The sequence below is a fragment of the Aeromonas sp. s7(2024) genome (assembly GCF_040907825.1).
GTDB classification, from domain to species: domain Bacteria; phylum Pseudomonadota; class Gammaproteobacteria; order Enterobacterales; family Aeromonadaceae; genus Aeromonas; species Aeromonas veronii.
Window position 1 is genome coordinate 1 of sequence record NZ_JBFOCM010000038.1, and the last position, 55,341, is coordinate 55,341.

Sequence of the window (55,341 nt, forward strand, 5' to 3'; positions counted from 1 at the left end):
GCTACAACACCGGCACCTACGGTACGGCCACCTTCACGGATAGCGAAACGCAGGCCGTCGTCCATCGCGATCGGAGCAATCAGGGTAACAACCATTTTGATGTTGTCGCCCGGCATTACCATCTCTACGCCTTCCGGCAGTTCGATGGTACCGGTCACGTCGGTAGTACGGAAGTAGAACTGCGGACGGTAGCCTTTGAAGAACGGGGTATGACGACCACCTTCTTCTTTGGACAGTACGTACACTTCAGATTCGAACTTGGTGTGCGGCTTGATAGAACCCGGCTTGGCCAGTACCTGACCACGCTCTACGTCTTCACGCTTAACACCACGCAGCAGCGCGCCGATGTTCTCGCCTGCACGACCTTCGTCCAGCAGCTTGCGGAACATTTCAACACCGGTACAGGTGGTAGAAACGGTATCTTTGATACCAACGATTTCTACAGTCTCACCTACTTTAACGATACCGCGCTCTACACGACCGGTAACTACAGTACCACGGCCAGCGATAGAGAATACGTCTTCGATAGGCATCAGGAACGGCTGGTCAATCGCGCGCTCCGGCTCCGGGATGTAGGTATCCAGGTGGCCAGCCAGCTCGATGATCTTCTCTTCCCACTGAGCGTCGCCTTCCAGCGCTTTCAGCGCGGAACCACGAACTACCGGCAGGTCATCACCCGGGAAGTCGTACTCGGTCAGCAGTTCACGAACTTCCATCTCAACCAGTTCGAGCAGCTCTTCGTCATCAACCATGTCACACTTGTTCATGAACACGATCATGTACGGGATACCAACCTGACGACCCAGCAGGATGTGCTCACGAGTCTGCGGCATCGGGCCGTCAGTCGCTGCTACTACCAGGATCGCGCCGTCCATCTGGGCAGCACCGGTGATCATGTTTTTAACGTAGTCGGCGTGACCCGGGCAATCTACGTGGGCGTAGTGACGGGTAGCGGTGTCGTATTCTACGTGGGAGGTGTTGATGGTGATACCACGCTCACGCTCTTCCGGTGCCTTGTCGATCTGGTCGAAGGCGAAAGCTTTACCACCGAAGTGCTTGGCCAGCACGTTGGTGATAGCTGCAGTCAGGGTGGTTTTACCGTGGTCAACGTGGCCGATGGTACCCACGTTAACGTGCGGTTTATTACGCTCAAATTTTTCTTTAGACATGATCGTCCCTCTAAACTAACGCTGAGTACGCGGTGGCAAGCTAACCACAGAACAGTTTATATGATGGATTTGAATCTGGTGGGAAAGAGAGAGGTACTGATGGCTGGTTCGCTTGCCGAACTCACCCTAGGGTGCGGCTCTGCTAACGCCTGAGCCATATCAGCATCTTGGAGCGGGCAGCGGGAATCGAACCCGCATCATCAGCTTGGAAGGCTGAGGTAATAGCCATTATACGATGCCCGCATTTCTCTAACCCAAAGAACTCAAACCGCAGAGAAATATGGTGGAGGGAGAAGGATTCGAACCTTCGAAGGCAGAGCCGTCAGATTTACAGTCTGATCCCTTTGGCCGCTCGGGAACCCCTCCAGACGCCAGATTGTCACAACGGTAATTCTGCTTGCACCCGTTGTGTTTATCGCTTTTGCACGGCAAATAGACGACAGACAGTCAAGCGTCGCGCATTTTATTGTAAGGTTTTGGGGGATGCAACCATTGAACCCGGCAAAATATGCTTTATTGCTGGGAAGTTTGCAAAAAAGCGGGGGCAAACAAGCCAATCCTGCTGCGTCCCTTGTCGCTCCCCCACCCTTGGTGTATGGTCGCCGTGCCCAAGAAACAGTGATGACACCATGACGACAGAGCATAACCCCTATCTGCAATTCACCCGCGAACAATGGGCGTTATTGCGCGATTCGGTCCCCCTGACCCTGACCGAACACGATCTGCAGACCCTGCGCGGGATCAACGAGAAGGTGTCATTGCGGGAAGTGGAAGAGATCTATCTGCCTCTCTCCCGCCTGCTCAATCTCTATGTCAAAGCCAAACAGCGTCGCAGCCGGGTGCTGGAGCAGTTCCTCGGCCAGTCCCGCGGCAAGGGCACCTATATCATCAGCATTGCCGGCAGCGTGGCGGGGGGCAAAAGTACCACGGCCCGTATTCTGCAGGCCCTGCTGGAGCGCTGGCCGGAACATCCGCGGGTGGAGCTGGTCACCACCGACGGCTTCCTCTATCCCAACAAGGTACTGGAAGAGCGCGGCCTGATGCGTCGCAAGGGGTTCCCGGAATCCTACGATATCCGCCATCTGGTGGAATTTGTCGCCAATATCCGCGCCGGTCACGAGAAGGTCGAAGCGCCGGTTTACTCCCACCTTATCTACGACATCATTCCCGATGAGAAGAAGGTGGTGGAGCAGCCGGACATCCTGATCCTGGAAGGGCTCAATGTGCTGCAAAGCGGCATGGATTACCCTCAGGAGCCCCATCGGGTCTTCGTGTCGGACTTCGTCGACTTCTCCATCTATGTGGATGCCGATGCCGAATTGCTGCGTACCTGGTATATCGAACGCTTCCTGAAATTCCGCAGCGGCGCCTTCTCGGATCCCGACTCCTACTTCCATAACTACGCCAAGCTGGCGGAGAGTGAGGCGACCCAGATCGCCAGCAACATCTGGCAAGACATCAACTATCTGAATTTGCAAGAAAATATCCTGCCAACGCGTGAGCGAGCCAACCTGATCATGACCAAGGGCCATGAGCACGCCATCGAGCAGATCAAACTGCGCAAATGATGACTGCAGTTGCCGGATAACGAAGAGGGGGCCCGCAGGCCCCCTCTTCTATTTGGTATCATGAGCGGCCTTGCTGAACCTCAGTCGCCCCGGCGCAGGGAGAGTTCGCCCCCCAGATAGAACTTGGTGCCCTCCTCCGTCTCCAGCCGCAGGGCGCCGCGATCGTCGATGCCACGGGCGATGCCGCGGATCTCCTGATCACCCATCAGCAGGCGCACCGGGCGACCGGCAAAGTGATCGAGCCGATTCCACTCATCGACAAAGCTTGCCAACCCCTGCTGCTCAAAGGTGTGCAGCGCCCGCTGCAGATGGACGATCATCCGGGCCGCCAACTGATTGCGATCGACCAGCTCGGGATTGATGTGGCGCAGCTCGGCCCAGGCCTGATCAATCTTCTCACCTTCGCGGGCAGGCATCGCCAGATTGAGACCGATGCCGATCACCAGATGACAACTGGCCCCGGCGCTACCGCTCATCTCTACCAGAATGCCCGCTAGCTTGCGGCCCTGATAGTAGAGGTCGTTCGGCCACTTGAGCTCGACGCCTTGATAGCCAAGGGACTCCAGCGCTTCAACCACTGCCACGCCGACCGCCAGACTGAGCCCCATGGCCGCCGCCATGCCTTGTTCGAGTCGCCAGTACATGCTGAGGATCAGCTGGCAACCAAACGGCGAAATCCAGGGTTTGCCACGACGACCGCGCCCGGCTGTCTGGCACTCGGCCAGACAGCTCTCGCCAGAGCGCAGCTCATTGACCCGATCCAGCAGGTGTTGGTTGGTCGAGCTAATGACCGGAAAACAGTGCACCGGCGCCATCGGGGCCAGTGCCTGCAAGGTGGCCTGATCATAGAGCGCCATCGGCACCGCCAGCCGGTAGCCCTTGCCGGTCAGGCTAAAGAGATCCAGCCCCAGCTCCTTGAGCGCCGCCATGTGTTTGCTCACCGCAGCCCGGCTGATGCCGAGCTGCTCGCCCAACTGTTCGCCGGAGTGAAACTGGCCGTCGCTAAGCAGGGTGATCAGGGTCTGTCTGATGGGAGTCAACGTCATGAGAGCACCTCGTCGAGCCAGGTTTCACCGTGCGCGCCCATAAAGCGCACCTCGTGCTCCAGCACCACGCCAAACGTCTGCTCCACGCAGTCGCGGACATGGGCCGCCAGCGCGATCAGCTCCATGGCACTGGCGCCCCCCAGATTGACCAGCACCAGCGCCTGCTCCTGATGAACAGCGGCACGGCCAATGGCGAAACCTTTCAAACCGCACTGATCGATGAGCCAGCCCGCCGCCAGCTTGGCCTGCCCTTCTCCAGCCGGATAGCAGGGCATCTGCGGATAGCGTGCCTTGAGATTCTCCGCCAGCGCGGCAGGCACCACCGGATTCTTGAAGAAGCTGCCCGCATTGCCGAGCACCGCAGGATCCGGCAGTTTGGCCATGCGGGTGGCACAGACGGTATCGAAGATGGCCTGCGCCGAAGGCGCGTCACCGAGCGCCGCCAGTGGGCCATAGCCCTGCACCGGTTGCCACGCCTTGGGCAGTTTGAGCCCGACGGCGGTGATCAGGTGGGAATCCTGATACTCGTGTTTGAAGATGCTGTCGCGATAACCGAAGCGGCACTCTGCCGCCGCGATCCGTTCAATCTCGCCACTCTGCCAGTTGAACGCCTCGACATAGGCGCAGAAGTCGGCCAGCTCAACGCCATAGGCACCGATGTTCTGCACCGGCGCGGCACCGACCGTACCGGGAATGAGCGCCAGATTCTCCAGCCCGAACCAGCCCTGTTGCAAGGTATGGCGCACCAGCTGATGCCAATCTTCACCGGCCGCCACATGGAGCAACCAGTGATCGCCACCATCTTCAGCGGTAATCCCCTTGAGCCGGTTGAGCACCACCAGACCGAGAAAATCGGTGGTGAAGAGCATATTGCTGCCGCCGCCCAGATTGAGGCGAGGCAACTGGTTGAGTTGTGGATCAGCACGCAGGGTCGCCAGATCGGCAACCTGCTCCACCTCGGCCAGCCAGAGGCAATACGCATCGAGGGCAAGGGTGTTGAGCTTCAACAAGGAGGCGTTGGCATTCAGTTTCATCGGTCTATCCCGGCTTGGTGCAAGGGCGCAGTCTACCTCAAGTTGCCCCATGACGAAAAACCCGAGCCCTTTTCGGGGGAATAGCAGTGGTTTAGAGTAGGCGACTTCAACTGCTGAGGAACAACTCATGAACAACCAGTTTGCCGTCATCGGCCTGGGCCTGTTTGGCAGCGCGCTGTGCGAAGAGCTGCAACGGCAAGATGCCGAAGTACTGGCCATCGATATCGACGAGAGCAAGACCCGGCAAATCGCCGCCCTCTGCAATCACGTTATCGTGGCGGATGCTACCGACGAGGCCACCGTGGCCGAGCTGGGACTGGCCAATTTCGATATCGTCTTCGTTGCCATCGGTGACAACCTGGAGACCAGCATCCTCACCACCCTCGTCTTGAAAGAGGCGGGCGTGAAGAAGGTGTGGGTCAAGGCGCGCGACAAGTTCCACGCCAAGATCCTGCAGAAAGTGGGCGCCGACAAGGTGATCAACCCGGAGTGGGACATGGGCCGCCGGGTCGCCCAGAGCATGCTGGACAACCGGCTGTTCGACTATCTGGAGCTGGGCCACGACATGGTGCTGACCGAGTTCGTGATCGGCCTGCAGCAGAACGGCCGGGAACTGGGCGACTTCCACCTGCTGCAACAGAGCGATTTCCAGCTGCTCGCCATCAAGCGTGGTGACGTGCTGCACAACGTGCTGACCGGCAAGATGGAGCTGCAACTCGGCGACATCCTGATCCTGGCGGGCAACAAGCACGCCATCGACCACTGGCTCGAAACCCTATGATCAACTGGCGCAGCAGCTACGCCTTCGCCCTCCATCGGGAGCAGGACTCTCGCTGGAGCGAAGCCCGGCTGATCCTCGGCAGCTTTCTGATCATTCTGCTGATTGGCACCATCTTTCTGGTGCAACCCTCCAGCCACAATGGCGAGGTTACCTTCGTCAACGCCCTGTTTACCGCCACCTCGGCCATCAGCGTGACAGGTCTTGGCGTGGTGGATACCGGCACCGCCTTCACCCTGCAGGGGCAGATTTTCCTGTTGATGCTGATGGAGATCGGCGGTCTGGGCCAGATGACCATGACCCTGCTGCTGATCGCCATCTTCAGCAAGCGGGTCGGTCTGCGCCAACAGGTGCTGGCCAAGGAGGCGCTGGGACAGGAGGGCTCGGTCAACATCATCCAGCTGGTCAAACGGATCGTGCTGTTCGCCTTTATTGCCCAGCTGATCGGCACCGGCATCATGGCGATCCGCTGGGTGCCCGAGATGGGGTGGGTGCACGGCCTCTATGTCAGCTTCTTCCACGCAGTATCGGCCTTCAACAACGCCGGGTTTTCGCTGTTTGCCAACAACCTGATGGACTATAGGGACGACCCCATCATCAGCCTGACCATCGCCGGTCTGCTGATCCTGGGGGGGATCGGCTTTACCGTCATCGTCGATCTGGTGCGCAACCGCCGCTGGCGCAAGCTGAAGCTGCACAGCAAGCTGATGCTGCTGATGACCCCGGCGCTGCTGCTGGCCGGTACCCTGATGTTCTGGCTGCTGGAACACAACAACCCCGGCACCCTCGGCAAGGCCGGTGTCGGTGGCCAGCTGCTGGCTGCCTTCTTCCAGTCTGCCAGCGCCCGTACCGCCGGTTTCAATACCATAGATATCGGGCTGATGACCCCGGCGGCGCTGCTGTTCCTGATGATGCTGATGTTTATCGGTGCCGGTGCCACCTCGACCGGTGGCGGTATCAAGGTGACCACCTTCGCGGTCGTGCTGCTGGCGACCAAGGCGTTTCTGACCAAACGGCCCCATGTCACCGCTTTTGGCCGCACTCTGTCGCCCCAGATCGTGACCCGCTCGCTGGCTATCATCATCGTCAGCACCATGGTGCTGATGCTGGCGATGTTCTTGCTGATGGTGACCGAGGATCTGCCGTTCGACAAAATCATGTTCGAGACCATCTCGGCATTTGCCACCGTCGGCCTCTCCACCGGCATCACTGCCTCCCTGAGCGAGCCGGGCAAGCTGATCCTGGTACTGGTGATGATCTGCGGCCGTCTCGGCCCTCTGACCCTGGCCTTTATGCTGGCCCGCCCGGTCGAGACCCGCATCCGTTATCCGGAAGAGAACGTCTATACCGGCTAAGCGGAGCTAGGCCATTACAGCGATAAAAAAGAGAGAGGAGCACATGACTCCTTTTTCTTTTTCAGCTGACCGCTTTTGTGTATCAGCCTATCCGCCCCCTCATGCGGTCAGGCCACCTTGCTTCTGGCTGTGCGCTTGCCCGTACTCTTGCGAGGCGCTGCACCGCTGGCCGCCGGACTCTTGCGCTTGGTAAAACGCCGCTTGCCGGCACTTGGTGCCTCCTTGGGCAGGGCGCTGAAGCTGGCGCCGGAGTCCTGCCGCGCCCCCTCGATCAGGCCGTTGAGCTGCTCGGTGAGCGGCCCCATAAACTGCTGGTAGCTGCCGTGACGCTCGGCGATCTGGCCGAGGCTCTGCTCCCACAGCGCCGTCATATCCGGCGTGGTAGCTGTCGCGGGCAACGCCTGAACCAGCGCCCGTCCGGTCGGGGTCGCCTTGATGCTCTTGCCCTGACGCACCAGAAAGCGACGCTTGAACAGCAGCTCGATGATACCGGCCCGGGTCGCTTCTGTGCCGAGGCCATCGGTGTCGCGCAGGGTCTTGCGGATCTCGGGATCTTGCACATAGCGGGCGATGCCGGTCATGGCCGCCAGCAGGGTGGCATCGGTGAACGACTTGGGTGGCTGGGTCAGCTTGTCCAGCAGTTCGCCCCGCTCGCACAGCAGTTGCTCTCCCTCTTTCAGGGCAGGCAGCGTGCCCGCCTTCTCTTCGTCGTCATCCTCCTCCACCCCGAGCAGCGCCTTCCAGCCCGCTTTTAGAATGCGCCGTGCCTTGGCCTGAAACAGACCACCGGCGATGCGCAGCAGCACCTTGCTGTCGTTGTATTCGAATGGGGGATAGAACTGCAGCAGATACTGGCGGGCAATCAGGCCATAGAGCTTCGCCTCGTCGGCCCCCAGCGTGGCGGGGTTGCCCTGCTTCTCGGTGGGGATAATGGCGTGGTGGGCATCCACCTTGCTGTCGTTCCACGCCTTGCTGCGGATCTTGCCGTCCGCCTCGGCAACCGCCTTGGCCAGCGCAGGAGCAGTGGCAGCGATGGCACCGCGCACCTGCTCGGCCCGCTTGAAGTGGTCGGTCGGCAGATAGCGGCTGTCGGAGCGCGGATAGGTGATGAGCTTGTGACGCTCGTAGAGGCTCTGGCAGATGTCGAGCACCCGCTTGGCATCCATGCCGAAGCGCTTGGCGGCATCGATCTGCAGACTGGAGAGGTTATAGGGCAGCGGCGCCGCCTGCTTGCGGGCCTGCTCCTCCACCGACTCGACCTGTGCGGGCTGGCCGTTAATCCGACTCACCACCTTGTCGGCCAGCGCCCGGTTGAGCACCCGCCCCTCTTCATCCTGCCACGGCAGGCAGGCTTCAGACGGCAGCCACTTGGCGGTGAAACGCTCGTTGCTATCGGTCAGCAGATGGGCCAGCACCTCGTAGAAAGGTTTGGGCACGAAGGCGTCGATCTCGAGATCCCGCCGCACCACCAGCCCCAGCAGCGGGGTCTGCACCCGACCGACCGAGAGCAGCTCGCTGCAACCCGCCTTGCGCCCGAGCAGGGTATAGGCGCGGGTCATGTTGATACCGTAGAGCCAGTCGGCCCGACTGCGGGCCAGCGCGGAGACCGCCAGCGGCACGAACTCCTTGTTGTCCCTCAGCTTCTCGAGGGCGCGGCGCACTGCGGGCGGGTTGAGATCGCTGATGAGGCAGCGCTGCACCGGCTTGGTTTTCGGGTAGCCGAGAAAGTCGATCACCTCATCCACCAGCAACTGCCCTTCCCGATCCGGGTCACCGGCGTTGACCACGCAGTCCGCCTGCTTGATCAGCCGCTTGATGACGGTGAGCTGGGTTTTGGTCTTGGGCTTGGCCACCAGCTGCCACTGGGCAGGGATGATGGGGAGATGCTCCATCCGCCACTGCTTGAAGGCGGCGTCATAGGCATCGGGCTCGGCCTGCTCCAGCAGATGGCCGATGCACCAGGTGACCACATCCCCCTGGGCTGTTTCGATAAAACCGTCGCCCTTCTTGTGGGGCTTGGGCAGGGCATCGGCAATGGCGCGGCCCAGCGTGGGCTTCTCGGCGATAAAGAGTCGCATCGGTGGCTACCTGCAATACTGTATATGCAGACAGTATACAACTGCCACCGCGAAAGCCCAACTGCCCCTACTCGTCGAACGGGTGATCGTGGATGGCGGCAAACAGCCGCGCCTGATTGAGCAGTGGCGCATAGTGGAAGGCATTTTCGCCATCTTCCGCCAGCAGGTAGTCGGTCAGCTGTTCGCGCACCGCCTCTTGCAGGGTCTCCAGCTTCCACGGCTTGGCGAGGTAGTAGTGCAACCCGCCACGATTGACCGCCTCGACGGTGGCCTCCAGCCCCGCTTGTCCGGTCAGCAGCAATTTGCGGCTGGCACGGGTGGAGGTTCGCCGGTTCAGCTCCACCAGAAAATCGACACCCAGGGTTCCCGGCATGATGTGGTCACAGAGGATCAGCGCCAGCTTGTTGCCGTCGCGCTCCCACTCCTCCACCACCGCACGCGCCTCATCGACGCTCTCGGCGGCTTCCAATTCGAAGTGGGAACGGAACGGGGCGAGATCGTGGATCACCGCATCCAGCACCTCACGCTCATCGTCCACACACAGGATCAGATAGTGTTTGTTCATTGCTCCTCCTTGGCGACATGGTTTGGCACGCCGCGCTATTGATGCTGGCGACGGCTCAGGCCGCATGCTCCTTGTTGTGATGAGGTTCGCCCCCGTAACCGGCCTGCCCCATGCCGTCCAGCGGCAGACAGACCCGCATCCGGGTGTAACGGCCCGGTTCGGAGGCCACCTCGATCCGGCCGTGGTGCTGTTGCACTATCTGCAGCGAAACGCTCAGACCAATCCCGAGGCCGAAATGTCCCTCCCGCTTGGTGGTGAAGTTGAGATCGAAGATCCGCTGCCACAGCTCGGGCTCGATGCCGCAACCGCTATCCTCGATCTCCACCATGACCCACTCGGGATCCAGCAGCCCGGTGCGGATGGTGAGTCGCCCCGAGCCGCTCATGGCATCCAGACTGTTGGCGATCAGGTTAGTCCACACCTGTTGCAGGGCGATGGGGTGACAGCGCACCAGCGGCAACGGCTGGTACTCCTTGCAGAGCTCATGATGCTTGAGGCGGTTTTCGAAAATCATCAAGGTATCTTCCAGCCCCTCGTGCAGGTCCACCAGCGAGGGCTCGGCCCGATCCTGCCGGGCATACTGCTTGAGGCTCTTGACCAGATCGCCGATGCGACGGGCACACACCTCGATATTGCGCAGGAAGCTGCCGGTCTGCTGGAACAGCTCCAGCCGGGAGAGCAGCGCCTCCCGCTCGTCGGCAGTGCGGCTGGCAAACCAGCGTTGCCAGTTCAGCTCGTCATCCAGATTCATCTGCACCGCCAGCCGCGCCTGCTGACGATCGCCAAAGCGCCCCTCCGCCTGCCGGGTCTTGTCACGGATCTCGCTGGTCGAGACCGGCTGGGAGGAGAGCGCCTGACATAGGATCTGGTTGCCGAGACCCTTGATGGGGGCGGGCAGTTCGAGATTGACCAGATCGGGGATGGCGGCCCGCAGGGTCTCGCTGCCACGGATAATGGCCGCCACCGGGTTGTTCAGCTCGTGGGCGACACCGGCAACCAGCTGACCCAGCATCGCCATTTTTTCGCTCTCCACCAGCTGGGCGTGAGCGGCATCGAGGGAGTTGAGGGTCTGTTGCAGCCGCATCTCGGTGCGGATGCTGTTTTGCAGACGGCGGTTGAAGTGGCGCAGCAGCAGGTTGGTAAAGGAGGGGAGCAGTTCGCTACGCGCCTGCATCACCCGGGAGAATTGCAGCTTGTCGAGCTTTATCACCTCGGCACCGGTCAGAGTCACCCCGGTGGTGAAGGCGGGTTCGCCGGTCACGAAGGACATTCCCCCCACCAGCGAGCCGGTACGGTAGTGCACCACCTCCTGATCGACCCCCTGCTCGTCCCGCTTGCGCAGCACCACCTCCCCCTTGGCGATAAACCAGAGGAAGCTGTTGGGCTCCCCCTCGCGGGTCAGCACATGGCCCGGACTGTAGTGGCGGCAGACCCGCTCCTCGTCATTGCCCTCGAAAAACTGATAGAGGCCGTCGATCACCACCCGGGAGAGTTCTTCATCGCTGCAGTGGGTGTAATCCATAAAGCCCTGCCGATAGGCAGCCAACTGGCGATCGACGTGGGCTCGCAGCAGCTTCTGGTTGTCGAGCACGGCGGCATAGCTCAGCAGATCCGCATCGGGACGTTGCAATACAAAGTGGCTCGCCTGCTCGATCACCGCCCGGCGCAGGCTGCCATCGCGCCAGGGGCGTTGCAGGTAGTAGTCGAGACGACCGAGGTTGACCGCCTCGATGATCGATTTCATCTCCGGCTGGCTGCCCAGCAGGATCTTGCGGCACGCCTCGTGACGGCTGCCGAGGCGGATCAGAAAATCGGCCCCTCGCCCATCCCCCAGATCGCTGTCACACACCACCACGGCGGGTGGCTGCCCCTTGCGATCCAGCTCGTCCAAGGCCAGCTCCGCCGACCCCTGACCGACCACCACCACCAGCGCGAAATGGCCGAGCAGCGGAGCCAACTCCTGTTCGAATTCGGCCAACAGTTGCACGTTGGCGGCGACACACAGCAGTGAGAAAGGGCTCATCAGCGACACTCCGTTGAGGCTCACTGCTCACTATATCAGCGAATCTTGTGGGGTTTTGCGAGGGGGCTAACAGCTGTCGCGGAAAGTGCACAAATAGATAAAATAGAAAACAACTGAATTTAATTCGATAATTAAATCAATAACAAAACAAAAGACAAAATGTGACAACAATCAAAAATATAAACCATGATGGAGGTCAACGCCTTATCCCTATCATTACTACTACTATTGGACTAGTACTATGTAGGTAATTATTGACCGTAGGAAAACGCCGCCATGATTGGAAAACTGATAAGAAAAACCTGGTTCTGGCTCCTGCTGCTCGGGGCCCTGCTGGGTGTCGCGGCACTGGGTGTCACCGTGACCGTACTGCACAAGACCAGCTCCACCGAATTCTGCGTCTCCTGCCACTCCATGCAGACTCCGCTCGCCGAGTATCAGGGCAGTGTCCACTTCCAGAACACCAAGGGGATCCGCGCCGAGTGCGCCGACTGCCACATCCCGGGCGATCCCACCTCCTACCTGTGGACCAAGATCCGCGCCGTGAAGGATATCTATCACGAGGCGATCGGCACGCTGGATACCCCGGAAAAGTATGAAGCCCACAAGCTGCGGATGGCCCAGTCCGTCTGGGACGAACTGAAAGCCAACGACTCCGCTACCTGCCGCAGTTGCCACAGCTACGAGGCGATGGACATTCTGGCCCAGCGCCCCAATGCCCGTGCCGAGCACCCGGTCGCCATCAAGGAGGGCCAGACCTGTATCGACTGCCACCGTGGTGTCGCCCACATCATGCCTGACATGAGCGGCCTGGCTGCCGCCGGTGCCAGCGAGCTGGCGCAGGCTGCGGCCCAGACTCCGGCCAATGTCACAACCCGTTACGCCATCGCCACCACCCCGCTGTTCCTCGATGCCGCCGCCAAGACCGACGAAGGCACCCTGATGCCCTCCACTAGGGTGGAAGTGCTGGCCAACGAAAACGGCCGCGCCAAGGTGCAGATCGAAGGCTGGCAACAGGATGGTGTGAGCGAAGTGTTCTACGCCGCACCGGGCAAACGGATCCTCAGCGTACTGGTCGGCGATGCCGCCAAGAAAGCGCTGGTCACCGGCCAGAGCGAAACCGACAGCGCCACCAACCTCACCTGGCATCAGGTCAAGCTGACCGCCTGGGTCGACCAGAGCCAGCTCATCGGCGATCAGGGCAAGCTGTGGCAATACGCCTCCACCCTGATGTCCAACAACTGTACCGGCTGCCACGGCCTCACCGCGCTGGATCACTTCAATGCCAACCAGTGGATCGGCGTCATCAAGGGGATGGAATCTCGTACCTCCCTGACCCCGGAACAGGCTCGCATGTTGACCCAGTATGTCCAGAAACACGCCAGTGACATGAGCGCGGCCCACTAAGGCTGGTACAGAGGAAAACCGTTATGACTTTTTTCAATGACAACAAGACCAATCTGTCCCGCCGCAACCTGCTCAAGGGGCTCGGCGCCTGCGCAGTCCTGCCCCTGCTCGGCGGTATCTTTCCCAAGAGTGCGCTGGCACAAGCCATCAGCACCGCATTGAGTCAGTTCCCGACCCTGGTGCCCGCCCAGAAGGGCATTCTGACCGGCGCCCACTGGGGTGCTTTCGAGGCGATCGTCGAAGATGGCCGCATGGTGCGCGTCCAGCCGGTGGCCGATGATCCGGCGCCGAACGATCTCATCGATATGGCGCCGTTCCAGGTGCACGCCAAGAACCGCGTCAAATACCCCATGGTACGCAAGAGCTGGCTGGAGCACGGCCCGGGTGCCAAGCCGGAGCTGCGCGGTGCCGACCAGTGGGTGCGAGTGAGCTGGGACAAGGCGATCGAACTGGTGGCCGGTGAGATCCTGCGCGTCCAGTCTGACTTCGGCCCGCAGGCGATCCACGCCGGTTCCTACGGCTGGAAGAGTGTCGGTATGTTCCACAACAGCCGCACCCTGCTGCACCGCCTGATGAACCTCTCCGGCGGCTTCACCGGTTATGCCGGTGACTACTCCACCGGTGCGGCTCAGGTGATCATGTCCCACGTGATGGGCTCTATCGAGGTGTACGAGCAACAGACCGCCTGGCCCAACGTGGTGGAGAACGCCGAACTGGTGGTGCTGTGGGGGGTCAATGCTCAGGTCACCCTGAAGAACAGCTGGAACATGCCGGATCACGAAGGTCAGGCTGGCTTCAAGGCGCTGAAAGAGAAAGGCACCCGCGTCATCAGCATCGATCCGGTCTACAACGAGACTGCCAAGCTGGTCGGCGCCGAGTGGATTGCCCCGAACGCCTACACCGACGTGGCCATGATGCTGGGGGTGGCCCACACCCTCTACAGCGAGAAGAAGCACGATCAGGCCTTCCTCGATCGCTACACCGTCGGCTTCGACAAGTTCCTGAACTACCTGCTCGGCAAGGATGACGGTCAGCCGAAGAGCGCCGAGTGGGCGAGCACTGTCTGCGGCGTCGATGCCAAGGTGATCCGCCAGCTGGCCCTCGACATGGCCGCCAAGCGCACCATGATCATGGCCGGTTGGGGTATGCAGCGTCAGCAGCATGGCGAACAGCCCAACTGGATGCTGGTCACTCTGGCCTCCATGCTGGGCCAGATCGGCCTGCCGGGCGGCGGCTACGGCTTCAGCTACCACTACTCCTCCGGTGGCAGCCCCACCGCCAAGGGCGGCATTCTGGCGGGCATCTCCGCCGGCAACGCACCGAAGAACAGCCCGGCCCCGATCCCGGTGGCGCGCATCGCCGACTGTCTCGCCAACCCGGGCAAGACCATCGACTTCAACGGCCGCAAGGTGACCTATCCGGACATCAAGCTGGTCTACGTGGCGGGCGGCAACCCCTTCCACCACCATCAGGACACCAACAACCTGCTGCAGGCGTGGCGCAAGCCGCAGACCGTGATCGTCCACGAGCCCTACTGGACGGCGACTGCCAAGCACGCCGATATCGTGCTGCCGGTCACCACCAGCTACGAGCGCAACGATCTGGAGATGGGCGGCGACTACTCCCAGCGCTATGTGTTCCCGATGCACCAGTGCGTGCCGCCCCAGTTTGAAGCCCGCAACGACTTCGACATCTTCAGCGCCATCGCCGCCAAGCTGGGCGTGCAGGAGCAGTACACCGAAGGGAAGGACGAGATGCTGTGGCTCAAGCAGATGTACGACGGCATGGCGGCACAGGCCCGCGGCGCCCGCGTGGCGCTGCCGCCGTTCAATATGTTCTGGGAGTCCAACAACTACATCCGCTTCCCGATCCCCGAGGCCAACCGCCAGTGGATCCGTCACGCCGATTTTCGCGAGAACCCGCTGCTCAACCCGCTCGGTACCCCGTCCGGCAAGATCGAGATCTTCTCCAACACGGTAGCCGGGATGGGTTACGCCGACTGCGCCGGCCATCCCAAGTGGTATGAACCCAAGGAGTGGGTGAAGAGCGAGGTGGCGGCGCGCTATCCGCTGTCGCTCAACACCTCCCACCCGACCCAGCGGCTGCACTCCCAGCTCGACAACACCCCGCTGCGGGACAAGTTCGCCATCGCCGACCGCGAGGCGATCATGATCCATCCGCTGGATGCCAAGGCTCGTGGCATCGCCCAGGGGGATCTGGTGCGCGCCTTCAACGAACGCGGCCAGATTTTGGTGGGCGCCCTGCTCTCCGAGGATGTGCGCCAAGGGGTGGTGCGGATCTGCGAAGGGGCCTGGTATGACCCGGCCAAACCGGGCGAAGCGGGCAGCATCTGCAAGAACGGCAACGTCAACTGCCTCACCTTCGACGAAGGCTCGTCCAGCCTGGCGCAGGGCAACTGCGGCCACATGGCCCAGCTGCAGATTGAGAAGTACACAGGCCCAGTGCTGGCCAACACCGCCCACGCGGTACCGGCCAACGGCTAAGGCGGTTGCTACCGGACAAAACGGCGCCATCATGGCGCCGTTTTTTTATCCCGGTTGTGGCGGGGAGATCCCTTGTCGGGATAAGCGCCAGCGCCAATAGCGAAGATCGGCAGCTCCCCTTGCGGGGCGCTGGCGGCGCTCGCAGGCACCGTGAGGGGGCCTGATTATCCTGTATAAATTTAATTTATGACTTTTCCGGTAATGACCCGATTTTTACTTATACCAATGACCAAGCGCCCCATGGTGGCCCTGCCCGGCTCTTCTACTGCCCCACAGGGCAGCGCCCGATCACCATAAGGACGCGCCAATAGAAACGGCGCCCGAAGGCGCCGATTCTTTATCGCTGCGATGACAGGAGAGAGGGAAATCAGAACTCGCCCTCTTCCATATACTCCTGCGCGCACTCCACCAGTTGCGGCCAGAGCTCTTCCGGCACCCAGGCGTCCGGGTCATCTTCGTCCCCGTCGTACTGGCTCCAGAAATAGCGGCGCAGGCCGGAGGCAAACTCGTCGCTGATCTCGGCCAGCTCCGAGAGCGGCCCCAACCAGGCGATGCGACGCAGGCCGGAGGCGAGATCGTTGATGGCATCCATCAGGGTGCGATCGTCAAAGCTCTGCTCCACCAGCAGGGTGAAGCGCTCGCGCGCCTGCTCGGTCTGCTCCTCGTCCAGCTCGCCCACATCGGCCAGCAGGTCGACAAAATCTTCCAGAAGGAACGCGATCAGGCCATCCCTGTCTTCAAACCACTGGATCTGGGCGCCCTTGACCCCCAGCACAGAGGCATCAAACGAATCATCAAGGTGACACAGTGCCCACGGATCGTCGGTCATGCTTCTCTTCCTCAGGCTAAAACAAATGCCATATGTTATGCCTAGCTCTCGACTCTTGCCACCTTGGGCAACGAGAGGGAGGCGGCCAGACCGCCCAGTTCGGCACGGCCCATGATGAAACTGCCCCGATAGGCTTCCGCCAGATCGGAGACGATATTGAGGCCCAGGCCCGAGCCCGGCACCTTCTCGTCGAGCCGCACCCCGCGCAGCACCGCCTTGGCGATCTGATCTTCGCTCATGCCGGGGCCGTCATCCTCGATACGCAAGGTGATCCAGCCACCCAGCTCGGCGCTGGAGATGCGCAGCTCGCTGGCAGACCACTTGAAGGCGTTCTCCAGCAAATTGCCCACCATCTCGTCGAAATCCTGCTCCTCCACCCCGACCGCCAGATTGGCGGGCACTTGCAGATCCACCGTCTTGCCCGGATAGAGGCGGGAGAAGGCGCGGCAGATATACTCCACCCGCGCCCGCACCGGGGTCGAGACCCCGAGGATCTTGGCAGCACCGGTCACCCGCGCCTTGCCGAGGTGGTAGTCGATATGGCGCTGGATCTGGTCGAGCTGCTCGCCGATGGCGGCCTGATCCTCCGGTGGCAACTGGGCCACCTGATTGCGCATGATGCTGAGCGGCGTCTTGAGGGCGTGGGCCAGATTGCCGGTGTGGGATCGCGCCCGCTGAAGCAGCTCGCCGTAGTGGTGCAGCAGCCGGTTGATATCCTCCACCAGCGGCTGGATCTCCAGCGGATAGCGCAGCCGGAACCCCTCCTGATGACCCTCGTGAACCCGCCCCAATTCGCGGCGCAGCAGGTGCAGCGGCCGCAAGCCGTAGACGATCTGGAACATGAAGCCGAGCACCAGACCGGCGGCAGCAAAGCCGAGACCGAGGAACAGGCTGATGCGGGTCTTGTTGAGGGTCTGGGTCAGGGCGCTACTGTCCTTGGCCATCACCAGAGTGAAGACCCGATCCGAACCGGGCAGCAGCACGGTGCGGGTCATGATCAGCAGGGGCTCCTTGTTGGGCCCCTTGCCGACGAAGAGGTCGGGATCGCCAAAGGCGGACTTGAGGCCATCGCTCTTCAGGTTGGTATCCCACAGGGAACGGGAGCGCCCCACCACATCGCGGCCCAACTCCAGCTGCCAGTAGTAGCCGGAGTAGGGTTGATTGAAGCGGGGATCGGAGAGGGAGCCGGTGACCACCGGCAGGCCGGTTTTGGCCACTTCCAGCCGGGAGAGCAGATCATAAAGCTGCAGGCGCAGGCCGTCGGCCTCCGCCTCCTGCCAGTAGTTGCGCATCATGGTCTGCAGGCTGAAACCGGTGGCGAACAGAAACAGCCCGCACCAGACCAGCGCGATGGCGACCAGTCGCCCCCGCAGGGTTCTGACCAGCCTCATTCGTTGATCCGGTACCCGAGGCCGCGCACTGTCTCAATCAGATCGGGGTTGGTTTTCTTGCGGATCCGGCCGATGAACACCTCCACGGTGTTGGAGTCGCGGTCGAAATCCTGAGCGTAGATGTGGTCGATCAGCTCGCTGCGCGACACCACCTTGCCCCGGTGCTGCATCAGGTAACCCAGCACCCGGAACTCGTGGGCAGTCAGCTTGATGGGGGTCCCTTCGTACCACACCTGCGATGCCGCCATGTCGAGCCGCACTCCGCCAATCTCCAGAATGGAGCTGGCGTTGCCCGCCGCCCGGCGCACCAGCGCATGGACCCGCGCGACCAGCTCGGCCACCTGGAACGGCTTGGTGAGGTAATCATCGGCACCGGCGTTGAGCCCTTCGATCTTCTCGTGCAGCTGGCCACGGGCGGTCAGCACCAGCACAGGGGTATCGATCCCCTTGCTGCGCCACTCTTTCAGCACGCTCAGGCCATCGCGCCCCGGCAGGCCGAGGTCGAGAATGATGGCGTCGTAGGGTTCGGTCTCGCCGAGGAAACCGGCCTCGTTGCCGTCGTGGCAGAGGTCGGTGACAAAGCCGGAGAGGCGCAGCTGTTCGGCCAGCTGACCAGCCAGAATTTTTTCGTCTTCAACAATCAGAATTCGCATGAACAGGCTTCCACACAGGGGTTATTCATCATCCTCGACCGGGGGCTTTGGCGGTTCGAACAACCGCTCCAGATGGTGGCCCTTGGCCCACACCAGCTCAAGGTTGTCGGCCCGATAGGCTACCTTGATCACGCTGTTTTCCCGATCGATGACTCGCAGTTCATAGAGCCAGATACCATCCTCTTCCCCCAGATCCACCCGCAACACCCGCACCGGTAATCTGGCCGCCACCTCCATCATTTCATGGAAGGGCCGAACCCGTCCCTCATGGACAGCTTGCTGCAGCTGGGCTTCATCAGGCGTGACCGCCTGTGCCAGCAACGGCAGCAATAACCCAAGCAGAGGGAGCGCTCTATTCATGGATGATTCATCTCCAAAAACCTAACATAATGGCGTTTATAGTCTGCCAGCCATGAATCCGGAATGAATATGATCCCGCGCAGTTTCCTGCTGATCCTTTGCCTGTTGAGTGCCACAAGCTGGGCGGCCCAGAGCCGTCTCGACATGGCCGGGCTGGTCAAACTCCTGCTGGCGCAAGGGTATCACGACATTCGGGAAGTGGAGCTGGAAAGGGACAAATTCGAGGTCAAAACCCTCAATCGCCAGGATCAGAAGGTGCATCTCATCGTCGATGCCTACACCGGCGAGATCAAACAACGAGAGGCCGATTAGGCCTCTTTTGCATTCCAGCGTCCCCGCCAGGGGCGCAGCAGTTTCTCCCGCCTCGGCCAGAGCAGGGCGCAGGCCAGCAGCAGGTAGATGAGGGGCTCCCCCCAACCGCTCTTGAGCGACCACCAGTAGTGCACCGGCACCAGCAGGGCGATGGCATAGACCCAGTTGTGCAGCTTCTGCCATGCGGCGCCCATGCGGCGCTGCAATGCGGGCAGCGAGGTGATGCTGAGGGCGGCCAGCAGCAACAGGGCCACCATCCCCACCACGATATAACTGCGCTTGACCAGCTCGCCGCCAATCAGACCCCAGTCAAACTGCAGATCCAGCCCCAGCCACGCCACGAAGTGGAGCAGCGCCCAGGCAAAACACCAGAGCCCGAGGGGGCGGCGCAGCTTGATGAGTTGCCCCTGCCGCCAGCGCTTGGCCAGCGGCGACACCAGCAGGGTGAGCAGCAGCAGGTGGAGCGCTCCCTTGCCGAGGTAGTGAATAAGCTCGGGCACCGGATCGCCCCCCAGCAGGCCTGCCGGAATGGCAAACCCTAGCCAGAGCAGGAAACCCAAGGAGCCCAGATGCACCAGCACTCGCAAGCCGCTGATATGGACCGGTTTCAATCTCAATACCATTGGCGCAGATCCATCCCCTGATAGAGCGAGGCAACTTCGTCACCATAGCCGTTGAACATCAGGGTCGGCTGACGCTTGGCGCCAAACACTCCGCCCTCGCCGATGAAACGCTCGCTGGCCTGACTCCAGCGCGGGTGATCCACCTGCGGATTGACGTTGGCGTAGAAGCCATATTCGTTGGGAGCCAGCAGGTTCCAGGTGGTCGGCGGCATCTCCTCCACCAGCCGGATCGAGACGATGCTCTTGATGCTCTTGAAGCCGTACTTCCACGGCACCACCAAGCGGATCGGCGCGCCATTCTGGGCGGGCAGCGTCTTGCCATAGAGCCCCATCGCAAGGAAAGAAAGAGGATGCATCGCCTCGTCGATACGCAGCCCCTCCACATAGGGATACTCGATGCCGCCCCCCAGACTGGAGGCCTGCCCCGGCAGCTGTTTCGGATCAAACAGGGTCTCGAAGGCAACAAACTTGGCGCGACTGGTGGGCTCGGCACGGCGGATAATCTCCGCCAGCGAGATCCCGTTCCAGGGCAGTACCATGGACCAGGCTTCGACGCAGCGCAGCCGGTAGATCCGCTCCTCCAGCTCGCTCTTGTTGATGAGATCCCACACATCGAGTGTAAAAGGCTTGGCCACCTCCCCCTCCACCTTGAGGGTCCAGGGTTCGGGCTTGAGGTAATGACCGTTGCGAGCCGGGTCGGACTTGTCGGTGCCCAGCTCATAGAAGTTGTTGTAACTGGTGGCCTTCTCTTCCGGTGTCAGCACCAGATTGGTCGGGCGCTCGGCAGGCTTGCTGTTGAGCGGTTTGGTGGCTAACTGGGGAGCATCCTCTTTGCCGCGCAGCAGGTCGAGCACTCCGGCCTGAGTGGGAAATGCCAGGGTGGCGGCGCCCAGACCCAGCCCTTTGAGAATAAGGCGGCGGTCCTGATAGACGGCTTCCGGGGTGACATCCTGTTCGGTGAGGGGGTGGGCGGTACGACGCTTGATCAACATGAAAAACTCCCGGGGCTGAGTGAGGCAGTATGGATAAGACCCGCCCCGGCAGATTTTTATTTCACACAAATTTACATCATGTGGTGCAGGGGCAGTGCCTTGGCCATGGTGCCGACCAGAAACAGGACTACGAACACCAGCAGGGGAACGATCACATTTGGCGCCATCAGACTCACTCCATGAGCAGGACAGGGCCTCTAACTATGGCCGACTGTCAGGCCGGTCACCAATGAATTTTTTTCGCGAGCGCAAGCGTATTCCTGAGTTGAAAAGGGTGATGAGGATCACACACAATTCGGCCCCCGCTTGCCGCCCCGATTACCGGGGGTAGGCTGCCCATTTTGCGAAGCCAACTGAAGAGTCGCCCCATGAGCCCACTGATCGCCATCGCCATCACCACTGGAATTCTATCCGCCGTCTGGGGCTGGATTGCCGTCGCGTTCGGCCTTATCTCCTGGGTCGGCTTTCTCGGCTGCACCAGCTATTTCGCGTCAAGCGGCGGCTACAAGGCGCTGCTGCAGACCATCTTCTGCAACACCAGCGGCATGCTGTGGGCACTGCTGCTGATCCATGGCGACAGTCTGTGGGGAGCGGGTGTGGCGGGTTATGTGATGACGGGGGTGGTCGCCACCCTGATGTGCGTGCAGGCCAAACAGCAGTGGCTCGGCTACATTCCCGGCACCTTTGCCGGTTGCTGTGCCACCTTCGGGGCGGCTGGCGAGTGGCGGCTGATCCTGCCCTCCCTCATCATTGGCGCCTTGTTCGGTTACCTGATGAAGGCGAGCGGCCTCTGGCTCTCCCATAAAACCCAGAAAGCTGACGCCGCTCCGGCGGTGGTTGATCCCGCCTGATTTATCCCTTCGATTTGAAGTTTGCAGCTTCGATACCGTGCCGATTCAATAACTTGTAAAAATCGGTACGGTTTCTGCCCGCCATGTTGGCCGCCAGGGTCACGTTGCCCTCGGTGGTGCGCAGCAAACGGATCAGATACTCCTTCTCGAATTCGGCCCGCGCCTCGTTGAACGAGGGGATGCCGCCGCCGCCACCGCTCAGGGCTGACTCCACCATGGAGACCCCGATCACTGGACTGCAACAGAGGCTGGCGAGCTGCTCCACCACGTTGCAGAGCTGGCGCACGTTGCCGGGCCAGGCAGCGGCCGCCAGCATCGCCAGCGACTCGGGCGAAAAACCCATGGCGGCGCAGTCGCTGTGGCGGCTACGGTAATCGTCGAGCGCCTGACGGGCCAGCAAGGGGATATCCTCGCTGCGGGCACTGAGAGACGGCAAGGTGATATTGGCAACGTTGAGACGGTAGAAGAGATCTTCCCGAAAGCGCCCCTCCTCCATCGCCTTGACCAGATCCTGATGGCTGGAGCTGAGCACCCGCACCTCCGGCGTACCCTGACCATACTCCTCCATCACCTGCAGCAGCTTGGCCTGCAGGGATTCGGAGAGGCTGCCAATCTCGTCGAGAAACAGGGTCGCCCCCTTGGCCTGCTCGAACAGACCGGACTGGCCATCTTCACCAAACAGCTGCAAGTCGAGTGACGCCCACGGAATGGCGGCGCAGTTGATGGTATGAAGCGGCTTGTCGCGCCGCTGGCTGGCCTGATGCAGCGCCTGCGCCATCGCCCCCTTGCCGGAGCCTGACGGCCCCATGATCAGCACCGGCACCTCCATGGTCGCAATGCTATGGGCCTGGATCAGCAGCTGTTCCAGCTGGGGATTACGGGTCAGGATCAGCGACTGCCACTCCTGCTGCTGTTTCGGCCGCGTCAGACTCAGCGCATGTTCGATGGTGGCGAACAGCTCATCCTTGTTGATGGGTTTGGTCAGAAAGCTGAAGACCCCGGAGCGGGTCGCCTGAATGGCGTCCGGGATGGTGCCGTGGGCGGTCATGATGATCACCGGCAAACCCAGCCACTGGGCCTGGATCCGCTCGAACAGCGCCAGACCGTCCATGCCGGCCATCCGCAGATCGCTCAGCACCAGATCGGCCCGTTGCTGACGCAACCGGTCGAGAGCCCCTTCCGCACTGTCGGCGGTATCCACTTCATAACCCTGACTGCGCAGCCGCATGCTCATCAATTTGAGCAGGCTGACGTCGTCATCCACCAACAGGATCCGGCTCATGGTATTACCTCACGATTCTCGTTCAGCTTGCGCTGGTTGAGCTGGTCGTCGATGGCGGTCAGCTGCTCGATCTGGCGGCGCAGCCGCTGGATCTCCTGACTCTGGTCATCGCGACGGCTGTCACGAGCTAGCAGCTGTTCGCCGAGGGCGATCCAGCTACGTAAAAAGGCCTGCGCATCGAGACCCAGTTCGGGCAGCATCTGCTTCAGGCGCGCCAGACCGACGGTGCGATTGGCCACAGATTCGGCGGGGTGGGAGTCCACCATGGCCAGACTGACCCGGCTCTCCAGATCGTCGGCCCCTTTCAGACGCTGACGCTCCTGCACCCGTTGCTGGGGGTGACTGGCCAGCAGCCAGTCGGAGTATTGCAGACGCACCTGCATCTCCTTGTTGGCAAACTCCATCCGCTTGGCAAAAGCGATATCGGAGGACTCCCGCTCTGCCTGTTGCGGCAGCAAGGAGCAACCCGCGAGCAGCCCTGCCATCAGAGCTGGAAATACGCGTTGTATCTTCATAGTCCTCATTTCAACGTCAACCTGAAACAGACATCCGCCTGTTCATCCTCTACCAGAACCAGTTCTCCCCCCAGGCTGTTGGCAGACTCGCGGGCGATGGAGAGGCCCATGCCCGAGCCTTTCAGGAGGCCTTGCCGCACTGTGCTGCCTTGCTCGAAGGGTTCAAAAATGCGTTGCTGATCGGCCACGGGGATCTTGGGCCCCTCGTTGGCCACTTCCAGCCAGCTTATCTGTTCATCCTGCCCTGCCCTGATCCAGATATTGCCTCCGCTGGCGCCGTAACTGACGGCGTTGGAGAAGAGGTTATCGAGGATCAGTCGTAGCCGGTAGGGCTCCGCCCACAGGGTAACCGGCACGGTCGGCAAGTGTACACGGATCTGCTTGGACTCCAATGCCAGCCGGTACTCTGCAGAAAGTTCCGACAACATCGGCAGCAGGGGGACGGGCTCCAGTTCGAAGGCCTCCTGCTGACTGAGCCGGTTGAAGTCGAGCAGCCGCTCGATCAGGGTCTGCAAACGCCGACTGTTCTCGTCGAGCATCTGGCAGATCTCCAGCTGATCCGGCGTCAAAGGCCCGACCAGCTGCTCGCAGAGCAGATCCGTCCCTTCCCGCAGCACCGCCAGCGGGGTCTTGAGCTCGTGGGATACATGGCGCAGGAACTGGTATTTCTGCAGCTCCAGCTCCTTGAGTTTGTCGTGCAGCCAGACGATCCGCTCCCCCAGCAATACCAGCTCGGCAGGGCCGTCAACCGGCTTGGGATCGGGTTCGACCCCGGCCCCCAGACTCAAGATGCGCGACTCAATCTGTCGTACCGGGTGGATGATAAGGTAGGTGAAGATAAAGACCATCAGCAGGCTGAGCGCCGCCACCGCTCCACTCACCCACCAGAGCTCGCTGGTCAGTCCGGCGATGGTGAGCTGCACCCGATCCATGTGTTCGTCAACCCGGCTGCGGGTGACTATTTCGAGCTGCTTGTTGGCATCGTTGAACTGCTCGAGCTTGTCTCCCGCTACCGCCGCCCGGGCCAACGCGGCATCCTGCAGGCTGTCGAGCCAGGCCAGCCCCTGATCGAGCCCGCTGTAGAGCTGGCCGTCGGTGATGGAGTTGCGATGTTCCGCCAGCAACACCCGATACCCGTCGAGTTGCTGCTGGTAGCTGGTGAGACTGCGGCGATCCCCCAACACCGCGAAGCGGCGCAAGGTGCGTTCGATATCGATGGCTTGCGCCGTCAGCAGGGTGGCGCGGCGGGTATCTTTGACCGCCCGCTCCATCTCGTCGCTGGTGAGCTGACTGAGGTGGGCAAGGGAGGTGCTGTTGTGCCAGATCATGCCGCCCAGCGGCATCAATACCAGCACAAATCCCATCAATACCACCTGCAGCAGGGAGCGTGGGCGAACCTTGGTCATCATCTCTTCTCTTGCATTCTCACCGGTGCGCCAGCATAGCCGCACCGCCCCAAAAAACAAAACCGGCCAACAGGCCGGTTTGTATTATCTGGATTGTGGTGATTCACGCCAACGCGACAGAGGCCAGACAGATAATCATGATCATCGCCAGCGCGCCCGAGGCGGTCAACAGCGCCCATTTCAGCTCCACACTCATGCAAACCTCCTTTCTGCCAATCAGTGCCGGATCACAATAGATAAGACAATGTTAAGCCATAGTTAATCCGATAACCGTGAGCTGCGTATACATTTCAGATGAGCCCAACCCCGGGAAGGTGAGCATGTTCTATCTGTGTAGCATTGGTTCCAATCTTGACCCGCATATCCATGTCAGCCGGGTGCTGGCCGAGCTGCTTGCGAACGTCGGCCCCCTGCGGCTGAGTTCGGTGATCCGCACCAAGCCGGTGGGAATGCACTCCAGCCACGACTTTCTCAACTGCCTGCTGGTGGTGGAGAGCCCGCTCGATGCCGCCCGCCTCAAGCAGTACTTTGTCGCCCTCGAAGTGGCTCACGGCCGGGATCGCAGCGATCCGCTCTGCAAGGTGCACGACCGGCCGCTCGACATCGATATTCTGGCCAGCAACAGGAGCGGTGACTTTGCCTCGACAGAGGTCGATTCCTATCTTGCGGAGCTGCTGGCCGAGCTCTATGGCCATGGCGAGGTGCATGACCCCAAGGTGGCGCTGCAAGTGACGCTCCCCGCCCCGTCGGGCAAGCTCAAACCCGGCAAAGGCTTGCTGACACGGCAGGTCGGGCTGGAGCCGTTGGTGCTTGGCAAATCTTCAGAGAGTGGCCAGCGCGCGTCCGCCATCTACCTTGATGCTGGCCCCCGTCATATAACTGTTCCCCATCAGTAACTGCACCGCCTGCCAGATGGGCTCCAGTCCCCCCTCCCGCGCCAGCGGTGTTTTCGCCAACACCTGCTGGCGCCATGCCTCGTCATGCTCGTCGAGAAACAGGATCGGCCCCGGCTCTATGGTGTTGACCCGAACCGCAGGCGCCAGCTCGCGGGCAAAGCTCATGGCCAGCGAATGGGCCCCTGCCTTGGTCGCCACATAGCTGGCAAAACGGGGGGCCGGGGCATGGATATAGATATCGGTGATGTGAATTATGCTGGCGTTGGGATTGCTGGCCAGCCGGGGGGCCAGCGCCCGGTTTAGCTGGAAGGGAGCCGCCATATGTACCCGGTAGAACTGCTCGAACTGGGCCAGTTGCGCCGCCGGATCAGTTGCCTGCGGCTCGAAGGCCGAGGCGTTGTGGATCACCAGCGTCAGATCCTGATGGGTCGCCAGCACATCGATCAGCTTGCCAACGTCCTCTTCCCGACCAAAATCCGCCTGCACGAGCTCGACCCCCAGTGCCGCCAGCGTGGCCAGCTCCGGCCGCTCGCTGCGATAACTGCCCGTTACCTGCCAGCCCGCTGCCACCAGCTGTTCACAGAGATAAAATCCGAGTCGACGGCCGCAGCCCGTAACCAATGCACGCATACGATCTCCTTTCCCTTTCATGGTCTTGCATGAACGAAGCCCGCCTGCCAGCGGATCACCGCCGATGGCTTGTGCCTATCAATCCCTGCGGCACAAGCCATTGGTCGCGGGCCACCCACCCGCGTCATAGTGGCGGCATCCCCCTCTTGCGGAGTCACCACCATGCTGAAAGTACACCACCACATGGGTCGCCTGACCCACTCCCTCACTGCCGGACTCGGCCTGGCCGAGGCGCTGGATCGCCTGCATCAATCGGGTCTTGGCGGCCTGCCGGTGCTGGATGAGCAGAAACGGCTTATCGGCTTTCTTTCCGAACAAGATTGCATCCCCAGCCTGCTCACCGGCAGCTACCACTGCGATACCCGCACCCGGGTGGAGGATCTGATGAACCGCTCGCCCCTCTCGGTCGGGCCGGATGAGAGCATTCTGGATCTGGCTCGCCAGATGGCCGATGCCAAGCCCAAGATCTACCCGGTGCTGCAACAGGGCAAGGTGATCGGCATCATCAGCCGCCGTCAGGTGATGCAGGCCCTCAACCAGCAGATGAAGGTGTGCCAGCAGACCTAGATCTGGTAACGCCCCTTGTCACCGATATCGAAGTGCAGGGGCATCCGCCACTTGGCCAGCGCCAGCAAGGTCAACAGGGCCCCGCAGACCAGCGCCACCAGTGCGGCGGCCCACTCCACCCGCAACCACTCCAGCAGCCATAACGCCGGCAGCAATACGGGCACCAGCTTGATGCCGGGAATGGCGAAACAAAACTGCTCCTTGAACGCCAGCCCGGAGAGGGTCGCCAACGCCGCCCCCAGCACTAGCGCATCCGGTGCCCCCACCGCTGCCAGGGCCAGTGCGCCCCACCCAAATCCCTGCAGAATCAGGCGAATCCGCTTGTCGTAGATATGCAGCGAGAAGCCGCAGATTGCGCTTGCCACTGCCAGCGACATCAACCATTGTGCCGACGGGAGCAGTGCCATCCCGCTCAGCAGCGCCGCACCGCGGCAAAGCAGCAACAGGGCTGCCGCACTCAAGCCAAGGCGGTAGAGCGAGACGGTCAACTTGTCGATCCCGTCCAACGGGCTCTCGATTTCAGGATTTGCCATAAACAGTCGCTTCTAACGGATCAGGTGCCATCCAATATACTGGAATCAGGTCTTGGAATATGTTCAAACGGGCTCAGGAGACGTAGTTTGCGTGTGATCCCCCTGTTTTGGTTGCTGTTTCCACTCGGATTGCCGGCCAAGGAGCTGGTGATCTGCGGCACCATTGAGCCCCCGCTCAAGTATCTCGATGCCGATCAGAAACCCCGCGGACTCGATATCGACATCGTCACCGCCATCTTCGACAAGCTGGAGACGCCCTTTCGGATCGAGCTGGCCGACTCCGGCGCCCGCCTCACCCGCAACGCCGAAACCGGCGCCTGCGACCTGGTGATGACCCACTCCTACAAGGCAGAGCGGGAGAGTTATCTCATCTATCCCCAGCAGGCCCATCTTCGCCACAGCTGGCACTTCTTCGTGCGCAAGACCGACCTGCTGAAGATCCGCTACGAAACGCTGGCCGATCTCAAACCCTGGCGCATCGGCGTGACCAAGGATTTCTCCTACACCCCTGAACTGGCAGCGGCCATGACTGACCCGGCCTATCAGTTTCAGGAGATCACCATGAACCAGCTGCAACTGCGCAAACTGCTGGCCGGACGGATCGATACCGTGCCCATGCCGCTGGTCACCGCCTTCACCCAAATCAAGGAGGAGGGGCTGACAGGAAAGATCGATTACCTGCCCAAACCGCTCAAGAGCAGCCCCTACTTCAACACCTGGGCCCGCGCACGAGCGGATGCACAGACCCCCGCCCTGATGGCGGCCTACGATGCCGAACTGCTGCGCATGAAGCGAAACGGCAGCCTCAAGGCCCTCTACGACAAGTACGCCATCCCCTATATCGAACCCTGATCAAGGGGTCAGGGTTTCACATCCCGCAGGATCGGGTTTTGCAGCGAGATCAGGGTTTCAGTGGACTGGATCTCGTCGATGGTCTGGATCTTGTTGATCAGCACTATCTGCAGCTCGTCGATGGAGCGGGTCATCACCTTCATGAAGATGCTGTAGTGGCCCGTGGTGTAGTAGGCCTCCACCACTTCGTCCAGCGCCTGCAGCTTGGCCAGTGCCGAGGGGTAATCCTTGGCACTCTTCAGATTGATCCCGATAAAGCAGCAGACGTCGTAACCCAGCTTCTTGGGGTTAACCTGCACCCGTGTCCCCTCGATGATCCCCGCCTGTTTCATCTTCTCCACCCGTACATGGATGGTGCCCGGGCTGACCGCCAGTTGTTTCGCAAGTTCGGCGTAAGGGATTCGCGCATTTTCCATCAGAGCGGTGAGGATGGCCTGATCGAGATTATCGATCCGGTAATTTTCCGGCATTTTTTTGCACTCCCGTTGACGATACCTCATTAAATAACGGCTTATTTTGAAGAAAAAAATACATAAAGCCTATTTCTATTATCGAATATTGAATTTAGTTGGCATTCCGTTGAAGAATCACCACATCCAACGGGGTTTGAAACAGGAATTCAGCATGAAACAGCACTACATTCGCAGCCAACAGCAGATCAGCTTCGTCAAAGAGATGTTCTCCCGGCAACTCGCCCAGCAACTGGGTCTGATGGAGGTGCAAGCCCCCATTCTGAGCCGGGTCGGTGATGGTACTCAGGACAACCTCTCTGGCCATGAGAATGCAGTGCAGGTCAAAGTGAAAACCCTGCCGGAGCACAGCTACGAAGTGGTCCATTCACTCGCCAAGTGGAAGCGCCAGACCCTGGGTCGCTTCGGGTTCGGCCCTGGCGAAGGGATCTACACCCACATGAAGGCACTGCGTCCGGATGAAGACAAGCTCACCCCCATCCACTCCGTCTACGTGGATCAGTGGGACTGGGAGAAGGTGATGCCGAGCGAGCGCCGCGATCTCGCCTATCTGCAGGAAACCGTGCGCGGTATCTGGGCCGCCATCAAGGCCACCGAGCGCGCGGTCTGTGCCGAGCATGAGCTGACCCCCTTCCTGCCGGCGGAGATCCAGTTCCTGCACAGCGAAGAGCTGCTGGCCCGCTACCCGGATCTCGATGCCAAGGGGCGCGAGCGCGCCATCGCCAAAGAGCTGGGTGCAGTGTTCCTGATCGGCATCGGCGGTGCCCTCTCCCACGGCGAGCGCCACGATGTCCGCGCCCCGGATTACGACGACTGGAGCAGCCACAGCGAGCTGGGTCTGGCCGGTCTGAACGGTGACATTCTGGTGTGGAACCCGGTACTGCAGGACAGCTTCGAGATCTCCTCCATGGGGATCCGGGTCGATGCCGAGGCGCTGCGCCGCCAGCTCGCCATCACAGGTGACGAGGAGCGCCTGCAGTACGACTGGCATCAGGAGCTGCTGGCCGCACGGATGCCGCAGACCATCGGCGGCGGCATCGGCCAATCCCGTCTGGCCATGCTGCTGCTGCAAAAAGAGCACATCGGTCAGGTGCAGGTCGGTGTCTGGCCGGCCGAGATGAAAGCTGCCGTGCAAGGCATGCTGTAACTAATGAAGGCCATGCCGGCGCCATCGCAGCCGGCATGGCAACAAGCAGGTGGCCATCGGGGTTGAGCGAGCGCATCCCCGGCAGGCTGTAAGACGCAAGGCCGTTAGCGGTTTTGTTTCGCAATCGGGGGCTTGCCCCTGCGACCCGCTCAACCCACGTCAGGTCGCTTCACTACATTCCTCCCGGCAATCTTCGGATTGCCGTTTTTTTTACGCCGAAAACCGGAACTCGAACCCGGCTCCGATCTGGTGCTGCCGCGGTAACTCCGCCTTTCTGCTGCCGGTACAGTGACAGGCAAACAACTGATCCACCGCCTCTTCCTGCAGATAAGCACCGAGTGCTACCGCCCGCTCTGGGCCGGAAAACTTCAGGTGCAGGCCGCCGATGACGGCGTGAATCCGTTCGTCACCACACACCTCCTTGGCCCGCTCGATGATGTTTTCGACCCCGGCGTGACCGCAGCCGATAAAGACGATAAGCCCCTGCTCACTCTTGTAGGCCAGCGCCGAGTCGTCGCTGATCAGATCTTTCTCTACCCGTCCGCCCCGCACTATGTAACCGAGCAGAGAAGGCACAGCCCAGTCACGCCGCATGATGCTACCGAGAAACACCAGACGATCCGAGAGCCACACCGGCTCGGCCGAGCAATGGGGGAGCAAACCTCTGGCCGGCAGCGACTCCCGAGCCAGCTCCCCCGACAGGCGATAGAGGTTACGCCGCCAGAAAGGAAGCGACAGGAAATAGCCCCGCTCGCAGAACACGTCCGGACAGGCGATGAGCGGGATGGGTCTTGGGTAGACGGGCAGCGAGCCGACCCCACCAACATGGTCATAATGACCGTGGGAAAGCACCACATGGGTGAGCGAGGCGAGATCGATCCCCATCACGGCGGCGTTGTGGCGCAGCGCCCGGCCACGGCCGCTGTCGAACAGCACCCTGAGGCCGTCACACTCCAGCAGCAGCGCCAACCCTCGCTCGGGCAGACACTCCGGCAGATGAACGTCGTCATCCACCAAGACGGAAAACTTCAGCATTTCAGTCCCTTAGAAAACAAAACGCAGGCTTCAAGCCTGCGTTTTTTATCGACGATCCCGTTACTGGGTCATGGTGAGGCCGTTGCTGTCGGCTCCCAGCAGCAGTTTCTTGCCGGGGACGATGCGGCCGGAGAGCAGGGCCTGCGCCAGCGGGTTCTCCACCTTCTGCTGGATCGCCCGTTTGAGGGGCCGCGCCCCGTAGACGGGGTCGAACCCGGCATGCACCAGCTTCTCGAGCAGCGCTTCGCTCACCTCCACCTCGTAACCCTGAGCCTCGAGACGGCCCATCAGGCTCTTGAGCTGGATCCGGGCGATGGACTTGATGTGTTCCTCGCCAAGCGGATGGAACACCACCGTCTCGTCGATCCGGTTGATAAACTCCGGCCGGAAACTGCGGGTCAGCACATCCATCAGCATAGCCTTCATCTCGTCGTAATCCTTCTCGGAGTGGTGCTCCTGAATCAGATCCGACCCGAGGTTGGAGGTCATGATCACCACCGAGTTGCGGAAATCGACGGTCCGACCCTGACCATCGGTCAGGCGGCCATCATCAAGCACCTGCAACAGGATGTTGAACACATCCGGATGCGCCTTCTCCACCTCGTCCAGCAGGATCACCGAGTAGGGACGACGGCGCACAGCCTCGGTCAGATAACCACCCTCTTCATAACCCACGTATCCGGGAGGCGCCCCCACCAGACGGGCCACGCTGTGTTTCTCCATGAACTCGGACATATCGATCCGCACCATGGCATCCTGGGTATCGAACAGGAACTCCGCCAGCGCCTTGCACAGCTCGGTCTTGCCCACCCCGGTGGGCCCCAGGAACAGGAAGGAGCCGATGGGGCGATTCGGGTCGGAGAGACCGGCACGGGAGCGACGAATGGCGTTGGAGACCGCATCGACCGCCTCCTCCTGACCAATCACCCGGCTGTGCAGCTGATCTTCCATCCGCAGCAGCTTGTCGCGCTCCCCTTCCAGCATGCGGGCGACCGGAATACCGGTCCAGCGGGCCAGGACGTCTGCAATCTCCACGTCGGTGACCCGGTTGCGCAGCAGACTGGTCTCCTGCATCTCGGCCTGAGTGGCGAGATCCAGCTGTTTCTCCAGCTCCGGAATGCGGCCGTACTGCAGCTCGGACATCCGGCCCAGGTCGCCTGCGCGGCGCGCCACATCGAGATCCTGACGGGCCTGCTCCAGCGCCGCCTTGATATGCTGGGTGCCGGCAAGGGCGGCTTTCTCGGCCTTCCACACTTCGTCCAGCTCGTTGTATTCCCGATCTTTTTCGCCAATCTCCTGATTGATCAGCTCCAGACGCTTGCGGCTGGCGTCGTCGTCCTCTTTCATCAACGCCTGCTGCTCCAGCTTGAGCTGGATGATGCGCCGCTCGAGGCGATCGAGCGCCTCCGGCTTGGAATCGATCTGCAGCCGGATGCTGGCCGCCGCCTCGTCGATAAGGTCGATGGCCTTGTCCGGCAGCTGGCGATCCGCAATATAGCGATGGGACAACTGGGCCGCCGCCACGATGGCAGGATCGGTGATCTGCACATGGTGGTGCAGCTCGTAACGCTCTTTCAAGCCACGCAGGATGGCGATGGTGTCCTCCACGCTCGGCTCTTCCACCAGCACCTTCTGGAAGCGACGCTCCAGCGCGGCATCCTTCTCGATGTACTGACGGTACTCATCCAGGGTGGTGGCGCCGACGCAGTGCAGGTCGCCACGGGCCAGCGCAGGTTTCAGCATGTTGCCCGCGTCCATGGCCCCTTCGCCCTTGCCGGCGCCGACCATGGTATGCAGCTCGTCGATAAAGAGGATGACGTTGCCCTCCTCCTTGGCGAGATCGGTCAGTACAGCCTTGAGCCGCTCTTCAAACTCGCCGCGATACTTGGCACCGGCCACCAGCGCCCCCATGTCCAGCGACAGCACCCGCTTGTTCTTGAGCCCTTCCGGCACTTCGCCGTTGATGATGCGCTGGGCCAACCCCTCGACGATGGCGGTTTTACCGACACCGGGAGCACCGATCAGCACAGGGTTGTTCTTGGTGCGGCGTTGCAGCACCTGAATGGTACGGCGGATCTCGTCATCACGGCCGATCACCGGGTCGAGCTTGCCGATCTCGGCCCGCTCGGTCAGATCGATGGTGTACTTCTCCAGCGCCTGACGGTTCTCCTCGGCGTTGGCATCTTCCACCTTCTTGCCGCCCCGCACCTTGTCGATGGCCGCTTCGAGTTTTTCCTTGGTCAGCCCCTGGGCGCGCAGCAGCTCACCCAGCGTTCCCTTGTCATCGAGGGCAGCCAGCACGAACAGTTCGGAGGAGATGAACTGATCCTTGCGCTGCTGGGCCAGTTTGTCGCAGACGTTGAGCAGGCGGCCGAGGCCGTTGGAGAGCTGCACGTCCCCTTCCACACCGCTGACGCGCGGCAGGCGATCCAGCTCCTCACCGAGACGGGAGCGCAGGGCGTTGATATCCATCCCGGTCAGGGTGAGCAACGGACGGATAGAGCCGCCATCCTGATTGACCAGTGCGGTCATCAGGTGAACGGGTTCGATGAATTGGTGGTCACGACCCAGCGCAAGAGACTGGGCATCGGAAATAGCAATCTGGAATTTGCTGGTCAGGCGATCGAGGCGCATTGCACTCCCCCTTCAAACAGGCAGACGCCGCTTGCGCGGCAAACAACATAACTTTCTGAGATGAAAGATGAGGCCCGTACGGGCTATTTCAAGGGCATAGGCTGGTTATTTTTTCTGCAAAGCGGGGAGAGGGCAGGATCACCGCCTCTCTCATACGGATCTGTTCTTGAGAGAGACGGGGTATTAGTTGGCGGGTGATTGCTTAGCGGGCCAACCAGATGAGGGAGGCCATCCGGCCGGTCTGGCCGTCGCGACGATAAGAGTAGAACTGCTCGCTATCGCTGAAGGTGCAGTATTCACCACCATAGACGGCGGTAACGCCAGCGCGGGCAAGGCGCAACCGGGCCAGCTGGTAGATATCCGCCAACCATTTGCCGTCGTTGGACGAAGGGACGAACGCCGCTCCAGCTTCAGCCTGCTCAGCCATAAAGGCCTCGCGCACCTCTCCCCCCACTTCAAATGCAGTGGGGCCAATGGCCGGGCCCATCCAGACCAGGACCTCGCCCGGCTCGCAGCCCATGGCGGCGATGCTCGCCTCCAGCACGCCCTCTTTCAGTCCACGCCAGCCTGCGTGGGCCGCTGCGACCACGGTACCAGCCCGATCGCAAAACAACACCGGCAGACAGTCGGCGGTCATCACGATGCAGGCCAGCTCCGCCTCATGGGCGCAGGCGGCATCGGCATCCGGCGCCTGCTCATAATGGCTGCTGACTGGATGAACCACGGTGCCGTGCACCTGATTGAGCCAGTTAAGGGGCCCCGGGATGGCGGCCGCCTGCTGCAGCCGGGCCCGATTGGCCTCGACTCGCACCGGTTCATCCCCCACATGGGCGCCCAGATTGAGACCGGCAAAGACCCCTTCGCTAACACCACCATCCCGGGTGGTCGACAACGCCCTGACACACGCCGGGGCTGGCCAGTCGGGTTCGATCCATTTCATCTGTGACTCCTTCAATTCACCGATATAAAAACGGGGCTCCTGCAAGGGAACCCCGTTTGGCATCTGTTCGGGCCGGATGACGCCAGAAACCGACGCAGCAGGCCCTATCACATCAGTTCCAGACCAGATCATCCGGATTGGCGAGCGTATCCGCGCGCAGCACTTCCATCAGCTCCACCATGTCTTGCGGTGTAGCTGAGTGCCACTGCATCACTTCCCCCGTGATGGGGTGAGCCAGTTGCAGCATAGTGGCATGCAGCGCCTGACGGTTGAAGTTGCGCAGTGCCTGAGTCAGCTCGGGGGTCGCGTTGCGCAGCGGGCGCAGACGGCCACCGTAAGCGGGATCACCCACCAGCGGGTGTTTGATGTGCGCCATGTGGACACGGATCTGGTGGGTACGGCCGGTCTCCAGACGCAGACGCAGACGGGTGTGGCCACGGAACTTCTCGTGAACCCGGTAGTGAGTCACGGAAGGACGACCATTGGGCACCACGGCCATATGGGTACGCTGGGTCGGGTGACGGCCTATGGGCGCATCAACCGTACCACCTGCGGTCATGTGACCGATGGCGATCGCTTCGTACTCACGGGTGATCTGGCGCGCCTGCAACGCTTCCACCAGATGGGTCTGGGCGGGTACGGTTTTGGCAACCACCATCAAACCTGTGGTGTCTTTATCCAGACGGTGCACGATACCGGCGCGAGGTACCTCGGCAATGCCGGGGTAGCGGTGCAGCAGGGCGTTGAGGATGGTGCCATCCGGCGTACCTGCGCCCGGGTGAACCACCAGACCGGCCGGTTTGTCGATCACCAGAATGTGTTCATCTTCATAAACGATGTTGAGCTCGATATCCTGGGCATCCCAGCGAGTATCATCTTCCAGCTCGACATTCACATGCACCTGCTGCCCGGCCAGAATCTTCTCGCGCGGGGTGTTGGCAACCTGACCGTCCAGGGTCACTCTGTCCTGTAAAATCCACTCCTTGATGCGGGTGCGGGAGTAGTCTGGAAACAATTCGGCCAGGGCCTGGTCGAGTCGCTGCCCGAATTGGTGATCCTGGAATTCGCCTGTCAGTTCAATATGCTGGCTCATGTATGGTCTCTTGAGCGGGGGGTATCAATTCGAAATAATCCGGGTATTCTAGCTTTTCTTTTAGCCAAGCATAACGGATACTTTGCCAATTTCGTGGAAATGGACCGGATGTTGTTGATGGGAAAGAAGTCTCACCTGCTGATGTCGCTCGCCTTGGTCGCTACCTTGATCACAGGCTGTTCCAGCACCAAACCCAAGGTACCCGACGAACCGCCGGAGACCCTGTACCAGAAAGCACGCCTCAAACTGGACGTTGGTAATTACGTGCAAGCCACTGAATTGCTTGAGGCTTTGGACTCTCGCTATCCGTTCGGAGCCTACTCCAATCAGGTGCAGCTTGACCTCATCTATGCCTACTACAAGCAGGATGATACCGCTCAGGCGATCGCCAATATCGACCGTTTTATCCGCCTCAATCCGGCGCATAAAAATATCGATTACGTCTTCTATATGCGCGGCCTGACCAACATGGCGGCGGATTACAACTTCTTCCAGAGCCTGTTCGGTATCGGTCGTGACGACAAAGACCCGGCTTATGCCCGTCAAGCATTCCAGGACTTCAAGACCCTGCTGCAGAACTACCCCAACAGCGTCTATGCCGCCGATGCCCGTGCGCGCATGATTGGCCTGAAGAATCGTCTGGCCCGATATGACCTGAGCGTGGCCGAGTATTACGTGAAGCGTGATGCACTGGTCGCGGCCGCCAACCGGGCCAAGCTGATTGTCGAAACCTACCCAGACACAGCCGAAACCGAGAAGGCGCTGGAGATCATGGTCGAGTCTTACGACTCCCTGAAGATGCCGCAGCTGGCCAAGCATGCCCGCGAAGTGCTGGCCAAGAACTACCCGGAGAACCGCCTCGGCCGTGGCTGAGTGATACGGATAAACCGGTAACAAAAAACCGATGCCTTGGCATCGGTTTTTTTATTGCTGCAATTTAGCCACTGAAATTACCCGCAGGGGCTCTGCAGAGCTAGGGCAACGTAACGGCGCCTTCCCAACGCCGTCCGTCATCGCAACGCTTACTTCGCGACATTACCCGCCACGTTCAGGGCATCCCAGGTGCGGGAGAAGGGCGGCGCATAGGCAAAGTCCAGCATGCCGAGCTGCTCGGTGGTCACTCCCATGGTGATGGCCACCGCCAGCGCGTCGATGCGGTGTACCGCCCCCTTGCGACCGAGGATCTGGCCACCCAGCAGCCGCTTGCTGCCCGCCTCATAGACCAGCTTGACGTGAATGTCGGACTGGCCCGGGCAGTAGTTGGTATGGCACTTGTCCTTGATCACCACGGTGCGATAGTCGATGCCCATCGCCTTGGCTTCCTGCTCGGAGAGGCCGGTACGGCCCGCCTCCAGCCCCAGCACCTTGAGCGCGGCAGAGCCGAGGGTGCCCGGGAACTCCTGCTCGGCCCCCGCCAGGTTCTCACCCACCATGCGCCCCAGCTTGTTGGCGATGGTGGCGAGCGGCACATAGACCTGCTGCTGCTTCACGCTGTGCCAAACGCTGGCACAGTCACCGGCTGACCAGACGTTGGCGAGCGAGCTGCGCCCCTGACGGTCCACCTTGATGGCGCCGTTACCGAGCCGCTCGATGCCGGTATCGGCCAGAAACTCGGTGTTGGGCTTGACCCCGGTGCAGACCACCACAATATCGGCCTCGTACTCGCCCTGACTGGTGCGCACGCCGGTCACCCGGCCATCCCCCAGCAGCGCTTCAACTCGCTCACCCAGATGGAGAGAGGCCCCCTGCTCGCGCAGTTCGGTTTCGATATGCTGGGTGATCTCGCCATCAAACGCATCGGGGATGACCCGATCCGCCAACTCGATGAGACGCACCTCTTTGCCCTGATGGACCAGCGCCTCGACCACCTCCAGCCCGATAAAGCCGGAGCCAATCACCACGGCGCGGCGATTATTCTTGTCTTGCACCGCAGCTTTGAGCGCCAGCCCGTCGGCCATCCGGCGCAGACCGAATACCCCTTGCTGCTGCAGACCGGGGATGGGGGGCATCACTTCGCGGGCACCGGTGGCAATCATCAGGCGATCGTAGCGATCGGTGAAGGTGTCGCCGTTGTGCTCCACCACCAAGGTCTGGGCAGTTGCGTCAACGCTCAATACCCGATGGCCAATCTTGACCTCGATCCCCTTGGCAGCGAACTGCTCGGGGGTGAACTCGGCCATGTAGCCGGGCTCCTGAAACTCGTCACCGACGAAGTAAGGCAGGCCGCAAGCACCGAAAGAGATCACTTCGGAGGCCTCATACACCACGATCTCGGCATCTTTGGCCAGACGGCGCGCCTTGGCGGCCGCACTCATACCGGCGGCTTCGCCACCGATGATCAGAATTCTCATTGTTTTTCCTCTCAATGGCGCAGGGAGGGCATGCCCTCCCTGCGGTCTATGACGGGAAAGAGTCACCCCTTTCCACGGGCAGATCAACCGACAGCAAATCAGACGGTAGACTCTTCGCCGTCCAGACTCACTTCGTGATCGCTGTTGAACACATGCATGTCGGTTTCGCCCATCAGGCGGCTGGTGACCGTCCCTGCGGTGATGGAGCCGGAGACGTTAAGCGCGGTACGGCCCATATCGATCAGCGGCTCGATGGAGATGAGCAGACCGGCCAGCGCCACCGGGAAGTCCAGTGCGGAGAGCACGATCAGCGCGGCAAAGGTGGCGCCGCCGCCAATCCCGGCCACCCCGAAGGAGCTGACGGTGATGATGGCGATCAGGGTCATGATAAAGCCGGGATCCATCGGGTTGACCCCGACGGTCGGGGCAATCATCACGGCCAGCATGGCAGGATAGATACCGGCACAGCCGTTCTGGCCGATGGTGGAACCGAAGGAGGCAGCGAAGTTGGCGATCCCCTCAGGAATACCCAGCGACTTGGTCTGGGTCTGCACGTTCATCGGAATGGAGCCCGCACTGGTACGGGAGGTGAAGGCAAACGCCAGCACCGGCGTGATCTTCTTGAGGAAGCGCAGCGGGTTGATGCCGACCATGCTCACCAGCAGCAGGTGCACGACAAACATGATGGCGATGGCGCCGTAAGAGGCCATCACAAAGCTGAGCAGGTTGAGAATATCCGCGTAGTTGGAACCGGAGACCACCTTGGTCATCAGCGCCAGCACGCCGAACGGGGTCAGGCGCAGCACCAGAGTCACCATCCGCATCACGATGGCATGCGCCACGGCCACGAAGTGGCTGAAACTGGCGAAGATCTCCGGCTTCTTGCGGGCGATGCCGGTAGCGGAGAGGCCGATGAAGATGGAGAAGATCACCACGGCGATGGTGGAGGTCTTGCGCGCCCCGGTCATGTCGAGGAAGGGGTTGGCAGGAATGAACTCCAGCATCATCTTGGCGAACGACATGCTCTCGACGCTGCCGAGGGTGGTCTGCAGCGCGGCGCCACGAGCGCTCTCGGCGGCACCGGAGGTGAGCCCTTCAGCAGTCAGGCCAAACAAGTTGGACATCAGGATGCCCGCCCCGGCGGCGATGGCGGTGGTGAAGATCAGCACGCCTATGGTCATGGCGCTGATCTTGCCCAGCGCAGTGCCGCCATTGAGCTTGAGAATGGCGCTGATGATGGAGACCATGATCAGCGGGATGATGATCATCTGCAGCAGCTTCACATAGCCGCTACCCACAATATCCAGATAGTCGATGGTCTGAACAATGACGGACGAACCAGCACCGTAAAGCAGTTGCAACGCGGCGCCGAACAGAATACCGAGCCCCAGACCGGCAAATACCCGGCGGGTGAAGCTCACATGTTTTTCCTGTAACCGGTAGAGAAAGAACAGCAAGATGGCGGCGATGGCCAGATTGCCGATAACGCTAAATGTCATGGTATGACTCCCCAAAAAGCGGGCTTGGGCCCGAGAAACAAGAGCAAGCGCCATGCTTGCCCTGGCAACCGTGTCAGACGGTCTGCGCCGTCGTGACAAGAACAAGGGGGTCTATCGCCCCCTTGTCACAGATTCACTGCTTCTGCTGTTTCGCTCGCATGATATTGATGATTTCGATGTCGGTATCCAGCATCCCCTCTTTGGAGAGTCGTCCCAGATTGGCGATGGTCTGGTCCACATCGTCGGAGACGATCCCCTCGCTCTGGGGGACATGCAGGTTGTTGATAGCCATCAGCGAAGACTTAACCGCCGCCGAGGTGGAGGTGGAGACCTTCATGGAGCAGGCGCTGCCCGCGCCGTCGCAGATGATGCCGGAGACATCGCCAATCATGTTGTTGATGCAGTGGCTGATCTGCTGATACTGGCCGCCCAGCAGCCAGGTGATGGCGGCACCGGCCCCCATGGCGGCGGTACTGGCGGCGCAGAGGGCCGACAGCTTGTTCTGGTAAGTCTTGATGTAGATGGCCACCAGATGGCTCATCACCAGCGCCCGAGTCAGCTGCTCGTCGCTCGCCTTGAGGAAGCGGGCCGCCGCGACCACAGGCATGGTGGCGGCAATGCCCTGATTGCCGGAGCCGGAGTTGGACATGGCGGGCAGCATGGCGCCATCCATCCGTGCATCGGAGGCAGCGGAGGAGAGGCGCATCGCCAGAGTCATCAGGTCATCGGAGAGCAGCTTGCGCTCCACCTGCTCGGTGAGGATCTTGCCGATCTTCAGGCCGTAACCCTGCAACCCTTCGTCCGCCAGCGCCTGATTCATGGTGGCGGCCTCGCGGATAAAGTCGATCTCCGCCAGCGGCACTTCCAATGCAAAATCGACGATCTCCCGCAGGGTCATGGCCGGTTTGGCGGATTTGGCTGGCTGGATCTGTACGCCGGGGGCACTGGCCTGCTCCATCAGCACCTCGCCATCCTTCTCCATCAGGATGATGCGGGTGTGGTCGGTGCAGATCACCACCCGGGCGCTATGGCCCTCCACTTCGGCCAGCACCTCGGCGTAGAGCACGTCAGGCACATCCTTCACATCCACCTTGATCACCGGCAGCAACGCCTTGGCCGCTTCCACCTGTTCTGGTGTGAGGGTCTTGAGCACCTCCAGCCCGGCATCGGGATTGCCCCCTGTGATGCCGACCGCAGCGGCCACCGGCAGACCGATCATGCCGGTACCCGGCACCCCGACCCCCATGCCGTTCTTGAACAGATTGCCACTGACCCAGACGCTGATGCGGGTCGGGGTCTCCCCCAGCAGCTTGCGGCAGTTGGCCGCCGCCAGCGCCACCGACATCGGCTCGGTACAGCCCAGGGCCGGCACCACTTCACGCTTGAGCAGGGTAATAAAGTCGGTCCATTGTGCTTTCATCGCAGTGTTTCTCATGTACAGGGTGCCCGCAGGCAATTATTGCTTGTTCAGATCCGCCTTGTGGTTGCGGATATGCAGATAAACAGTATGACGGGAGATGCCGAGCATCCGGGCAACCAGCTGGGCCGCCTCCTTGATCTCGAAGATCCCCATGTCGAAGAGCCGGGTCACTATCTCCTTGTTGCGCACCGTGCAGGAGAGCGAATCGTCCCGATCCACCTTCTCAATCACCTGGGTCACCAGATCATCCACCGAGCTGGCAAAGGTCTCGTTGTTGAGCGGCGCCGGTGCCGCTGGCAGCGCAAAGGTATCGAGCAGGCTGCCAAGGGAGGTATCCAGACTGAAGTTCACGCAGAGCATGCCGATGGGCTTGCCCTGCCGGTTGCTGATGGTGATGGAGGAGGACTTCATCAGCGTCCCGTCGCGGGTACGGCTGAAGTAGCTGCTCCACTGGCTGCCCGCCTCCCCCTGCAAGCGGTTGAGGGCAAAGTCGGTGACCGGCGCCCCCTCCCGACGACCGGTGACATGGCCGTTGGCAATCTTGATGACCGATGCATCCAGCGTATCGAACGCATGCAACACCACCTCGCACCCTGCGCCAAACAGCGCGGCCAGCGCCTCGACCGCGGGCTCGAAACTGGCGATCAGATGACGTTCTTCATCCGTTAACGAATTGACCTGGTCAGTGGTGGCTGCTGTGGACATATATGAGTAACTTTGAGTAAACCGCAGTTGATTCTACTATCAACAAGATCAACTAATGTTGAGCGGTATCCCCTTTTTGTTCGCCATTATGCCCACCTTTTAACAAAGTGCGACAAATTGTGAAGCGGCGCACAGCAGGGCGGCAACTCAGAGGTGATAGCGGGCCAGCAGTTGCTTGTAGGCGGGAGTCTGTTTGAACGCCTTGAGGGCAGAGGAGAAGCGGATAGCCAGCTGGTCGTGGCCGGGCTTGTGGGTAAACGCGAGGAAGTTGCGGTTGTCATCGGTCAGCAGGCGCGAGCCGTGGTTCACCTGATCCTGCAACCCCTGGGTATGCAGCAGATAACGACCGACCCGCTCGTTAAGCACCACCCCGTCCAGCCGACCTGCCATCATCAGATGCAGCTGTTTGATGGCATTCCCCTCCCCCGTCATCGGCATCCGGATCACCCCGGGATCGGTCAGAAAATCGGGGCTGTAGGCATAATCTTCCTGAATACCTATCCGCAGACCCTTGAGGTCGGATAGCTGCTTGAAATCCACCGGACGAACCGTCGGATAGAAGAGCACTTCACCGCTGTAAGAGAGCGGCTCTTCGGGATAGTGAAGCCAGTGCTGGCGGGAAGGTTCAAAGAATACGTCGACTACCGCATCCCCCTGCTTGAGACGGGCCTGCTGCAGAACCCGCTTCCAGGGCAGCACCCTGATTTCAGTGCGATAACCCATCTGGCGCAACACGGTACAGGCCAGATCGAGATCGGCGCCGGCCAGCTCGCCATTGTCACCACGCATCACATAAGGGGGCCACAGCTCGGTCAGCAGCGTCAGAGTCGGCGGCTCGTCCGCCGCCACTGCCGAACCAGTACCAAACAGGGAGGCCAGCAGCCAGCCGTACAACCCTATCCTTCGCCAACCCTGACACCACATCATGGAGATCCCTCATGGTCCGTATGGATTGAGGATATACAAGGGATGAGTAATAAAAAAGGAGGCCGAAGCCTCCTTTATATCCAGTCTCTGAATGGCACTTACAGTGCTTTCAGGATTGCCTCGACGCTGGCCTTGGCATCGCCAAACAGCATCTGGGTATTCTCTTTGAAGAACAACGGGTTCTGGACACCGGCGTAGCCAGTGTTCATGGAGCGCTTGAAGCCAATGACGTTCTGCGCTTTCCACACTTCCAGTACCGGCATACCGGCGATCGGGCTGCCCGGATCTTCCATCGCAGCCGGGTTGACGGTGTCGTTGGCACCGATCACCAGCACGGTATCGGTATCGGCGAAGTCGTCGTTGATCTCGTCCATTTCCAGCACGATGTCATACGGGACTTTCGCTTCCGCCAGCAGCACGTTCATGTGGCCAGGCAGACGACCGGCAACCGGGTGGATACCGAAGCGCACCTTGACGCCGCGATCACGCAGCTTCTGGGTGATTTCAGCCACCGGATACTGGGCCTGCGCCACCGCCATGCCGTAGCCCGGGGTGATGATGACGGAGCTGGAGTTTTTCAGCAGGTCAGCCACTTCCTCGGCGCTGGTTTCGCGGTATTCGCCCATCTCCTGATCAGCCGTGGAGGCTACGCCGTCGGAGCCGAAGCCACCGGCGATCACGGAGATGAAAGAGCGGTTCATCGCCTTACACATGATGTAAGAGAGGATCGCACCGGAGGAACCCACCAGGGCACCGGTGACGATCAGCAGGTCGTTGGAGAGCATGAAGCCCGCCGCCGCTGCCGCCCAACCGGAGTAGGAGTTCAGCATGGAGACCACCACCGGCATGTCTGCGCCACCAATGGAGGCAACCAGATGCCAGCCGAAGGCAAAGGCGATCAGGGTCATCACCAGCAGGGCGAAGGTAGAGCCGCCCGCGTTGACGAAGTAAACCATCAGCGCCAGCGAGGCGACCACGGCCAGCAGGTTCAGCTTGTGGCGGTGCGGCAGCATCAGCGGCTTGGAGGAGATGAGACCACGCAGTTTGCCGAAGGCAACCACGGAACCGGTAAAGGTTACGGCACCGATGAAGACGCCCAGGAAGATCTCGACCAGGTGGATGTTCAGCATGGCGCCGGTCAGGTGCTCGACCTGGGCAACGCTGTTGGCCTGCTCGAACGCCGCACGGGCGGCTGCCAGGGTGGCATCCAGATTGGAACCGACGGAGACGACGACCTCAGCAGGTGCAGAAGGGTGCAGATCGATGAAGCTGTTGAAGCCCACCAGTACTGCCGCCATACCCACGAAGCTGTGCAGCACGGCCACCAGCTCGGGCATCTCGGTCATTTCGACCTTGAGTGCCAGACGCACGCCGATGGCACCGCCGATCACCATGGCCAGGATGATCCAGTGAACGCCACTGGTCTCCGGGTTGAATACGGTGGCGAGCAGGGCGATAGCCATACCCGCGATACCGAACAGGTTGCCATGCTTGGCCGTTTCTTGCTTCGACAGTCCCGCGAGACTGAGGATGAAGAGCACGGCGGCAACGATATAGGATGCTGTTACCAGTCCTTGAGACACGTTAAACCCCCTTAATCCTTACGGAACATCTTCAGCATGCGCTGAGTGACGGTGAAGCCGCCGAAGATGTTGATACTGGCAATCAGCACGGCGATGAACGCCAGCGCGGTGACCAGGGTCGACCCTTGCCCGATCTGCAGCAGGGCACCGACCACGATAATGCCGGAGATGGCATTGGTGACCGACATCAGCGGCGTGTGCAGGGCGTGAGAGACGTTCCACACCACGTAGTAACCGACCACACAGGCCAGGATGAATACGGTGAAGTGGGAGAGGAAGGCTGCCGGGGCAACGGACGCAATCCAGCCGAAGGCGGCGATACCGATGGCACCGAACACGAACTTCTTGTTGGAGGGCTTGGCCTCTTCTTTCTTGGCGGCCGGTTTGGCGGCGGCCGGTTTCTGCGGGGCAGCAGAGACGGAGATGGCGGGCGGCGGGAAGGTCACTTCACCGGCCTGGATCACCGTCATGTTGCGCTGAACCACGTCTTCGAAGTCGATGGCAACGTTGCCGTCCTTCTCCTTGCACATCAGCTTCATCAGGTTGACCAGATTGGTACCGTAGAGCTGGGAGGATTGGGCAGGCAGACGACCCGGCAGATCGGTGTAACCAATCACCTTGACGCCGTTGGCGGTGACATGCAGCTCACCCGGCACTGTGTATTCACAGTTGCCACCAGCCTGAGCGGCCATGTCCACGATGACGGAGCCCGGCTTCATGCTGTCGACCATCTCTTTGGTGATCAGCTTGGGAGCCGGCTTGCCCGGGATCAGGGCGGTGGTGATGATGATGTCCACCTCTTTGGCCTGCTGGGCGAACAGCTCCATCTCGGCCTTGATGAACTCATCGGACATGACTTTGGCGTAACCATCGCTGGATGCGCCATCTTCGCCACCGAAGTCGAGCTTGAGGAATTCCCCACCCATGGATTCGATCTGCTCGGCCACTTCCAGACGGGTATCGAACGCACGCACGATGGCACCGAGGGAACCGGCCGTACCAATGGCAGCCAGACCGGCAACACCGGCACCGATCACCAGTACCTTGGCAGGCGGCACTTTACCGGCTGCGGTGATTTGACCGGTGAAGAAGCGACCGAACTGGTGCGCAGCTTCAACCACGGCGCGATAGCCACCGATGTTGGCCATGGAGGAGAGGGCATCGAGGGACTGGGCACGGGAGATCCGCGGCACCATATCCATCGCCATTACATTGATGTTGCGCTCGGACAGCTTCTTGACCAGCTCGGGGTTCTGGGCAGGCCAGATGAAGCTAATCAGAGTGGCGCCATCTTTAATTTGTGCGATCTCGGCATCGGTCGGCGCATTGACCTTGAAGATAAGGTCGGCTTGCCAGACATTCGGCACCACGCTGGCACCGGCAGCCTCGAAGGTGGCATCATCGAAGCTGGCCGACAGGCCTGCGCCGGTCTCGATGGCGACCTCGAAGCCGAGCTTTTTCAGCTGCTCGACGGTAGCCGGGGTCGCTGCGACCCGGGTCTCACCGGCGAGACTCTCTCTCGGTATTCCAATCTGCATGACTATTCCCTGATGGTTAATAAACAATCGCTGCCCAGTGTCTCACTTCTGACGAAACAAGACATGACCAAAGTGCAGGTCCAGGGCTCTTTGTTATGAAAATCAGTAGGCTTTACCTCAACCTCCTGTCATGGTCAGGCCCCCGCTTTTCAGGCGCGAAGGTGATTAGTATCAAATTTTGGAGTTTTATTACAACCGCAGTCCCGACGGCACTCGTACAGAATTCAGCCCATCCCTGGCTACGATTAAAAAAAACAAACCAAATTAGAGGCTTATACCAGTAAAAACGGCTGAAAAAAGTGATCCAACCAGTCAAAAAAAATGTTTTACCGGCCCTCTATCTTAGCGTTTTTTGTTCTTACGAAATCCGCTTTCGTCTCACTTCTCGCAGCGAAACGCCGAAAAGTAACATTTTCCCAACAAAAGCGGGGCCGCTCAGCCGCCAGATGGCGGGAGAGGGCCCCGGCAATTCAATCGTTTCGCCCGTTTGGCACCGATTGGCGGCCCTTACCAGGCCGCTTCATAAATATGCTGGCTCTGCACCAGATCGATGTCGCCGTGCTCGCCGATGGCAGTCATACCGTGCTCACCCAGCTTGCCGATCAGGGTGTCGATACCCAGATCTTTCAGACCGTAGTCGCGCAGTCGGGTCTTGACCCCCATCCGCTCGAAGAAGTCGCGGGTCGCGGCGATGGCATCGTCGATGCGCTCCGCTTCGCTACCGCTGTGCAGACCCCACACCCGCTCTGCGTATTGCAGCAGCTTGGCATGTTTCTGTTTGCGCTTGGCCTGCAGCAGGGCGGGCAGCACCACCGCCAGAGTCTGGGCGTGGTCGAGGCCGTGCAGGGCAGTCAGCTCGTGACCCAGCATGTGGGTGGCCCAGTCCTGTGGTACACCGGCACCGATCAGGCCGTTCAACGCCATGGTGGCGCTCCACATGATGTTGGCGCGTACCTCGTAGTTGTGCGGCTCGGCCAGCGCCTTGGGGCCCTCTTCGATCAGGGTCAGCAGCAAGCCTTCAGCGAAGCGATCCTGCACCTTGGCATTGACCGGATAGGTGAGGTACTGCTCCACGATGTGAACAAAGGCATCCACTACCCCGTTCGCTACCTGACGCTCGGGCAGGGTGTAGGTGAGCACCGGATCGAGCACCGCGAAGCGCGGCATCACGAACGGCGAGAAGAAGTGCACCTTGTCGCCACTGCTGCGACGGGTGATGACGGCACCCATGTTCATTTCGGAACCGGTCGCCGGCAGGGTCAGCACGGAACCGAGCGAGATGGCGGAGCGCACTTCGCTGCCGACGGTCTCGAGAATGTGCCAGGGATCCTTGGCCGGATCGTAGTGCGCGGCAGCGGCGATAAACTTGGTGCCATCGAGCACGGAGCCACCGCCAACGGCGAGCAGGAAGTCGACACGCTCGGCACGGGCCAGCTCCACGGCGCCCATCAGGGTCTCGTAGGCCGGGTTCGGCTCGATGCCGCCAAATTCAAACAGGGTCATGCCAGCCAGCTCGTTGCGGATCTGTTCCAGCAGGCCACTGCGTACCACGCTGCCGCCACCGTAGGTGATCAAGACGCGGGCATCGCTCGGAAGCTGCTCGCGCAACTGGGCGATCTGCCCTTGGCCGAACAGGATTTTGGTCGGGGTATGGAGAGTAAAGTTGTTCATCGACATTGCCTTCTTCTGAGAGTCAGGGCGGCCAGGCCGCGAAATCATGATTGCATTTTTCTCCAGAACCACCCTACCATCAAGACAACATCCTGCTTGATTCTTGCCTATTTCTACAAAGCAGCGAAAACCGGAACTGTCGAATCAAAGAGCGCCCATGCAAAACCGTTACAGCGACCTCGCCGCCAGATTGACCCGCCACGTCACCGCACCCGGCATCACCCCATCACCGGTGAAACAGGTCAACCTCATCTATACCACCGAGCACCATGGCCGCACCCCGGTGCTCTACCAACCGCGGATGATCGTTATCCTGCAGGGACACAAGGTGGGTTATCTGGCGGATCAGGTATTTCGCTACGACCCCAATCACTATCTGCTGATGACCCTGCCGCTCCCCTGCGAGTGCGAGTGCTTCGCCTCCCCCGAGCAGCCGCTTATCGGTTTTACCATCGAGATCGATCTGGTCACCCTGCAAGAGCTGCTGCTGGAGCTTGGCGATGCCCTGCCCGCCCCCGCGCCACAAAAGAGCGGCGTCCACTCGGTCCCCCTGTCGGAAACCATGTTTTGCGCCGCCGAGCGACTAATCGAGCTGATGGACAACCCGCTGCACGCCAGGGTGCTGGGACCGCAAACGGTGCGGGAGATGCTGTTCCACGCCCTCACCGAGGGGGGCGGCCCGGCGCTGCAAGCGCTCGCCAATCGCCACAACCATGTGGGCCAGATCGCCCGGGTGCTGCGTATGATAGAGTCCCGTTATGCCGACAACCTCACCATGGAGGAGCTGGCGCGGGAGGTGAACATGAGCGTCTCCGCCTTTCACCACCACTTCAAGGCGGTCACTGCCACCTCGCCGCTGCAGTACATCAAGTCATTTCGCCTGCACAAGGCGCGGATGATGATGCTGCACGATGGCATCAAAGCGGGCACCGCGGCGGCCAGAGTCGGTTACGAGAGCAACTCCCAGTTCAGTCGGGAGTACAAGCGCTTCTTCGGCAGCACGCCGACGGATCAGGCCTCCCGCTTCCGGGATGGCCAGCTGCGCATCATCGAGGGATAACAAGAGAGGGATTACTTATGCGTTCACTGCTTTGCCTGTTCACCGCTTTACTGCTGACGGCCTGTACCGGGATTGCCGACGGCATTCGCCCCGTTACCGGCTTCCAGCTCGATCGTTATCTCGGTACCTGGTACGAAATCGCCCGCCTCGACCACAGCTTCGAGCGGGGGCTGGAGCAGGTGAGCGCCACCTACAGCCTGCGGGATGATGGCGGCGTCAAGGTGCTCAACCGCGGCAAGCAGAGCGATGGCAGCTGGCGCGAAGCCGAGGGCAAGGCCTACTTCGTCGGCAACCCGGACGAGGCGCGGCTCAAGGTGAGCTTCTTCGGCCCCTTCTACGGCGGCTACAACGTCATCGACCTCGACCCCGATTATCAGCTCTCGCTGGTGACCAGCTACAACCACGACTACCTCTGGATCCTCTCCCGCTCACCCAACCCGCCCAAGGCGAAGGTGGATGCGCTGGTCGCCCAAGCGAAGTCGCTGGGCTTTGCCACCGACCAGCTTATCTGGGTCAAACAGACCCCTTAAGCCAGTCGTGAAATAACAAAGGGCAGCCCGCGGGCTGCCCTTTCTGTTGCTGGCGTGGCGGGATGTCAGAGCCGGAAGCGGCCGATCTCCTGCTCCAGCCGCTCGGTCAACGACTTGAGTTCAGCCGCCTGCGCCGCCTCGCTGCCCGCCTGCTCGGCCAGCTCTTGCGAGACGTGGCGGATATTCTCGGTATTGCGGCTGATCTCGCCGGTCACCGAGGTCTGCTCCTCGGCCGCTGCGGCGATCTGGGTCGCCATGTCGCTGATGGAGCCGATCGCCTCGTTGATCCGGGCAAGGCTCTGGTTGGCCGCTTCCGCATCCTCGACGCTGGTACCCGCCAGCTGACGGCTGGTCTCCATGCCACCCACGGCGCGACGGGTGGTCTGCTGCAGGGTCTCGATCATCTGCTGGATCTCGTCGGTGGAGTCGTGGGTACGGCGCGACAGCACCCGCACCTCGTCCGCGACTACCGCAAAACCGCGGCCCTGCTCACCGGCCCGGGCCGCCTCGATGGCGGCGTTGAGCGCTAGCAGGTTGGTCTGCTCGGCGATGCCGCTGATGGTCGCCAGAATGCCGCTGATCTTCTGGGCATGGCTGTCGAGCTCATTGATGATCTGGCTGGCATCGGCCACTTCGTCCGCCAGACCGGTAATGCTGCGCTGACTCTGGCCAACCTGGGATTGACCGGCGACCGCCAGTGCAACCGCATCGGTGGCGGTGGTGGCGGCAAACTCGGCGTTGCCGGCGATCTCCTGGGTAGCGGAAGCCATCTCGGTCACCGCGGTCGCCACCATCACGATCTCGTCCTGCTGCTGGCGCACCCGCTGACTGCGAGCCTGCGCCCCGGCCGCCTGAGCGCGAGACTGTGCCGCCAGCTCGATGGTCACATCCCGCAACCGGCTGACGATGCCGTGCAGCCGCGCCACGAACTGGTTGAAGTTCTGGGCCAGCTGACCCACCTCATCCTTGCTGTGGGTGTTGATGTGAACGGTGAGATCCCCCTCGCCGTGGGCAATGTCGTGCAGGGCGTGCGCGACCCGACCGAGATCGGCGAACAGGTATTTGAAGGTGGCAGTGAGCAGAGCGCTGAATACCAGCATCAGCACCAGGGTCAGCCCCACCAGCTCCCACAGCAGGCTGCTGAGCGGCGCCTCCAGCACATCGCGATACATCACCATGGCCAGCAGCCAGTCGGTGCCCGGTACCGGTTGTACCGCCAGCAGCACATCCCGCCCGTCGAGGGTGGCGGCGTGCAGCTCGCTGTTTTCGCGGCCCCACTGCTGGAAGGTGGCGGCAGAGAGTCCCGGCGCCAGCTCGGCGATGGGCTTGAGCGCCAAATCCTTCTGCGGATGGCCGACGATGAGGCCGCTGCTGTCGAGCAGCATGGCATAGCCTTCACCCTGCACCTTCATCGCCAGTACTTCGTCGATCAGCTTGTCGAGCGCCAGGTTGGCCCCCACGGCACCGACCAGCGCCCCCTGATGGCGTACCGGCTCGGAGAGGGTGACCACCAGCTTCTGCATGGTGACGCTGACATAGGGGGCGGTGACGATCAGCTGACCCGCTTTCACCGCATCCTGGTACCAGGGGCGCTCGCGCGGGTCATAGTTGCCGGTGTTGAGGGAGGGGTCCTGCCGGGTCATCACCCCCTGCGCGGAGCCAAAATAGGTGAGCCCGAAGCCGCCGGAGGTATAGGCCTGCTTCAGGTGCGGCACCAGCTCGGCTTGGGGGTTATCGCTGATCAGGTTGACCAGCGCATGGACGGTGTTCTTGCGATCCGTCATCCATTCGCCGATGGCGACCGAGTAGGCGTGGCCATAGTTGACCGCCTCGCTCTGGATGGCGCTCATGGTGCGGGATTTTAGGGTGTGAAAGGCAACGATGCCGAGCAGTGATGCCATCAGCAGCACTACGCCAAGACTGGTGGCCAGCAGCTTGCCGCGCAGAGAGAGGGTCATGACGACGAATCCTTGTTGTTGTGTCAGGCAGGGAAAACCCTGATGTATCAAAGGCTATCGGCCGCAATATGAACAGACTTTAGTGAATCTGTATATTTTCCCATCTATCAACAACAGAACGCGCTATTCGTGTGAACCAGATCGCTATTCCATGCTACTGACTCTTGTAACAACAAAGCAGCAGGCCGCCCGAAGGCGGCCTGTCACTTACCCCTGATATGCACCGGCGGAGTAGGTCAGCTCATAGCTGTGGCTGTAAATCTCGACGATATTGCCGAAGGGATCTTCCATGTAGACCATGCGGTAGGGCTTCTCGCCCGGGTAGTACTCGCGCACCGGCATCCGCTGCTTGCCGCCCGCCGCGACGATGCGCGCCGCCAGCCCCTCGACATCCGGATCCTGCACGCTGAAGTGGAACACCCCGGTCTTCCAGAATTCGAAGTTGTTCTCACGGCGCTCGCTGTTGGGAAACTCGAACAGCTCGATGCCGATCTTGTCGCCGGTAGAGAGGTGGGCGATGCGGAAGGAGCCCCAACCCGGGCCAAACACGTCGTTACACATCACGCCGATGGCAGAGTCATCCTCGGTGATGGTGGTGGCCGGCATGATGAGATACCAACCCATCACCTTGGTATAGAACTCGACCGCTTTGTCGAGGTCAGTCACCGTGATGCCGATGTGGGAGAAGTTGCGTGGATAGGTCATACGTCACCTTGAAATTGTGTGTGGGAAACAGGTGACATGATAGGAAGGGGCGACATAATGAAAAATAAGGTCAAACTAATGGAAGGCATAAATTAAATTTATGGTTAATCCACTCTGGCTCCACACCCTGGTGGTGGTGCATGAAACCGGCAGTTTTACCCGTGCCGCCGAGCAGCTGGATCTCACTCAGGCCGCCGTCAGTCAGCATATCTCGCGCCTCGAGGCCGAATTTGGCCCCCTGCTGCTGCGCAAGCCCCGTCAGCTGGAGCTCACTCCGCGCGGGCTGGTGCTGCTCGACTTCGCCCGCCAGCAGGCGCAGGCCGCCGAACAGCTGCGGGCCCGTCTCTCTGACGACGATCCTCACCGCGGCGCCATCACCCTGTCCACCCCGGGCAGCATTGGTCTGCTGCTCTATCCCCTGCTGCTCGACCAGCAACAGGAGCACCCCGGACTCACCATCCAGCACCGTTTCGCCCCCACCCCCGACATAGTGCAGGCGGTACTGGCAGGGCGCAGCGATCTGGGACTGGTGGATCAACCGCCGGAGCACCCCAGCATCGCCGCCGAGCCCTTCGCCCGCGAACCCCTCTGTCTGGTGGTGCCCAACGACGGCGAGGAGCAGAGCTGGCAGCACCTCTGCAAGCTCGGCTTTATCGACCACCCGGATGGCCGCAGCATGGCACAACGCCTGTTGGGACGACGCTACCCCGGCCAGCGCGTTGACGAGATCCCCCTGCGCGGCTTTACCAACCAGATCGGCCTGATCCTGGAGCCGGTCGCCCGCGGCCTCGGCTTTACCGTGCTGCCCCGCTTCGCCGTCACCGCCTTTGCCCAGCAGGAGAAGATCCGGGTGATCCAGAGCAGCATTGAAGTGATCGACACCCTCTGGCTGATCTACCGCGCAGAGTGGCCGCTCCCCGCCCGCCACCAGCGGCTGGTCACCGTCCTGAAACAGCGGGTTGCAGCACACTGAACGCTCTTGCGGCAGACATCGAGATCAATGTGGCCACAGTCACCGGACGGCTAACCGCAAGGAGAAAAAGAGAAAGGAGAGGTGGATAAATGGGCGAACGCCGGAAATGCGAAAGGCCAGCTCAATGAGCTGGCCTTTCTGAAAATGGCAGGGGCGGCAGGACTCGAACCCGCAACCATCGGTTTTGGAGACCGCTGTTCTACCAATTGGAACTACGCCCCTGCAACAAACGAGGCGTAGTATACAAAGTGGAGATCAAAGGTAAAGGCTTTTTTTACGCTTTCGATGCGATTGCACAAATCCCGAACAAGTCGCGGTTGTTTGTGCAGCGAAGCGGGATAACTTGCTGTATTTGCAGCCCTGCCGGGGTAGGAATGGGACATAAATGGGGGTAGGGTGAAATCAGGTACCGGGAGGCCACTTATGCTCAATTACCGACTGCTCCAACAACTGGCGCCCCTCAACTTCAGGGATGAACGCAAAACAGAGTCCCTGCCCGCCTATCTTGAACGGGTCGCGCCGCTGGTGCCCTTTATTCCTGAAAATGTGCTTTCCCAGTGGATTTACCGTCATTGGCGCGGTTTTGAGTCCAACTGGAGCTTTATCGATCTCGCCAACCATCAGTTCACCTGTGAAAGCTGGCCCACCGCGCAACTGGTGGATCAGGTGGACTCCCGCCATATGGAGGTGATCGAGCGCTGGGGCGAGATGCTGCGCAGCAACCGCTATGTGCGTCGCTCCTGGCTCGGCGAGAAGATGCTGAACGAAGGCACCTGGCCGGAACCTGTCATCGTACTGGCGCCGGAGGAGGGAGCCAGCTACCCGAACGGCCATCCCCTGCCCCGCCCCTACTGCCTGCTGGAAGGGCACCACAGACTCGGTTATTTGCGCGCCATGGCCCGCGATGGGGAATCGCTGCAAGAGACGCACAGAGTGTGGATTTGTCGTCATGTTTCCGCCACTTAAACGTTTTTCATGCTGAAATTGGCATCGGAAATAAAATTTTGACAATTAAAAAAGCGGCCCTATAATCTGTCCGGTTTTGAAAAAGGTCGGGACGAAACGATGCAGTTTTTGATTCAGAAAACAGCCTTGCAGACGGGTGGTGCGCACCAGAGCGGCCCCGTTGTTTCCGGTTCCCACCCCAACGATCCCCAGTTATTTTTAAAAAAAGCCCCTGTTTCAGGGGCTTTTTTTTGTGCCCGAAAAACCTCCAATGATGTCAAAGGGAATGCAGACGATGACCAATCCACTCTATAAGAAACATGTCATCTCCATTTCGGACCTGACCCGGTCAGAAATGGAACTGGTAGTCTCAACCGCACAACGGTTGAAGGCTGAACCTGACACCAGCCTGTTGAAAGACAAGCTGGTTGCCAGCTGCTTCTTCGAAGCCTCCACCCGCACCCGCCTCTCGTTCGAGACCGCGGTACAGCGCCTTGGCGGCAACATCATCGGCTTCGCCGACGGTGGCAACACCAGCGCCAAGAAGGGCGAGACGCTGGCTGACTCCATCAAGATCATCGGCTCCTACTCGGATGCGGTGGTGATGCGCCACCCGAAAGAGGGCGCGGCCCGTCTGGCCTCCGAGTTCTCCCGCGTGCCGGTCATCAACGGCGGCGACGGCTCCAACCAGCATCCGAGCCAGACCCTGCTCGACCTGTTCACCATCCATGAGACCCAGGGCCGTCTGGACAACCTCAACGTCGCCTTCGTCGGTGACCTGAAATATGGCCGCACCGTGCACTCGCTGGCCCAGGCCCTCAGCCTGTTCAACTGCCGCTTCTTCTTCATCTCCCCGGAAGCGCTGGCGATGCCGGACTACATCTGCGAAGAGCTGGAAGAGAAGGGCATACAGTTCAGCGTCCACCAGACCATGGAAGAGGTGATGCCGGAGCTGGACATCCTCTACATGACCCGCGTCCAGAAAGAGCGCTTCGACGAGACCGAATACAAGCACATGGCCGCCAAGTTCATTCTGGAGCTGGCGACTCTGGAAGGGGCCAAGCCCACCATGAAGATCCTGCATCCCCTGCCCCGCGTCGACGAGATCGATGTGGCGGTCGACAAGACTCCCCACGCTTGCTACTTCCAGCAGGCGGAGAACGGGGTCTATGCACGCCAGGCGCTGCTGGCACTGGTACTGAACGAAACTGTCTGAGCTTAGGGGAATATCATGTCTGACAAGAACCAACTGCAAGTCGAAGCCATCCGTCACGGCTCCGTCATCGATCACATCCCCGCTGGCCAGGGCATCAAGATCCTCAAGCTGTTCCAGCTGGTCGAAACCCAGGAGCGGATCACCGTCGGCTTCAACCTGAAATCCGGCGCGCTGGGCAAGAAGGATCTCATCAAGATTGAGAACACCCGTCTGACCGAGCAACAGGCCAACCAGCTGGCGCTGTTCGCCCCGAAAGCGACCGTCAACATCATCGAAGACTTCAATGTGGTGAAGAAGCACCAGCTGGAGCTGCCGGAGTTCATCGCCGGGGTGTTCCACTGCCCCAACTCCAACTGCATCTCCCATAACGAGCCGGTAGACAGCTACTTCCGGGTGCGCGAAGTGAAAGGCGTGGTACGGATGAAGTGCAAATATTGCGAGAAGTCCTTCACTCAGGACATCGTCAGCGAGCGTTACTGATATCTGATTGGGCCCTGCGGGGCCCATTTTTGAACCCTGTCACATCACCGAATTTCCAGTCAGCTATAATTTGCCATCGCAAGATGGTAATGCCCGCTCATTCCCTGCATATAGATGGATTATCAGTGTTTTTGCCTGATAACTGACAGCTATGGCAGATATCGCGCGTTTACCTCCGGTCATCATCAAAGGAATTCGCCGTGGTCAAAACCCTCAGTCGTCCCGTTGCCCAAGAGCCCGAT

53 protein-coding genes and 3 tRNA genes (1 of these 56 only partly in view) are annotated in these 55,341 nt (G+C 60.8%); 20 read left to right on the forward strand and 36 right to left on the reverse strand.

Annotated elements, in window-relative coordinates; genetic code table 11:
- The 3 genes from tuf to AB5Y73_RS17930 all read right to left on the reverse strand — a co-directional run.
- On the reverse strand, nt 1-1,169 hold a 1,169-nt coding region (gene tuf / locus AB5Y73_RS17920; protein ID WP_368148301.1), incomplete at its 3' end, for an elongation factor Tu.
- Nucleotides 1,170-1,337: 168 nt separating this feature from the next.
- Nucleotides 1,338-1,412 (reverse strand) — tRNA-Gly (locus AB5Y73_RS17925).
- 38 nt (nt 1,413-1,450) lie between these two features.
- Nucleotides 1,451-1,535 (reverse strand) — tRNA-Tyr (locus AB5Y73_RS17930).
- A 263-nt stretch (nt 1,536-1,798) separates the two neighbouring features.
- Between AB5Y73_RS17930 and coaA the strand changes: the two genes are divergently transcribed.
- The gene (coaA, locus tag AB5Y73_RS17935; RefSeq protein WP_005339877.1) at nt 1,799-2,737 is read left to right on the forward strand and encodes a type I pantothenate kinase; all 939 of its coding nucleotides are present in this window, start codon (nt 1,799-1,801) and stop codon (nt 2,735-2,737) included.
- Nucleotides 2,738-2,817: 80 nt separating this feature from the next.
- On the opposite strand, the gene birA is transcribed toward coaA, so the two are convergent.
- The gene (gene birA, locus AB5Y73_RS17940) at nt 2,818-3,783 is read right to left on the reverse strand and encodes a bifunctional biotin--[acetyl-CoA-carboxylase] ligase/biotin operon repressor BirA (protein WP_118854372.1); all 966 of its coding nucleotides are present in this window, start codon (nt 3,781-3,783) and stop codon (nt 2,818-2,820) included.
- A complete protein-coding gene (murB, locus tag AB5Y73_RS17945; RefSeq protein WP_118854373.1) occupies nt 3,780-4,817 on the reverse strand; it encodes a UDP-N-acetylmuramate dehydrogenase in 1,038 nt (345 codons plus the stop codon). Before murB ends, birA begins: the two co-directional genes overlap by 4 nt.
- A 127-nt stretch (nt 4,818-4,944) precedes the next feature.
- Between murB and AB5Y73_RS17950 the strand changes: the two genes are divergently transcribed.
- Together AB5Y73_RS17950 and AB5Y73_RS17955 are read left to right on the forward strand one after the other, a co-directional pair.
- A complete protein-coding gene (locus AB5Y73_RS17950) occupies nt 4,945-5,598 on the forward strand; it encodes a TrkA family potassium uptake protein (RefSeq protein ID WP_005339863.1) in 654 nt (217 codons plus the stop codon).
- Nucleotides 5,595-6,950, forward strand: coding sequence for a TrkH family potassium uptake protein (locus tag AB5Y73_RS17955; protein ID WP_042082855.1), 1,356 nt, complete (start codon nt 5,595-5,597; stop codon nt 6,948-6,950). Before AB5Y73_RS17950 ends, AB5Y73_RS17955 begins: the two co-directional genes overlap by 4 nt.
- Nucleotides 6,951-7,057: 107 nt before the next feature.
- On the opposite strand, the gene AB5Y73_RS17960 is transcribed toward AB5Y73_RS17955, so the two are convergent.
- The 3 genes from AB5Y73_RS17960 to AB5Y73_RS17970 all read right to left on the reverse strand — a co-directional run bounded on the left by AB5Y73_RS17960 (nt 7,058) and on the right by AB5Y73_RS17970 (nt 11,616).
- A complete protein-coding gene (locus AB5Y73_RS17960) occupies nt 7,058-9,028 on the reverse strand; it encodes a DNA topoisomerase III (protein WP_107683268.1) in 1,971 nt (656 codons plus the stop codon).
- A 67-nt stretch (nt 9,029-9,095) separates the two neighbouring features.
- Nucleotides 9,096-9,593, reverse strand: coding sequence for a response regulator (locus tag AB5Y73_RS17965; protein ID WP_107683267.1), 498 nt, complete (start codon nt 9,591-9,593; stop codon nt 9,096-9,098).
- Nucleotides 9,594-9,648: 55 nt separating this feature from the next.
- Nucleotides 9,649-11,616 carry an ATP-binding protein gene (locus AB5Y73_RS17970; RefSeq protein ID WP_107683266.1) on the reverse strand — a complete coding sequence of 656 codons (1,968 nt, stop codon included), beginning with the start codon at nt 11,614-11,616 and terminating at the stop codon, nt 9,649-9,651.
- 276 nt (nt 11,617-11,892) lie between these two features.
- Here AB5Y73_RS17970 and AB5Y73_RS17975 point away from each other — a divergent pair, with 276 nt between their 5' ends.
- On the forward strand, nt 11,893-13,023 hold the full coding sequence (locus AB5Y73_RS17975) for a NapC/NirT family cytochrome c (protein WP_042012259.1): 1,131 nt from the start codon (nt 11,893-11,895) through the stop codon (nt 13,021-13,023).
- Nucleotides 13,024-13,046: 23 nt separating this feature from the next.
- Nucleotides 13,047-15,527 carry a trimethylamine-N-oxide reductase TorA gene (gene torA / locus AB5Y73_RS17980; RefSeq protein WP_107683265.1) on the forward strand — a complete coding sequence of 827 codons (2,481 nt, stop codon included), beginning with the start codon at nt 13,047-13,049 and terminating at the stop codon, nt 15,525-15,527.
- A gap of 367 nt (nt 15,528-15,894) precedes the next feature.
- Here torA and AB5Y73_RS17985 read toward each other — a convergent pair whose 3' ends face one another.
- From AB5Y73_RS17985 to AB5Y73_RS18000, 4 genes are read right to left on the reverse strand one after another with little or no spacing between them, the layout of a single operon-like run.
- Complete coding sequence (locus AB5Y73_RS17985) at nt 15,895-16,356, reverse strand: hypothetical protein (RefSeq protein ID WP_005339830.1); 462 nt, start codon at nt 16,354-16,356, stop codon at nt 15,895-15,897.
- A 41-nt stretch (nt 16,357-16,397) separates the two neighbouring features.
- Nucleotides 16,398-17,747, reverse strand: a complete 1,350-nt coding sequence (locus AB5Y73_RS17990; RefSeq protein WP_005339828.1) for a sensor histidine kinase — start codon at nt 17,745-17,747, stop codon at nt 16,398-16,400.
- A complete protein-coding gene (locus AB5Y73_RS17995; RefSeq protein ID WP_005339826.1) occupies nt 17,744-18,400 on the reverse strand; it encodes a response regulator transcription factor in 657 nt (218 codons plus the stop codon). The genes AB5Y73_RS17990 and AB5Y73_RS17995 overlap by 4 nt, the downstream gene beginning before the upstream one ends.
- A 21-nt stretch (nt 18,401-18,421) precedes the next feature.
- Complete coding sequence (locus AB5Y73_RS18000; protein ID WP_005341875.1) at nt 18,422-18,760, reverse strand: PepSY domain-containing protein; 339 nt, start codon at nt 18,758-18,760, stop codon at nt 18,422-18,424.
- A gap of 63 nt (nt 18,761-18,823) precedes the next feature.
- On the opposite strand from AB5Y73_RS18000, the gene AB5Y73_RS18005 reads away from it, so the two are divergent.
- Nucleotides 18,824-19,072 carry a PepSY domain-containing protein gene (locus AB5Y73_RS18005; RefSeq protein WP_107683263.1) on the forward strand — a complete coding sequence of 83 codons (249 nt, stop codon included), beginning with the start codon at nt 18,824-18,826 and terminating at the stop codon, nt 19,070-19,072.
- Here AB5Y73_RS18005 and msrQ read toward each other — a convergent pair.
- Nucleotides 19,069-19,695, reverse strand: a complete 627-nt coding sequence (msrQ, locus tag AB5Y73_RS18010) for a protein-methionine-sulfoxide reductase heme-binding subunit MsrQ (RefSeq protein WP_107683262.1) — start codon at nt 19,693-19,695, stop codon at nt 19,069-19,071. The genes AB5Y73_RS18005 and msrQ overlap by 4 nt on opposite strands.
- Nucleotides 19,686-20,687 (reverse strand): protein-methionine-sulfoxide reductase catalytic subunit MsrP, encoded by a 1,002-nt coding sequence (msrP, locus tag AB5Y73_RS18015; RefSeq protein WP_107683261.1) that lies wholly within the window; start codon nt 20,685-20,687, stop codon nt 19,686-19,688. The genes msrQ and msrP overlap by 10 nt, the downstream gene beginning before the upstream one ends.
- A gap of 368 nt (nt 20,688-21,055) precedes the next feature.
- Here msrP and AB5Y73_RS18020 point away from each other — a divergent pair, with 368 nt between their 5' ends.
- Nucleotides 21,056-21,538 carry a DUF1097 domain-containing protein gene (locus tag AB5Y73_RS18020; RefSeq protein ID WP_005339809.1) on the forward strand — a complete coding sequence of 161 codons (483 nt, stop codon included), beginning with the start codon at nt 21,056-21,058 and terminating at the stop codon, nt 21,536-21,538.
- A 1-nt stretch (nt 21,539) separates the two neighbouring features.
- On the opposite strand, the gene AB5Y73_RS18025 is transcribed toward AB5Y73_RS18020, so the two are convergent.
- From AB5Y73_RS18025 to AB5Y73_RS18040, 4 genes are all read right to left on the reverse strand, one after another.
- Nucleotides 21,540-22,820, reverse strand: coding sequence for a sigma 54-interacting transcriptional regulator (locus tag AB5Y73_RS18025; RefSeq protein WP_005339807.1), 1,281 nt, complete (start codon nt 22,818-22,820; stop codon nt 21,540-21,542).
- Complete coding sequence (locus AB5Y73_RS18030) at nt 22,817-23,335, reverse strand: hypothetical protein (protein ID WP_106844278.1); 519 nt, start codon at nt 23,333-23,335, stop codon at nt 22,817-22,819. The genes AB5Y73_RS18025 and AB5Y73_RS18030 overlap by 4 nt, the downstream gene beginning before the upstream one ends.
- Nucleotides 23,336-23,340: 5 nt before the next feature.
- Nucleotides 23,341-24,741: a HAMP domain-containing sensor histidine kinase gene (locus AB5Y73_RS18035; protein WP_047440386.1), complete on the reverse strand. Its 1,401-nt coding sequence runs from the start codon at nt 24,739-24,741 to the stop codon at nt 23,341-23,343.
- Nucleotides 24,742-24,844: 103 nt separating this feature from the next.
- Nucleotides 24,845-24,937 (reverse strand): YnhF family membrane protein, encoded by a 93-nt coding sequence (locus AB5Y73_RS18040; RefSeq protein ID WP_005339800.1) that lies wholly within the window; start codon nt 24,935-24,937, stop codon nt 24,845-24,847.
- A 124-nt stretch (nt 24,938-25,061) separates the two neighbouring features.
- On the opposite strand from AB5Y73_RS18040, the gene AB5Y73_RS18045 reads away from it, so the two are divergent.
- The gene (locus AB5Y73_RS18045; RefSeq protein WP_106844279.1) at nt 25,062-25,637 is read left to right on the forward strand and encodes a 2-amino-4-hydroxy-6-hydroxymethyldihydropteridine diphosphokinase; all 576 of its coding nucleotides are present in this window, start codon (nt 25,062-25,064) and stop codon (nt 25,635-25,637) included.
- Here AB5Y73_RS18045 and AB5Y73_RS18050 read toward each other — a convergent pair.
- Entirely contained in the window at nt 25,563-26,267 is a 705-nt protein-coding gene (locus AB5Y73_RS18050) for an SDR family oxidoreductase (protein ID WP_088870349.1), read from the reverse strand. The genes AB5Y73_RS18045 and AB5Y73_RS18050 overlap by 75 nt on opposite strands.
- Before the next feature lie 162 nt (nt 26,268-26,429).
- Here AB5Y73_RS18050 and AB5Y73_RS18055 point away from each other — a divergent pair, with 162 nt between their 5' ends.
- Nucleotides 26,430-26,834: a CBS domain-containing protein gene (locus AB5Y73_RS18055; RefSeq protein WP_005356342.1), complete on the forward strand. Its 405-nt coding sequence runs from the start codon at nt 26,430-26,432 to the stop codon at nt 26,832-26,834.
- Here AB5Y73_RS18055 and AB5Y73_RS18060 read toward each other — a convergent pair.
- The gene (locus AB5Y73_RS18060; protein WP_005357578.1) at nt 26,831-27,367 is read right to left on the reverse strand and encodes a DUF2301 domain-containing membrane protein; all 537 of its coding nucleotides are present in this window, start codon (nt 27,365-27,367) and stop codon (nt 26,831-26,833) included. The genes AB5Y73_RS18055 and AB5Y73_RS18060 overlap by 4 nt on opposite strands.
- 87 nt (nt 27,368-27,454) lie before the next feature.
- Here AB5Y73_RS18060 and AB5Y73_RS18065 point away from each other — a divergent pair, with 87 nt between their 5' ends.
- A complete protein-coding gene (locus AB5Y73_RS18065; RefSeq protein WP_107683260.1) occupies nt 27,455-28,219 on the forward strand; it encodes an ABC transporter substrate-binding protein in 765 nt (254 codons plus the stop codon).
- An 8-nt stretch (nt 28,220-28,227) separates the two neighbouring features.
- Here the strand turns inward: AB5Y73_RS18065 and asnC are convergent, their stop codons facing one another.
- Nucleotides 28,228-28,689: a transcriptional regulator AsnC gene (asnC, locus tag AB5Y73_RS18070; RefSeq protein ID WP_005339783.1), complete on the reverse strand. Its 462-nt coding sequence runs from the start codon at nt 28,687-28,689 to the stop codon at nt 28,228-28,230.
- A 154-nt stretch (nt 28,690-28,843) separates the two neighbouring features.
- On the opposite strand from asnC, the gene asnA reads away from it, so the two are divergent.
- On the forward strand, nt 28,844-29,836 hold the full coding sequence (gene asnA / locus AB5Y73_RS18075; protein WP_043823130.1) for an aspartate--ammonia ligase: 993 nt from the start codon (nt 28,844-28,846) through the stop codon (nt 29,834-29,836).
- Between the two features lie 210 nt (nt 29,837-30,046).
- Here the strand turns inward: asnA and AB5Y73_RS18080 are convergent, their stop codons facing one another.
- The 4 genes from AB5Y73_RS18080 to rluD form a co-directional block, all read right to left on the reverse strand.
- Complete coding sequence (locus AB5Y73_RS18080) at nt 30,047-30,871, reverse strand: MBL fold metallo-hydrolase (RefSeq protein ID WP_107683259.1); 825 nt, start codon at nt 30,869-30,871, stop codon at nt 30,047-30,049.
- Nucleotides 30,872-30,931: 60 nt separating this feature from the next.
- On the reverse strand, nt 30,932-33,505 hold the full coding sequence (clpB, locus tag AB5Y73_RS18085; RefSeq protein WP_107683258.1) for an ATP-dependent chaperone ClpB: 2,574 nt from the start codon (nt 33,503-33,505) through the stop codon (nt 30,932-30,934).
- A 202-nt stretch (nt 33,506-33,707) separates the two neighbouring features.
- Complete coding sequence (pgeF, locus tag AB5Y73_RS18090) at nt 33,708-34,445, reverse strand: peptidoglycan editing factor PgeF (protein ID WP_118854376.1); 738 nt, start codon at nt 34,443-34,445, stop codon at nt 33,708-33,710.
- A gap of 112 nt (nt 34,446-34,557) precedes the next feature.
- Nucleotides 34,558-35,538, reverse strand: coding sequence for a 23S rRNA pseudouridine(1911/1915/1917) synthase RluD (gene rluD, locus AB5Y73_RS18095; protein WP_005339771.1), 981 nt, complete (start codon nt 35,536-35,538; stop codon nt 34,558-34,560).
- A 117-nt stretch (nt 35,539-35,655) separates the two neighbouring features.
- Here rluD and AB5Y73_RS18100 point away from each other — a divergent pair, with 117 nt between their 5' ends.
- On the forward strand, nt 35,656-36,411 hold the full coding sequence (locus AB5Y73_RS18100; protein ID WP_058056274.1) for an outer membrane protein assembly factor BamD: 756 nt from the start codon (nt 35,656-35,658) through the stop codon (nt 36,409-36,411).
- Nucleotides 36,412-36,560: 149 nt separating this feature from the next.
- Here AB5Y73_RS18100 and AB5Y73_RS18105 read toward each other — a convergent pair whose 3' ends face one another.
- The 8 genes from AB5Y73_RS18105 to yqhD form a co-directional block, all read right to left on the reverse strand.
- Nucleotides 36,561-37,889 (reverse strand): CoA-disulfide reductase, encoded by a 1,329-nt coding sequence (locus AB5Y73_RS18105; protein WP_181497665.1) that lies wholly within the window; start codon nt 37,887-37,889, stop codon nt 36,561-36,563.
- Between the two features lie 98 nt (nt 37,890-37,987).
- Nucleotides 37,988-39,388, reverse strand: coding sequence for an L-cystine transporter (locus AB5Y73_RS18110; RefSeq protein WP_005339766.1), 1,401 nt, complete (start codon nt 39,386-39,388; stop codon nt 37,988-37,990).
- Nucleotides 39,389-39,521: 133 nt separating this feature from the next.
- Nucleotides 39,522-40,823: a serine dehydratase subunit alpha family protein gene (locus AB5Y73_RS18115; RefSeq protein WP_041234985.1), complete on the reverse strand. Its 1,302-nt coding sequence runs from the start codon at nt 40,821-40,823 to the stop codon at nt 39,522-39,524.
- Between the two features lie 21 nt (nt 40,824-40,844).
- The gene (locus tag AB5Y73_RS18120; protein ID WP_058056220.1) at nt 40,845-41,513 is read right to left on the reverse strand and encodes a transcriptional regulator; all 669 of its coding nucleotides are present in this window, start codon (nt 41,511-41,513) and stop codon (nt 40,845-40,847) included.
- A 147-nt stretch (nt 41,514-41,660) separates the two neighbouring features.
- On the reverse strand, nt 41,661-42,440 hold the full coding sequence (locus tag AB5Y73_RS18125; RefSeq protein WP_058056221.1) for an ABC transporter substrate-binding protein: 780 nt from the start codon (nt 42,438-42,440) through the stop codon (nt 41,661-41,663).
- 98 nt (nt 42,441-42,538) lie between these two features.
- Nucleotides 42,539-44,023: a Re/Si-specific NAD(P)(+) transhydrogenase subunit beta gene (gene pntB / locus AB5Y73_RS18130; RefSeq protein WP_005339759.1), complete on the reverse strand. Its 1,485-nt coding sequence runs from the start codon at nt 44,021-44,023 to the stop codon at nt 42,539-42,541.
- 11 nt (nt 44,024-44,034) lie between these two features.
- Nucleotides 44,035-45,561: a Re/Si-specific NAD(P)(+) transhydrogenase subunit alpha gene (pntA, locus tag AB5Y73_RS18135; RefSeq protein WP_181497666.1), complete on the reverse strand. Its 1,527-nt coding sequence runs from the start codon at nt 45,559-45,561 to the stop codon at nt 44,035-44,037.
- 507 nt (nt 45,562-46,068) lie between these two features.
- Nucleotides 46,069-47,232, reverse strand: a complete 1,164-nt coding sequence (yqhD, locus tag AB5Y73_RS18140) for an alcohol dehydrogenase (RefSeq protein WP_107683223.1) — start codon at nt 47,230-47,232, stop codon at nt 46,069-46,071.
- Between the two features lie 157 nt (nt 47,233-47,389).
- Between yqhD and AB5Y73_RS18145 the strand changes: the two genes are divergently transcribed.
- Together AB5Y73_RS18145 and AB5Y73_RS18150 are read left to right on the forward strand one after the other, a co-directional pair.
- Nucleotides 47,390-48,292 (forward strand): AraC family transcriptional regulator, encoded by a 903-nt coding sequence (locus AB5Y73_RS18145; protein ID WP_019446575.1) that lies wholly within the window; start codon nt 47,390-47,392, stop codon nt 48,290-48,292.
- A 17-nt stretch (nt 48,293-48,309) separates the two neighbouring features.
- Nucleotides 48,310-48,822: a lipocalin family protein gene (locus tag AB5Y73_RS18150; RefSeq protein ID WP_107683222.1), complete on the forward strand. Its 513-nt coding sequence runs from the start codon at nt 48,310-48,312 to the stop codon at nt 48,820-48,822.
- Nucleotides 48,823-48,887: 65 nt separating this feature from the next.
- Here AB5Y73_RS18150 and AB5Y73_RS18155 read toward each other — a convergent pair whose 3' ends face one another.
- Both AB5Y73_RS18155 and AB5Y73_RS18160 read right to left on the reverse strand, forming a co-directional pair.
- The gene (locus tag AB5Y73_RS18155; RefSeq protein WP_107683221.1) at nt 48,888-50,780 is read right to left on the reverse strand and encodes a methyl-accepting chemotaxis protein; all 1,893 of its coding nucleotides are present in this window, start codon (nt 50,778-50,780) and stop codon (nt 48,888-48,890) included.
- A gap of 207 nt (nt 50,781-50,987) precedes the next feature.
- Nucleotides 50,988-51,485, reverse strand: coding sequence for a lactoylglutathione lyase family protein (locus AB5Y73_RS18160; RefSeq protein WP_005339743.1), 498 nt, complete (start codon nt 51,483-51,485; stop codon nt 50,988-50,990).
- Between the two features lie 100 nt (nt 51,486-51,585).
- On the opposite strand from AB5Y73_RS18160, the gene AB5Y73_RS18165 reads away from it, so the two are divergent.
- Complete coding sequence (locus AB5Y73_RS18165) at nt 51,586-52,458, forward strand: LysR family transcriptional regulator (RefSeq protein ID WP_107683220.1); 873 nt, start codon at nt 51,586-51,588, stop codon at nt 52,456-52,458.
- 145 nt (nt 52,459-52,603) lie between these two features.
- Here the strand turns inward: AB5Y73_RS18165 and AB5Y73_RS18170 are convergent.
- Nucleotides 52,604-52,680 (reverse strand) — tRNA-Trp (locus AB5Y73_RS18170).
- 201 nt (nt 52,681-52,881) lie between these two features.
- Here AB5Y73_RS18170 and AB5Y73_RS18175 point away from each other — a divergent pair.
- The 5 genes from AB5Y73_RS18175 to AB5Y73_RS18195 form a co-directional block, all read left to right on the forward strand.
- A complete protein-coding gene (locus tag AB5Y73_RS18175; RefSeq protein WP_107683219.1) occupies nt 52,882-53,424 on the forward strand; it encodes a hypothetical protein in 543 nt (180 codons plus the stop codon).
- 99 nt (nt 53,425-53,523) lie between these two features.
- Nucleotides 53,524-53,718 carry a hypothetical protein gene (locus tag AB5Y73_RS18180; RefSeq protein WP_013724188.1) on the forward strand — a complete coding sequence of 65 codons (195 nt, stop codon included), beginning with the start codon at nt 53,524-53,526 and terminating at the stop codon, nt 53,716-53,718.
- Nucleotides 53,699-54,619, forward strand: coding sequence for an aspartate carbamoyltransferase (gene pyrB / locus AB5Y73_RS18185; protein WP_005339735.1), 921 nt, complete (start codon nt 53,699-53,701; stop codon nt 54,617-54,619). Before AB5Y73_RS18180 ends, pyrB begins: the two co-directional genes overlap by 20 nt.
- A gap of 15 nt (nt 54,620-54,634) precedes the next feature.
- On the forward strand, nt 54,635-55,099 hold the full coding sequence (gene pyrI / locus AB5Y73_RS18190) for an aspartate carbamoyltransferase regulatory subunit (protein ID WP_005339730.1): 465 nt from the start codon (nt 54,635-54,637) through the stop codon (nt 55,097-55,099).
- A gap of 200 nt (nt 55,100-55,299) precedes the next feature.
- Nucleotides 55,300-55,341, forward strand: the 5' end (the start) of a protein-coding gene (locus AB5Y73_RS18195) for an arginine repressor (RefSeq protein WP_005339728.1). The gene runs 450 nt beyond the window's last position; only the first 42 of its 492 coding nucleotides appear in the window; it begins with the start codon at nt 55,300-55,302; its stop codon lies beyond the right edge, outside the window.

What these genes read in the sequence shown, in the direction of transcription:
- coaA (WP_005339877.1), top strand. Translation starts at nt 1,799, where the DNA reads ATGACGACAGAGCATAACCCCTATCTGCAATTCACCCGCGAACAATGG.
- birA (WP_118854372.1), bottom strand. Translation starts at nt 3,783, where the DNA reads ATGACGTTGACTCCCATCAGACAGACCCTGATCACCCTGCTTAGCGAC.
- murB (WP_118854373.1), bottom strand. Translation starts at nt 4,817, where the DNA reads ATGAAACTGAATGCCAACGCCTCCTTGTTGAAGCTCAACACCCTTGCC.
- AB5Y73_RS17950 (WP_005339863.1), top strand. Translation starts at nt 4,945, where the DNA reads ATGAACAACCAGTTTGCCGTCATCGGCCTGGGCCTGTTTGGCAGCGCG.
- AB5Y73_RS17955 (WP_042082855.1), top strand. Translation starts at nt 5,595, where the DNA reads ATGATCAACTGGCGCAGCAGCTACGCCTTCGCCCTCCATCGGGAGCAG.
- AB5Y73_RS17960 (WP_107683268.1), bottom strand. Translation starts at nt 9,028, where the DNA reads ATGCGACTCTTTATCGCCGAGAAGCCCACGCTGGGCCGCGCCATTGCC.
- AB5Y73_RS17965 (WP_107683267.1), bottom strand. Translation starts at nt 9,593, where the DNA reads ATGAACAAACACTATCTGATCCTGTGTGTGGACGATGAGCGTGAGGTG.
- AB5Y73_RS17970 (WP_107683266.1), bottom strand. Translation starts at nt 11,616, where the DNA reads ATGAGCCCTTTCTCACTGCTGTGTGTCGCCGCCAACGTGCAACTGTTG.
- AB5Y73_RS17975 (WP_042012259.1), top strand. Translation starts at nt 11,893, where the DNA reads ATGATTGGAAAACTGATAAGAAAAACCTGGTTCTGGCTCCTGCTGCTC.
- torA (WP_107683265.1), top strand. Translation starts at nt 13,047, where the DNA reads ATGACTTTTTTCAATGACAACAAGACCAATCTGTCCCGCCGCAACCTG.
- AB5Y73_RS17985 (WP_005339830.1), bottom strand. Translation starts at nt 16,356, where the DNA reads ATGACCGACGATCCGTGGGCACTGTGTCACCTTGATGATTCGTTTGAT.
- AB5Y73_RS17990 (WP_005339828.1), bottom strand. Translation starts at nt 17,747, where the DNA reads ATGAGGCTGGTCAGAACCCTGCGGGGGCGACTGGTCGCCATCGCGCTG.
- AB5Y73_RS17995 (WP_005339826.1), bottom strand. Translation starts at nt 18,400, where the DNA reads ATGCGAATTCTGATTGTTGAAGACGAAAAAATTCTGGCTGGTCAGCTG.
- AB5Y73_RS18000 (WP_005341875.1), bottom strand. Translation starts at nt 18,760, where the DNA reads ATGAATAGAGCGCTCCCTCTGCTTGGGTTATTGCTGCCGTTGCTGGCA.
- AB5Y73_RS18005 (WP_107683263.1), top strand. Translation starts at nt 18,824, where the DNA reads ATGAATATGATCCCGCGCAGTTTCCTGCTGATCCTTTGCCTGTTGAGT.
- msrQ (WP_107683262.1), bottom strand. Translation starts at nt 19,695, where the DNA reads ATGGTATTGAGATTGAAACCGGTCCATATCAGCGGCTTGCGAGTGCTG.
- msrP (WP_107683261.1), bottom strand. Translation starts at nt 20,687, where the DNA reads ATGTTGATCAAGCGTCGTACCGCCCACCCCCTCACCGAACAGGATGTC.
- AB5Y73_RS18020 (WP_005339809.1), top strand. Translation starts at nt 21,056, where the DNA reads ATGAGCCCACTGATCGCCATCGCCATCACCACTGGAATTCTATCCGCC.
- AB5Y73_RS18025 (WP_005339807.1), bottom strand. Translation starts at nt 22,820, where the DNA reads ATGAGCCGGATCCTGTTGGTGGATGACGACGTCAGCCTGCTCAAATTG.
- AB5Y73_RS18030 (WP_106844278.1), bottom strand. Translation starts at nt 23,335, where the DNA reads ATGAAGATACAACGCGTATTTCCAGCTCTGATGGCAGGGCTGCTCGCG.
- AB5Y73_RS18035 (WP_047440386.1), bottom strand. Translation starts at nt 24,741, where the DNA reads ATGACCAAGGTTCGCCCACGCTCCCTGCTGCAGGTGGTATTGATGGGA.
- AB5Y73_RS18040 (WP_005339800.1), bottom strand. Translation starts at nt 24,937, where the DNA reads ATGAGTGTGGAGCTGAAATGGGCGCTGTTGACCGCCTCGGGCGCGCTG.
- AB5Y73_RS18045 (WP_106844279.1), top strand. Translation starts at nt 25,062, where the DNA reads ATGTTCTATCTGTGTAGCATTGGTTCCAATCTTGACCCGCATATCCAT.
- AB5Y73_RS18050 (WP_088870349.1), bottom strand. Translation starts at nt 26,267, where the DNA reads ATGCGTGCATTGGTTACGGGCTGCGGCCGTCGACTCGGATTTTATCTC.
- AB5Y73_RS18055 (WP_005356342.1), top strand. Translation starts at nt 26,430, where the DNA reads ATGCTGAAAGTACACCACCACATGGGTCGCCTGACCCACTCCCTCACT.
- AB5Y73_RS18060 (WP_005357578.1), bottom strand. Translation starts at nt 27,367, where the DNA reads ATGGCAAATCCTGAAATCGAGAGCCCGTTGGACGGGATCGACAAGTTG.
- asnC (WP_005339783.1), bottom strand. Translation starts at nt 28,689, where the DNA reads ATGCCGGAAAATTACCGGATCGATAATCTCGATCAGGCCATCCTCACC.
- asnA (WP_043823130.1), top strand. Translation starts at nt 28,844, where the DNA reads ATGAAACAGCACTACATTCGCAGCCAACAGCAGATCAGCTTCGTCAAA.
- AB5Y73_RS18080 (WP_107683259.1), bottom strand. Translation starts at nt 30,871, where the DNA reads ATGCTGAAGTTTTCCGTCTTGGTGGATGACGACGTTCATCTGCCGGAG.
- clpB (WP_107683258.1), bottom strand. Translation starts at nt 33,505, where the DNA reads ATGCGCCTCGATCGCCTGACCAGCAAATTCCAGATTGCTATTTCCGAT.
- pgeF (WP_118854376.1), bottom strand. Translation starts at nt 34,445, where the DNA reads ATGAAATGGATCGAACCCGACTGGCCAGCCCCGGCGTGTGTCAGGGCG.
- rluD (WP_005339771.1), bottom strand. Translation starts at nt 35,538, where the DNA reads ATGAGCCAGCATATTGAACTGACAGGCGAATTCCAGGATCACCAATTC.
- AB5Y73_RS18100 (WP_058056274.1), top strand. Translation starts at nt 35,656, where the DNA reads ATGGGAAAGAAGTCTCACCTGCTGATGTCGCTCGCCTTGGTCGCTACC.
- AB5Y73_RS18105 (WP_181497665.1), bottom strand. Translation starts at nt 37,889, where the DNA reads ATGAGAATTCTGATCATCGGTGGCGAAGCCGCCGGTATGAGTGCGGCC.
- AB5Y73_RS18110 (WP_005339766.1), bottom strand. Translation starts at nt 39,388, where the DNA reads ATGACATTTAGCGTTATCGGCAATCTGGCCATCGCCGCCATCTTGCTG.
- AB5Y73_RS18115 (WP_041234985.1), bottom strand. Translation starts at nt 40,823, where the DNA reads ATGAGAAACACTGCGATGAAAGCACAATGGACCGACTTTATTACCCTG.
- AB5Y73_RS18120 (WP_058056220.1), bottom strand. Translation starts at nt 41,513, where the DNA reads ATGTCCACAGCAGCCACCACTGACCAGGTCAATTCGTTAACGGATGAA.
- AB5Y73_RS18125 (WP_058056221.1), bottom strand. Translation starts at nt 42,440, where the DNA reads ATGATGTGGTGTCAGGGTTGGCGAAGGATAGGGTTGTACGGCTGGCTG.
- pntA (WP_181497666.1), bottom strand. Translation starts at nt 45,561, where the DNA reads ATGCAGATTGGAATACCGAGAGAGAGTCTCGCCGGTGAGACCCGGGTC.
- yqhD (WP_107683223.1), bottom strand. Translation starts at nt 47,232, where the DNA reads ATGAACAACTTTACTCTCCATACCCCGACCAAAATCCTGTTCGGCCAA.
- AB5Y73_RS18145 (WP_019446575.1), top strand. Translation starts at nt 47,390, where the DNA reads ATGCAAAACCGTTACAGCGACCTCGCCGCCAGATTGACCCGCCACGTC.
- AB5Y73_RS18150 (WP_107683222.1), top strand. Translation starts at nt 48,310, where the DNA reads ATGCGTTCACTGCTTTGCCTGTTCACCGCTTTACTGCTGACGGCCTGT.
- AB5Y73_RS18155 (WP_107683221.1), bottom strand. Translation starts at nt 50,780, where the DNA reads ATGACCCTCTCTCTGCGCGGCAAGCTGCTGGCCACCAGTCTTGGCGTA.
- AB5Y73_RS18160 (WP_005339743.1), bottom strand. Translation starts at nt 51,485, where the DNA reads ATGACCTATCCACGCAACTTCTCCCACATCGGCATCACGGTGACTGAC.
- AB5Y73_RS18165 (WP_107683220.1), top strand. Translation starts at nt 51,586, where the DNA reads ATGGTTAATCCACTCTGGCTCCACACCCTGGTGGTGGTGCATGAAACC.
- AB5Y73_RS18175 (WP_107683219.1), top strand. Translation starts at nt 52,882, where the DNA reads ATGCTCAATTACCGACTGCTCCAACAACTGGCGCCCCTCAACTTCAGG.
- AB5Y73_RS18180 (WP_013724188.1), top strand. Translation starts at nt 53,524, where the DNA reads ATGCAGTTTTTGATTCAGAAAACAGCCTTGCAGACGGGTGGTGCGCAC.
- pyrB (WP_005339735.1), top strand. Translation starts at nt 53,699, where the DNA reads ATGACCAATCCACTCTATAAGAAACATGTCATCTCCATTTCGGACCTG.
- pyrI (WP_005339730.1), top strand. Translation starts at nt 54,635, where the DNA reads ATGTCTGACAAGAACCAACTGCAAGTCGAAGCCATCCGTCACGGCTCC.